The 42,258-nt window shown below is 67.5% G+C and carries 41 protein-coding genes; 10 read left to right on the top strand and 31 right to left on the bottom strand.

Annotated features, from left to right (window positions below; translation table 11 throughout):
* Nucleotides 1-125 precede the first annotated feature (125 nt).
* The 18 genes from G7A99_RS05070 to rpmH form a co-directional block, all read right to left on the bottom strand.
* On the bottom strand, nucleotides 126-557 hold the full coding sequence (locus tag G7A99_RS05070) for a F0F1 ATP synthase subunit epsilon (RefSeq protein WP_018717467.1): 432 nt from the start codon (nucleotides 555-557) through the stop codon (nucleotides 126-128).
* A gap of 21 nt (nucleotides 558-578) precedes the next feature.
* Nucleotides 579-1,955: a F0F1 ATP synthase subunit beta gene (gene atpD / locus G7A99_RS05075; RefSeq protein ID WP_018717466.1), complete on the bottom strand. Its 1,377-nt coding sequence runs from the start codon at nucleotides 1,953-1,955 to the stop codon at nucleotides 579-581.
* A gap of 57 nt (nucleotides 1,956-2,012) precedes the next feature.
* The gene (gene atpG / locus G7A99_RS05080) at nucleotides 2,013-2,876 is read right to left on the bottom strand and encodes a F0F1 ATP synthase subunit gamma (protein ID WP_018717465.1); all 864 of its coding nucleotides are present in this window, start codon (nucleotides 2,874-2,876) and stop codon (nucleotides 2,013-2,015) included.
* A gap of 18 nt (nucleotides 2,877-2,894) precedes the next feature.
* Nucleotides 2,895-4,436 carry a F0F1 ATP synthase subunit alpha gene (gene atpA, locus G7A99_RS05085; RefSeq protein WP_018717464.1) on the bottom strand — a complete coding sequence of 514 codons (1,542 nt, stop codon included), beginning with the start codon at nucleotides 4,434-4,436 and terminating at the stop codon, nucleotides 2,895-2,897.
* A 15-nt stretch (nucleotides 4,437-4,451) separates the two neighbouring features.
* Nucleotides 4,452-4,988 (bottom strand): F0F1 ATP synthase subunit delta, encoded by a 537-nt coding sequence (locus G7A99_RS05090; RefSeq protein WP_018717463.1) that lies wholly within the window; start codon nucleotides 4,986-4,988, stop codon nucleotides 4,452-4,454.
* A 12-nt stretch (nucleotides 4,989-5,000) separates the two neighbouring features.
* On the bottom strand, nucleotides 5,001-5,471 hold the full coding sequence (locus G7A99_RS05095) for a F0F1 ATP synthase subunit B (protein ID WP_018717462.1): 471 nt from the start codon (nucleotides 5,469-5,471) through the stop codon (nucleotides 5,001-5,003).
* A 53-nt stretch (nucleotides 5,472-5,524) separates the two neighbouring features.
* The gene (gene atpE, locus G7A99_RS05100) at nucleotides 5,525-5,782 is read right to left on the bottom strand and encodes a F0F1 ATP synthase subunit C (RefSeq protein ID WP_371807598.1); all 258 of its coding nucleotides are present in this window, start codon (nucleotides 5,780-5,782) and stop codon (nucleotides 5,525-5,527) included.
* Nucleotides 5,783-5,844: 62 nt separating this feature from the next.
* The gene (atpB, locus tag G7A99_RS05105; protein WP_163139106.1) at nucleotides 5,845-6,609 is read right to left on the bottom strand and encodes a F0F1 ATP synthase subunit A; all 765 of its coding nucleotides are present in this window, start codon (nucleotides 6,607-6,609) and stop codon (nucleotides 5,845-5,847) included.
* A gap of 18 nt (nucleotides 6,610-6,627) precedes the next feature.
* Nucleotides 6,628-6,963 carry an ATP synthase subunit I gene (locus G7A99_RS05110; protein ID WP_163139107.1) on the bottom strand — a complete coding sequence of 112 codons (336 nt, stop codon included), beginning with the start codon at nucleotides 6,961-6,963 and terminating at the stop codon, nucleotides 6,628-6,630.
* Between the two features lie 133 nt (nucleotides 6,964-7,096).
* The gene (locus tag G7A99_RS05115; RefSeq protein ID WP_163139108.1) at nucleotides 7,097-7,963 is read right to left on the bottom strand and encodes a ParB/RepB/Spo0J family partition protein; all 867 of its coding nucleotides are present in this window, start codon (nucleotides 7,961-7,963) and stop codon (nucleotides 7,097-7,099) included.
* A gap of 17 nt (nucleotides 7,964-7,980) precedes the next feature.
* Complete coding sequence (locus G7A99_RS05120; protein WP_163139109.1) at nucleotides 7,981-8,763, bottom strand: ParA family protein; 783 nt, start codon at nucleotides 8,761-8,763, stop codon at nucleotides 7,981-7,983.
* Complete coding sequence (gene rsmG, locus G7A99_RS05125; RefSeq protein ID WP_163139110.1) at nucleotides 8,760-9,431, bottom strand: 16S rRNA (guanine(527)-N(7))-methyltransferase RsmG; 672 nt, start codon at nucleotides 9,429-9,431, stop codon at nucleotides 8,760-8,762. Before rsmG ends, G7A99_RS05120 begins: the two co-directional genes overlap by 4 nt.
* On the bottom strand, nucleotides 9,424-11,313 hold the full coding sequence (gene mnmG, locus G7A99_RS05130) for a tRNA uridine-5-carboxymethylaminomethyl(34) synthesis enzyme MnmG (protein ID WP_163139111.1): 1,890 nt from the start codon (nucleotides 11,311-11,313) through the stop codon (nucleotides 9,424-9,426). The genes rsmG and mnmG overlap by 8 nt, the downstream gene beginning before the upstream one ends.
* A 120-nt stretch (nucleotides 11,314-11,433) precedes the next feature.
* Nucleotides 11,434-12,789 (bottom strand): tRNA uridine-5-carboxymethylaminomethyl(34) synthesis GTPase MnmE, encoded by a 1,356-nt coding sequence (gene mnmE, locus G7A99_RS05135; protein ID WP_163139112.1) that lies wholly within the window; start codon nucleotides 12,787-12,789, stop codon nucleotides 11,434-11,436.
* A 13-nt stretch (nucleotides 12,790-12,802) separates the two neighbouring features.
* Entirely contained in the window at nucleotides 12,803-14,497 is a 1,695-nt protein-coding gene (gene yidC / locus G7A99_RS05140; protein ID WP_018717453.1) for a membrane protein insertase YidC, read from the bottom strand.
* Nucleotides 14,485-14,724 carry a membrane protein insertion efficiency factor YidD gene (gene yidD, locus G7A99_RS05145; RefSeq protein WP_018717452.1) on the bottom strand — a complete coding sequence of 80 codons (240 nt, stop codon included), beginning with the start codon at nucleotides 14,722-14,724 and terminating at the stop codon, nucleotides 14,485-14,487. Before yidD ends, yidC begins: the two co-directional genes overlap by 13 nt.
* Nucleotides 14,709-15,089 carry a ribonuclease P protein component gene (gene rnpA, locus G7A99_RS05150; RefSeq protein WP_018717451.1) on the bottom strand — a complete coding sequence of 127 codons (381 nt, stop codon included), beginning with the start codon at nucleotides 15,087-15,089 and terminating at the stop codon, nucleotides 14,709-14,711. The genes yidD and rnpA overlap by 16 nt, the downstream gene beginning before the upstream one ends.
* 1 nt (nucleotide 15,090) lies before the next feature.
* Nucleotides 15,091-15,225: a 50S ribosomal protein L34 gene (rpmH, locus tag G7A99_RS05155; protein ID WP_018717450.1), complete on the bottom strand. Its 135-nt coding sequence runs from the start codon at nucleotides 15,223-15,225 to the stop codon at nucleotides 15,091-15,093.
* Between the two features lie 195 nt (nucleotides 15,226-15,420).
* Here rpmH and dnaA point away from each other — a divergent pair, with 195 nt between their 5' ends.
* The 4 genes from dnaA (at nucleotide 15,421) to gyrB (ending at nucleotide 21,690) form a co-directional block, all read left to right on the top strand.
* On the top strand, nucleotides 15,421-16,773 hold the full coding sequence (gene dnaA, locus G7A99_RS05160; RefSeq protein ID WP_018717449.1) for a chromosomal replication initiator protein DnaA: 1,353 nt from the start codon (nucleotides 15,421-15,423) through the stop codon (nucleotides 16,771-16,773).
* 227 nt (nucleotides 16,774-17,000) lie between these two features.
* Nucleotides 17,001-18,101 carry a DNA polymerase III subunit beta gene (dnaN, locus tag G7A99_RS05165; RefSeq protein WP_163139113.1) on the top strand — a complete coding sequence of 367 codons (1,101 nt, stop codon included), beginning with the start codon at nucleotides 17,001-17,003 and terminating at the stop codon, nucleotides 18,099-18,101.
* Between the two features lie 18 nt (nucleotides 18,102-18,119).
* A complete protein-coding gene (recF, locus tag G7A99_RS05170; RefSeq protein WP_163139114.1) occupies nucleotides 18,120-19,256 on the top strand; it encodes a DNA replication/repair protein RecF in 1,137 nt (378 codons plus the stop codon).
* 16 nt (nucleotides 19,257-19,272) lie between these two features.
* Nucleotides 19,273-21,690, top strand: coding sequence for a DNA topoisomerase (ATP-hydrolyzing) subunit B (gyrB, locus tag G7A99_RS05175; RefSeq protein ID WP_163139115.1), 2,418 nt, complete (start codon nucleotides 19,273-19,275; stop codon nucleotides 21,688-21,690).
* Between the two features lie 127 nt (nucleotides 21,691-21,817).
* Here the strand turns inward: gyrB and G7A99_RS05180 are convergent, their stop codons facing one another.
* From G7A99_RS05180 to glyQ, 4 genes are read right to left on the bottom strand one after another with little or no spacing between them, the layout of a single operon-like run.
* Entirely contained in the window at nucleotides 21,818-22,594 is a 777-nt protein-coding gene (locus G7A99_RS05180; RefSeq protein ID WP_163139116.1) for a 1-acyl-sn-glycerol-3-phosphate acyltransferase, read from the bottom strand.
* Entirely contained in the window at nucleotides 22,591-23,139 is a 549-nt protein-coding gene (gene gmhB, locus G7A99_RS05185; RefSeq protein ID WP_240466102.1) for a D-glycero-beta-D-manno-heptose 1,7-bisphosphate 7-phosphatase, read from the bottom strand. Before gmhB ends, G7A99_RS05180 begins: the two co-directional genes overlap by 4 nt.
* A 2-nt stretch (nucleotides 23,140-23,141) precedes the next feature.
* Nucleotides 23,142-25,244: a glycine--tRNA ligase subunit beta gene (gene glyS / locus G7A99_RS05190; protein ID WP_163139118.1), complete on the bottom strand. Its 2,103-nt coding sequence runs from the start codon at nucleotides 25,242-25,244 to the stop codon at nucleotides 23,142-23,144.
* Complete coding sequence (glyQ, locus tag G7A99_RS05195) at nucleotides 25,241-26,143, bottom strand: glycine--tRNA ligase subunit alpha (protein ID WP_163139119.1); 903 nt, start codon at nucleotides 26,141-26,143, stop codon at nucleotides 25,241-25,243. Before glyQ ends, glyS begins: the two co-directional genes overlap by 4 nt.
* A gap of 313 nt (nucleotides 26,144-26,456) precedes the next feature.
* Here glyQ and glnA point away from each other — a divergent pair, with 313 nt between their 5' ends.
* From glnA to ntrC, 4 genes are all read left to right on the top strand, one after another.
* A complete protein-coding gene (gene glnA, locus G7A99_RS05200) occupies nucleotides 26,457-27,872 on the top strand; it encodes a glutamate--ammonia ligase (protein ID WP_163139120.1) in 1,416 nt (471 codons plus the stop codon).
* A 102-nt stretch (nucleotides 27,873-27,974) separates the two neighbouring features.
* Entirely contained in the window at nucleotides 27,975-28,565 is a 591-nt protein-coding gene (locus G7A99_RS05205) for a DUF4124 domain-containing protein (protein WP_163139121.1), read from the top strand.
* Nucleotides 28,566-28,740: 175 nt separating this feature from the next.
* Nucleotides 28,741-29,787: a nitrogen regulation protein NR(II) gene (gene glnL, locus G7A99_RS05210; RefSeq protein ID WP_163139122.1), complete on the top strand. Its 1,047-nt coding sequence runs from the start codon at nucleotides 28,741-28,743 to the stop codon at nucleotides 29,785-29,787.
* Entirely contained in the window at nucleotides 29,784-31,190 is a 1,407-nt protein-coding gene (ntrC, locus tag G7A99_RS05215) for a nitrogen regulation protein NR(I) (protein WP_018717438.1), read from the top strand. The genes glnL and ntrC overlap by 4 nt, the downstream gene beginning before the upstream one ends.
* A 64-nt stretch (nucleotides 31,191-31,254) precedes the next feature.
* On the opposite strand, the gene G7A99_RS05220 is transcribed toward ntrC, so the two are convergent.
* The 9 genes from G7A99_RS05220 to G7A99_RS05260 all read right to left on the bottom strand — a co-directional run bounded on the left by G7A99_RS05220 (nucleotide 31,255) and on the right by G7A99_RS05260 (nucleotide 40,729).
* Nucleotides 31,255-32,376, bottom strand: coding sequence for an AAA family ATPase (locus G7A99_RS05220; protein ID WP_163139123.1), 1,122 nt, complete (start codon nucleotides 32,374-32,376; stop codon nucleotides 31,255-31,257).
* A gap of 72 nt (nucleotides 32,377-32,448) precedes the next feature.
* Complete coding sequence (locus G7A99_RS05225; protein ID WP_018717436.1) at nucleotides 32,449-33,489, bottom strand: aliphatic amidase; 1,041 nt, start codon at nucleotides 33,487-33,489, stop codon at nucleotides 32,449-32,451.
* Between the two features lie 79 nt (nucleotides 33,490-33,568).
* A complete protein-coding gene (gene urtE / locus G7A99_RS05230; protein WP_163139124.1) occupies nucleotides 33,569-34,264 on the bottom strand; it encodes an urea ABC transporter ATP-binding subunit UrtE in 696 nt (231 codons plus the stop codon).
* Nucleotides 34,257-35,000 carry an urea ABC transporter ATP-binding protein UrtD gene (gene urtD / locus G7A99_RS05235; protein ID WP_026320976.1) on the bottom strand — a complete coding sequence of 248 codons (744 nt, stop codon included), beginning with the start codon at nucleotides 34,998-35,000 and terminating at the stop codon, nucleotides 34,257-34,259. The genes urtE and urtD overlap by 8 nt, the downstream gene beginning before the upstream one ends.
* Before the next feature lie 2 nt (nucleotides 35,001-35,002).
* Nucleotides 35,003-36,139 (bottom strand): urea ABC transporter permease subunit UrtC, encoded by a 1,137-nt coding sequence (urtC, locus tag G7A99_RS05240; RefSeq protein ID WP_163139125.1) that lies wholly within the window; start codon nucleotides 36,137-36,139, stop codon nucleotides 35,003-35,005.
* Nucleotides 36,140-36,151: 12 nt separating this feature from the next.
* Nucleotides 36,152-37,021, bottom strand: coding sequence for an urea ABC transporter permease subunit UrtB (urtB, locus tag G7A99_RS05245; protein WP_163139126.1), 870 nt, complete (start codon nucleotides 37,019-37,021; stop codon nucleotides 36,152-36,154).
* A gap of 54 nt (nucleotides 37,022-37,075) precedes the next feature.
* Nucleotides 37,076-38,314, bottom strand: coding sequence for a transporter substrate-binding domain-containing protein (locus G7A99_RS05250; protein ID WP_163139127.1), 1,239 nt, complete (start codon nucleotides 38,312-38,314; stop codon nucleotides 37,076-37,078).
* A gap of 584 nt (nucleotides 38,315-38,898) precedes the next feature.
* Complete coding sequence (locus G7A99_RS05255) at nucleotides 38,899-39,531, bottom strand: ANTAR domain-containing response regulator (protein ID WP_018717430.1); 633 nt, start codon at nucleotides 39,529-39,531, stop codon at nucleotides 38,899-38,901.
* A gap of 22 nt (nucleotides 39,532-39,553) precedes the next feature.
* Nucleotides 39,554-40,729: a transporter substrate-binding domain-containing protein gene (locus G7A99_RS05260; protein WP_163139128.1), complete on the bottom strand. Its 1,176-nt coding sequence runs from the start codon at nucleotides 40,727-40,729 to the stop codon at nucleotides 39,554-39,556.
* Nucleotides 40,730-40,982: 253 nt separating this feature from the next.
* On the opposite strand from G7A99_RS05260, the gene G7A99_RS05265 reads away from it, so the two are divergent.
* Together G7A99_RS05265 and G7A99_RS05270 are read left to right on the top strand one after the other, a co-directional pair.
* Nucleotides 40,983-41,834: a sulfurtransferase gene (locus tag G7A99_RS05265; protein ID WP_018717428.1), complete on the top strand. Its 852-nt coding sequence runs from the start codon at nucleotides 40,983-40,985 to the stop codon at nucleotides 41,832-41,834.
* Nucleotides 41,831-42,258: hypothetical protein (locus G7A99_RS05270; protein ID WP_163139129.1), on the top strand; the 428-nt coding region annotated here is incomplete at its 3' end. The genes G7A99_RS05265 and G7A99_RS05270, both read left to right, overlap by 4 nt.

The raw sequence follows: 42,258 nt of genomic DNA on the forward strand, positions 1-42,258 counted from the left end.
CCAGCCCCCGCGGCGAGGATCACAATCGACAGCGGCGCGGTCATCGTCTCGTCCCTCCCGCACAACGAAAAACGCGCGGCACCCGGAGCGGGTGACCGCGCGCCATGGCCCGTCCGGGCAACCGGTCAGGCGTTGCTGCCGCGGCCCCGCCGAATCTTGTCGAGGGTCCGCAGCTTCGCCACCGCCTCGGCAAGCTCAGCCTGGGCTCGGGCGTAGTCCATCTCGGCACTGCGCTCGGAGATCGCCTCCTCGGCACGGCGCTTGGCCTCCTTGGCGGCGGCCTCGTCGAGGTCGCGGGCCCGTACCGCCGTGTCGGCAAGCACGGTGACCACGTGGGGCTGCACCTCCAGCATCCCGCCGGAGCAGTAGTACAGCGTCTCCTCGCCGCCCTGGGCCCGCACCATGACCTCGCCCGGCTTGAGCTGGGCCAGCATCGGCACGTGCCGCGGCATGATGCCTACCTCGCCATCCGTGGCGCGGGCAAGCACGAAGGTCGCCGTACCCGAGAAGATCGATTCCTCCGCGCTTACGATGTCCACGTGCATGGTCATGGCCATATGCTCACCTGCAACCTTTGTTTAGAGAGACTGCGCCTTCTCGCGGGCCTCGTCGATGGTGCCCACCATGTAGAAGGCCTGCTCCGGCAGGTCGTCGCACTCGCCGTCGACAATGGCACGGAAGCCGCGGATGGTCTCCTTGAGCGACACGAACTTGCCGGGGGTGTTGGTGAACACCTCCGCGACGAAGAACGGCTGCGAGAGGAAGCGCTGGATCTTGCGCGCCCGAGACACCGTGAGCTTGTCGTCCTCGGAGAGCTCGTCCATGCCGAGGATGGCGATGATGTCCTTGAGCTCCTTGTAGCGCTGGAGCACGGTCTGCACCGCACGGGCGGTGTTGTAGTGCTCCTCGCCGATCACCAGCGGGTCGAGCTGGCGGGAGGTGGAGTCCAGCGGGTCCACGGCCGGGTAGATACCGAGCTCCGCGATGGAGCGCGCCAGCACGACGGTGGCGTCCAGATGGGCGAACGTGGTCGCCGGGGACGGGTCCGTGAGGTCGTCGGCAGGGACGTACACGGCCTGCACCGAGGTGATGGAGCCGGTGTTGGTGGAAGTGATGCGCTCCTGGAGCACACCCATCTCCTCGGCCAGGGTCGGCTGGTAGCCCACCGCGGAGGGCATGCGGCCGAGCAGCGCCGAGACCTCCTGGCCCGCGAGGGTGTAACGGTAGATGTTGTCGATGAACATCAGCACGTCACGGCCCTCGTCGCGGAAGAACTCCGCCATGGTCAGGCCGGTGAGCGCCACGCGCAGGCGGTTGCCCGGCGGCTCGTTCATCTGGCCGTAGACCAGCGCGACCTTGTCGAGGACGTCCGACTCCTTCATCTCGTGGTAGAAGTCATTGCCCTCACGGGTGCGCTCGCCCACGCCGGCGAACACGGAGTAGCCGCTGTGCTCGATGGCGATGTTGCGGATGAGCTCCATCATGTTGACGGTCTTGCCCACGCCGGCACCGCCGAACAGGCCGACCTTGCCGCCCTTGGCGAAGGGGCAGAGCAGGTCGATGACCTTGATGCCCGTCTCCAGCAGCTCCTGACTCGCGGCCTGCTCCTCGTAGGAGGGCGCCTTGCGGTGGATCTCCCAGCGCTGCTCCTCGCCGATGTCGCCGGCCTGGTCCACGGGCCGGCCGAGGACGTCCATGATGCGCCCGAGCGTCTTCTGGCCAACGGGCACGGAGATGGCCGCGCCGGTGTTGGTGACCTCGACGTTGCGCTTGACGCCGTCGGTGGTGCCCATGGCGATGCAGCGCACGACACCGTCGCCGATCTGCTGCTGGACCTCGAGGGTGAGGTCGTAGTCCGCCACGTACAGGGCATCATAGACCTTCGGCACCTGGTCGCGGGGGAACTCCACCTCCACGACGGCACCGATGATCTGGACGATCTTTCCTGAACTCATAACCCAGTTCCTCTTCGCGAATTCTTTCGATCCGGCTGCCCGGCCGATGCGCCGGCGCTAGACCGCCTCCGCCCCGGAGACGATCTCGGAGAGCTCCTTGGTGATCGCGGCCTGGCGCGCCTTGTTGTAGGCGAGCTGGAGGTCATCGATGAGGTTGCCGGCGTTGTCCGACGCCGCCTTCATCGCCACCATCCGCGCCGCCTGCTCACAGGCGATATTCTCGACCACCGACTGGTAGACGAGCGCCTCGGCGTACCGCGTCAGCAGCAGATCCAGTGCCTCGACCGCGTTGGGCTCGTAGATGTAGTCCCAGTTGTGGCGCGGCTCCTCGTCCTCCTCGGCGGCCGGCAGCGGCAGCACGCGCTCGATGGTGGGCCGCTGGGTCATGGTGTTGACGAACTCGTTGTAGCAGAGGTGGAGCTCGTCGATCTCGCCCGCCTCGTAGCGGTCGAGCATGACCTTGACCGCGCCCACGAGGTCGTCGAGGTGCGGCCGGTCGCCGATCTGGGACGTCTCCGCGACGACGTTGGCGCCCAGGCGGCCGAAGAACTGGATGGCCTTCGAGCCGATGGTCACCACCGAGACCTCGCGGCCGGCGTCCTCGCTCGCCTTCATCGAGCGCACCACGGAGCGGAACAGGTTGTTGTTCAACCCGCCGCACAGCCCGCGGTCGCTGGAGACGATGATGTAGCCGACCCGGTTCACCTCCCGCTCCTGAAGGAACGGGTGGGTGTACTCCGGGTTGGCCTGTGCGAGGTGCCGGATCACGCGCCGGATCTTGTCCGCATAGGGGCGGGCGGCCTGCATGCGATGCTGGGCATTGCGCATCTTCGAGGCCGCCACCATCTCCATGGCGGTCGTGATCTTCTGCGTGTTCTGGACGCTCTTGATCTTTGTGCGGATCTCTTTAGCGCCGGACATACGATCCCCGCCGTCGGTTTACCAGGTGCCGTGGGCCTTGAAGTCTTCGATGCCCTTGCGGATCGACTCGGCGACCTCGTCGCCGTAATCACCCGACTCGTCGATCTGCTTGAGCAGGTCGGCGTAGCTGGAATCGAAGTGCCGGTGCAGCTCGTGCTCGAAGGCGCCGATCTGATCGAGCTCCAGCTCGTCGAGATAGCCCTGGTCGAGCGCGTAGAGGGACACGGCCATGTGTGCCACGGACAGCGGCGAGTACTGCGGCTGCTTGAGCAGCTCCATGGCGCGCTGGCCGCGCTCGAGCTGCTTGCGCGTGGCCTCGTCGAGATCCGAGGCGAACTGCGCGAAGGCCGCGAGCTCGCGGTACTGCGCCAGTGCCAGGCGGATGCCGCTGCCGAGCTTCTTGATGATCTTCGTCTGCGCGGAGCCGCCGACACGGGAGACCGACAGGCCGGCGTTGATCGCCGGGCGGACACCCGCGTTGAACAGGTCCGACTCCAGGTAGATCTGACCGTCGGTGATCGAGATCACGTTGGTCGGCACGAACGCGGAGACGTCGCCCGCCTGGGTCTCGATGATCGGCAGCGCGGTGAGCGAGCCGGTCTTGCCCTTGACCTCGCCGTTGGTGCGGCGCTCGACCTCCTCGGCGTTGATGCGCGCGGCGCGCTCCAGCAGCCGGGAGTGGAGGTAGAACACGTCACCCGGGTAGGCCTCACGGCCCGGTGGGCGGCGCAGCAGCAGCGAGACCTGGCGGTACGCCCACGCCTGCTTGGTGAGGTCGTCGTAGATGATCAGGGCATCCTCGCCGCGGTCGCGGAAGTACTCGCCCATGGCACAGCCGGCGTAGGGCGCGATGTACTGCAGCGCGGCGGACTCGGCGGCCGAGGCGGACACGACGATGGTGTGATCCATCGCGCCGTGCTCCTCGAGCTTGCGCACCACGTTGGCGATGGAAGAGGCCTTCTGGCCCACCGCCACGTAGATGCACTTAATGCCGGAGCCCTTCTGGTTGATGATCGTGTCGATGGCGATCGCGGTCTTGCCGGTCTGGCGGTCGCCGATGATCAGCTCGCGCTGACCGCGGCCGACCGGGACCATCGAGTCGATGGACTTGAGGCCGGTCTGCACCGGCTGGTCCACGCCCTGGCGGGTGATGACGCCGGGAGCCACCTTCTCCACCGGCTCGGAGCCGGCGGCGTCGATCGCGCCCTTGCCGTCGACGGGGCTGCCCAGCGGGTCGACCACGCGGCCGAGCAGGCCCTCGCCCACCGGCACCTCGAGGATGCGCCCGGTGGCACGCACCGAATCGCCCTCGCTGAGATGCGAGTAGTCACCCAGGATGACGGCACCGACGGAGTCGCGCTCGAGGTTGAGCGCCATGCCGAAGGTGTCGTTAGGGAACTCGAGCATCTCGCCCTGCATCGCATCGGCGAGGCCATGGATGCGCACGATACCGTCGGTCACGCCGACCACGGTACCCTCGTTGCGCGCCTCGGCAACCGCCTCGAAGTTCTCGATACGCTGCTTGATGAGGTCGCTAATTTCGCTCGGATTGAGTTGCATCGTTGAATCTTCCCCTTAGCGGCTCACTGCGCCGGCGAGACGCTTGAGCCTGCCCTGCACGGAACCGTCGATGACCAGATCGCCCGCGCGGATCACCGCGCCGCCGAGAAGCGACTCGTCGATCTCGGCGGTCAGCGTCACCGTACGGTCGAGACGCTTGGACAGGGCCGACTCGAGCCGGGCCCGGACATCCTCGTCCACCGCCTGTGCCGCAACCAGCCGTGCCTCGACGGTTCGCTCCGCGTCGGCGCGCAGGTCGCGATACTGTGCCGCGATCTCGGGCAGCACCTGCAGGCGCGAGTTGTCGATGAGCAGATGGACGAGGTTGCGCCCCTGTTCGGTAAGCCCCTCGCCGCACACCCCGATGACCAGGTCGGCGCGCTGCTCGATGGTCAGTTTGGGACTGCCGAGCAGCTGGGCCATCTCGGGATGGCCCACGACGCCGGCAAGCAGCTCAAGCTGCTCCGACCAGGCCGCGAGCGCATCCTGCTCGCGGGCAAGGTCGAACAGGCCCTTGGCGTACGGCCGGGCGACGGTAGTGCTCTCCGCCATGTTGGCTTTGCCTCAGAGTTGGTCGGCCAGCTCTTCGAGCATGGCGTTGTGAGCCTTGGCGTCCACCTCGCGCTCGAGGATGCGGGAGGCGCCCCGGATCGCCAGGTCGGACACCTGCTTGCGCAGCTCCGAGCGGGCCTGGGCGACCTCCTGCTCGATGCGTGCCTCGGCTGCAGCGTGCTCACGCCGGGCCGCCTCCCGCGCTTCCTCGCGGGATTCGTCGACGATCTCGCTGGCACGCCGGTTGGCCTGCTCGATGATGTCGCTGGCCTGCTGCTTGGCCTCACGAATCTGCTCGGCCGCCCGCTTCTGCGCCAGCTCGAGCTCGTGCTGGCCGCGCTCCGCGGAAGCCAACCCGTCGGCAATCCGTTTTTCCCGGTCATGCATGGCCTGCCGGATCGGCGGCCAGACGAACTTCATCGTGAACAGGATGAACACGAGGAACGTGATCATCTGTCCGATCAGGGTTGCATTGATGCCCACGGCTGAAACTCCCGGTTGCTGCTTGGTTTAGCGTTCGAAGAGCGCTTCCCGGGTCAGCCGCCGAGCGCGCCAAGCAGCGGGTTGGCGAACATCAGCAGGGCCGCGAAGGCGACACCGATGATCGCGAGGGCGTCGAGGAGACCGGCCACGATGAACATCCGGACCTGGAGGTCACCGGTGAGCTCGGGCTGGCGCGCGGCGCCCTCGAGGAACTTGCCGCCGAGCAGGCCGAAGCCGATACCGGTACCGAGGGCGGCGAAGGCGAAGATCAGGCCGACGCCGATGGCGGTGTAAGCCTGAACCTGAGCGATGATTTCTTCCATGGGTTCCTCCCGACTAGATGATGAGGCGTTAGAAGTGTGGCGTTACGGAGTCAGTGCTCTTCGTAGGCGAGACTCAGATAGACGATGGTCAGCACCATGAAGATGAAGGCCTGGAGCGGGATCACCAGAATATGGAAGATCGCCCAGGCGGCGCCGGGGACCCACTGGATCCATACCGGCAGCATCGCAATGAGGATGAAGATCAGCTCCGCGGCATACAGGTTGCCGAACAGTCGAAGCGCGAGCGAGACGGGCTTGGCGACCATCTCGACGATGTTCAGGATCAGGTTCGCCGGCACCAGCAGCGGAAAGCTGCCGAACGGGTGCGTCAGCATCTCCTTGCCGAAGCCGCCGACGCCCTTGCCTTTCATGCCGTAGACGACGATCAGCACGAACACCGTCAGCGACAGGCCGAAGGTGGCGTTCATGTCCGCCGAGGGCACGATGCGCAGGTACGGCACGCCGACCGCGGCCGCGAGGCCCGGCATCAGGTCGACGGGGATAAGGTCGAGCAGGTTCCAGAACAGCACCCACACGAAGATGGTGAGCGCCAGCGGCGCGACGAACTCGCGCGGCCCGTGGAAGCTCTCCTTGACCGTCTTGTCGACGAAATCGACCAGGATCTCGATGACGTTCTGCAACTTTCCGGGCGTCCCGCTTGTCACACTCCGTGCGACGGCATAGAACAGCCCGAGAAAGATCAGCCCTGTGATCCAGGAGAAGATGAGGGTGTCCACATTGAGGGTCCAGAAGCCCTCGCCGATCTGCAGGTGGTGCAGATGATGCTGGACGTATTCCGTCGGAGATTCGGTCATACCTTGATCTTCTCGTCGTTACGTCGTTTTATCCGTGTCGCCGAGCAGGGCCAGCCAGTATGCGACTAGCGTGGCCGCCAGCGTCGTGATCAGGGGGATCGGGTGGTCCCGGAACCCCAGGATCGCCAGTGAGATCAGCACGACCGCGAGCAGCAGCTTCATCGCCTGGGCGCGGTAGAAGGCCGCCAGCGCGGCTCCGGGATTGTTCCCCGGATCGCGCGAGAAGACCTTCACGGCCACGTAAAAGCTCAGCGCGGTGCTGATGCCCCCACCGGCCGCCGCCGCGAGCCCGGCGCGGGCGCCTGCTGCGAACAGCCAGACCAGCGCCGCGGCCAGGGTGATCGCGAGCTGCATCAGGACGACTCGTCTAGCGACCCGCATTTAATGCACGCAGCTCCCTCAGTGCCCCCCGACCGTGGCAAGGCGTGCGAAGTATAAAGAACTGATCAGCTGGGTTCAACGCCGGTTCCTGCGCACCGACGCACACTTAGCGGATATGCTCGAGAATGCCGTCCAGCTCGTCGAGGCTGTTGTACTCGATGACCACGCGCCCCTTGCCGCTGCGCCCGTGGCGGATCGCAACGCTCGCGCCCAGGCGGCCGCTGAGGTCGTCCTGGAGGCGGCGGATGTTCGGATCCGGGGCCGGCGTCTCCCGCCGGGGTGTCCCCTCGGTGTAGCGACGCACCAGGGCCTCGGTCTCGCGCACGCTGAGTCCCTTCTCCGCGACCTGCTGCGCGATGCGTGCCTGGTCCGCCATGGGCAGGCCGAGCAGGGCGCGGGCGTGGCCCATCTCCAGGCGCCGCTCGCCGATCAGCGTCTTCACCTCCGGGGCGAGCTCGAGCAGGCGCAGCAGGTTGGAGACGCTGGCCCGCGAGCGCCCGACGGCGTCGGCGACACCCTGGTGGGTCATGCCGAACTCCTCGGTCAGGCGCTTGAGCGCAGTGGCCTCCTCCAGCGGATTGAGGTCCTCGCGCTGGATGTTCTCGATCAGCGCGACGGCGATGGCGGTGTCGTCGGGGACATCGCGCACCAGCGCCGGGATCTCGGTGAGACCGGCGAGCTGGGCGGCGCGCCAGCGGCGCTCGCCGGCGATCAGCTCGAAGCGCTCCTCCGGCAGCGGCCGCACCACCACCGGCTGGACCACGCCCTGGGCGCGGATGGAGTCGGCGAGCTCCTGCAGCGCGGCGGGATCGAACTCGGTGCGCGGCTGGTAACGCCCGCGCTGGATGAGGTCAACGGGCAGCTTGCGCAGCTCGCCGCGGGCGGCCTGCGCCTCCGCCTCGTCGGCGTTCTCGGGCATGCCGCCGAGCAGGGCGTCCAGCCCCCGTCCCAGTCCCCGGCGTTTCTGGCTCATGGGCTCGTCCTCCGGCATCAGGCACTCGCCGCGGCGCGGCGTTCGCGGCGCAGCAGCTCGGAGGCCAGCGCCATGTAGGCGATCGCGCCGCGGGAGGCGCGGTCATACTGCAGCGCGGGCCGGCCGTGGCTGGGGGCCTCGGCGAGACGGACGTTGCGCGGGATCTGGGTCCGGTAGACCTGCTCGTTGAAGTGGGCGATCAGCTGGGCGCCCACCTGGTTGGCCAGGTTGTTGCGCGGGTCGAACATGGTCCGCAGCAGTCCCTCGATCTCGAGCGCCGGGTTGGCGGTCTGCTGCACCCGGCGGATGGTGTTGAGCAGGGCGGTCAGCCCCTCCAGGGCGTAGTACTCGCACTGGATGGGGATGAGCACGCAGGTCGCGGCCACCAGCGCATTCACCGTGAGGATGTTCAGCGACGGCGGGCAGTCGATGATGATGTGGTCGTAGTCCGCGCTCACGCCCTCCAGTGCGGCGGCGAGCCGGCGCTCGCGGGCGTCGGTCTCGAGCAGCGCCACCTCGGCGGCGGTGAGGTCGCCGTTGGCCGGGAGCACGTCGAAGCCGCCGTTCTCGACGGTGACGCACACCTCCGGTGCCTCGGCCTCGCCCATCAGCAGCTCGTAGTTCGTGATCGTCAGCCCATCCTTGTCGATGCCGGCGCCGACGGTGGCGTTGCCCTGCGGGTCGAGGTCGACGAGCAGGACGCGCTTGCGGTTGGCGGCCAGCGAGGCCGCGAGATTGACGCAGGTGGTCGTCTTGCCCACCCCGCCCTTCTGGTTGGTGACGGCGATGATGCGTGTCATGTCTCAGCCCTGTCGCGTTGTGACGCGTGCGCCGGAGCGGCGGTGAGCTCGACGAGGTGGCGCTCGGCGTCCAGGCCGGGCACCCGCAGCGCGCGAACGGCCCATGATACCCCCAACGCTGCGAGTTCCGACAACTCGTCCTCCGGATAGCGGCCCTTCATGGCGTAGGCGTGCCCGCCCGCAGCGAGGCGGGGTGCGGCAAGCCGCCAGAACGCGGCGGTGCTGGTGAACGCCCGCGAGATCACCGCGTCGAACGTGCCCCCCGCCTGCTCGGCCCGGCCGTGGACCACCTCGCAGTTGTCCAGGCCGAGGGTCATCACCGCCTGGCGAAGGAAACGCGTCTTCTTGCCATTGCTGTCGAGCAGCGTCACCGCCAGCGACGGCCGCGCGACGGCGAGCGGGATGCCCGGCAGCCCCGCGCCGGTGCCGAGGTCGAGCAGCCGCTCGCCCTCGACCCGGGGTAATACGGCAAGGCTGTCGAGGAGGTGGCGCACAACCATTTCCCGCGGCTCGCGCACGGCGGAGAGGTTGAACGCCCGGTTCCAGCGCGCCAGCAGCACGAGGTAGCCGATCAGCCCGTCGCGCGCGGACTCGGGCAGATCGAGGTCGAGGCCCTCGAGGCCGGCATCGAGACGGCGCCGGAGATCGCGGCTGTCCGGCTCAGGCACTGCGCCGCAACGCCCCCTGGCGCTTGAGGTGGACCAGCAGCAGCGACACCGCCGCCGGGGTGATGCCCTCGATGCGTCCGGCCTGACCGAGCGTCGCCGGACGGTGGCGCTGGAGCTTCTCCCGGACCTCGCTGGACAGGCCGGCGACCGCCGCATAGTCCATGTCCGCCGGCAGGGCGACGGACTCGTGGTCGGCGGCGCGGTCGATCTGGCGGCGCTGGCGTTCGAGGTAGCCGGCGTACTTGGCCTGCACCGCCACCTGGGCGGCGCTGCGCCCGGCGGGCAGGGCCTCCTCCATGCCCGGGAGCGCGCGCAGGGCGTCGTAATCCACCTCCGGGCGGCGCAGCAGGTCGAGCAGGGTCTGATCCCGGCGGAGCTCGCCGCCGAGCACGCGCCCGGCCGTTGCCGCGGGCACCCGCGCCGGGGTGAGCACGGTCGTGCGCAGGCGCTCGAGCTCGCGCTCCACCGCCTCGCGATGGCGCTCCACGGCCGCCCAGCGGGCCTCGTCGATGAGGCCGTGGGCACGGGCGATGCCGGCGAGGCGGAGGTCCGCGTTGTCCTCGCGCAGGTGCAGCCGGTACTCCGCGCGGGAGGTGAACATGCGATAGGGCTCCCGGGTGCCGCGGGTGACCAGGTCGTCTATCAGCACCCCGATGTAGGCCTCCTCGCGGCGCGGGCACCAGGGCTCGCGCCCGGCGGCGTCCGCGGCGGCGTTCATCCCGGCGACCAGCCCCTGGGCGGCGGCCTCCTCGTAGCCGGTCGTGCCGTTAATCTGGCCGGCGAGGTAGAGCCCCGGCAGGTAGCGCGTCTCCAGGTGCGGCAGCAGGTCCCGCGGGTCGAGGAAGTCATACTCGATCGCATAGCCCGGACGGGTCACGTGGGCGCGCTCGAGCCCGGGGATGGTGCGCACCAGGGCGACCTGCACGTCGAAGGGCAGGCTCGTGGAGATGCCGTTGGGATAGACCTCGTGGGTGTCCAGCCCCTCCGGCTCCAGGAAGATCTGGTGGCCGTCCCGGTCCGGGAAGCGCACGACCTTGTCCTCGATGGACGGGCAGTAGCGCGGCCCGACCCCCTCGATCTCGCCGGAGAACATGGGCGATCGGTCCAGCGCGCCGCGGATCAGCTCGTGGGTGTCCGCGCCGGTGTGGGTGATGTGGCACGGCACCTGGCGCGGGTGCTCGTCGCCGCGGCTCCACAGCGAGAAGTAAGGCGCCGGGCTGTCGCCGGGCTGCTCGGCGAGGCGATCGAAGTCGATGGAGCGGCCGTCGAGGCGCGGCGGCGTGCCGGTCTTCAGGCGCTCCACGGTGGTCGGCAGCGCGCGCAGCCGCCGGGCCAGGGCGTTCGCCGGCGGATCGCCCGCACGGCCGCCCTCGTGGCTGCGCTCGCCCACGTGGATGCGCCCGCCGAGGAAGGTGCCCACGGTCAGCACCACCCGCGGGGCGCGGATCGTGAGCCCCATCTGGGTGACCACACCGGCGACGCGGTCGCCCTCGACGAGGAGGTCGTCGACCCCCTGCTGGAACAGCTCGAGCCCCGGCACCGCCTCCAGCGCCCCACGCACGGCGCGGCGGTAGAGCGTGCGGTCCGCCTGCGCGCGGGTCGCGCGCACCGCCGGGCCCTTGCGGCTGTTCAGGGTGCGGAACTGGATGCCGCCGCGGTCAATGGCCTGCGCCATGATCCCGCCGAGGGCGTCGATCTCGCGCACCAGGTGGCCCTTGCCGATACCGCCGATGGCCGGGTTGCAGCTCATCTGGCCGACGGTCTCGATATTGTGGGTCAGAAGCAACGTGCGCGCGCCGCCGCGGGCGGCGGCCGCGGCGGCCTCGGTGCCGGCGTGACCGCCACCGACGACGATGACGTCATAGGCCTGGTCGTATTCCACGGCGGCTGCTACCTCGATGATGATGCGGGCGTGATCGACCGGATGCGTAACCGTACACAATAGTCCGCGCCGCGTCGTGCGCTCAAGGTGAAAATCCCACGGTCCCGGACGGCCCCGGGCCTACTTGCCGATGCAGAAGGTCGCGAAGATTCGCCCGAGCAGCGCCTCGCTGCTCACCCGGCCGGTAATCCCGCCCAGGGCCTCCTGCACCGCGCGCAGCTCCTCCGCCACCAGCTCGCCGGCGGCGTGGGCATCGAGCTGTTCCGCGGCGGCGGCCAGGGCGGCGTCTGCCCGTTCCAGCGCGTCCACGTGACGGGCCCGGGCGGCAAAGGCGGAGGCGGGCGCCGCGTCGTGGCCCGCTGCGGCATGGAGGTGCGTGGCGAGCACGTCCATGCCCGCACCGGTACGCGCGGACAGCCGCACCTCGGGACCCAGCTCGCCGGCGGGCTCGACGCCCGGCACCGCACCGCTCAGGTCGATCTTGTTGCGGATGATGGTGAGCGCGGTGCCGGCGGTCAGCTCGCCGGCGAGCGCGCGTTCGGCCTCGGTGATGCCCTCGCGATCGTCGACCACTAGCAGCACGTGCTCTGCCTCGCTCACGGCGCGGCGGGCACGGCGCACCCCCTCCTGCTCCACCGGGTCGTCACTGTCGCGCAGGCCCGCCGTGTCCATGATCTGCAACGGCAGCCCGTCAATGGAGACCCGCTCGCGGAGGACATCGCGGGTGGTCCCGGGGATATCGGTGACGATAGCGGCGTCGCTTCCGGCGAGGCGGTTCAGGAGGCTCGACTTGCCCGCGTTCGGGCGGCCGACGATGGCCACCGCCAGGCCCTCGTTGAGGGTGCGCCCGCGGCGGGCCTCGGTCAGGGTCGCCGCGAGGGTGTCGCGCAGCGCGGCGAGCCGCCGGGAGAGTGCTGGATCGTCGAGGAAGTCGATCTCCTCGTCGGCGAAGTCGATCGCCGCCTCCACGTAAGCACGCAGGCCGGTGACGCCCTCCACCAGCTCGTCGACGCGTCCGGCGAACGCGCCGGAGAGCGAGCGCATGGCGGCGCCCGCGCCGGCCTCGGTGCGGGCGTTGATGAGATCGGCGATGGCCTCGGCACGGGTGAGGTCCATGCGGTCGTTGAGATAGGCGCGCCGGGAGAACTCGCCAGGCTCGGCGCGGCGGGCGCCGAGGGCGCAGAGGGCACGCACCACCCGCTCGAGCACCACTGGACCGCCATGGCCCTGGAGCTCGAGGACGTCCTCGCCGGTGAACGAGTTCGGGGCGGGGAAGTACAGCGCGATGCCCTCGTCGAGCACCTCGCCGGCGGCGTCGCGGAAGACACCGAGGCGGGCATGGCGGGGCGCCGGCAGGCGCCCGAGCACCGCCTCGGCGAGGTGCGGTACCGCGGGCCCGGAGACGCGCACGATGCCGATACCACCGTGTCCCGGCGGTGTCGCCACCGCGCAGATCGTCTCCGTCGCCGCGGTCACGGTGTGTGCACCGTCAGCCGCCGCGGGACTGCCCGTCGGCCGCCTCGATGCGCCGGGTGATCAGCCACTGCTGCAGGATCGAGAGGCTGTTGTTAGTCACCCAGTAAAGCACCAGGCCCGCCGGGAAGAACACGAAGAAGACCGTGAACACCACCGGCAGGAAGCTCATGACGCGCTTCTGCACCGGGTCCATGGGCGCCGGGTTCAGCCGTTGCTGCAGGAGCATGGTCGCCCCCATGATCAGCGGCATGATGTAGTACGGATCCGGCGCGGAGAGGTCGTGGATCCACAGGATCCATGGCGCGTGACGCAGCTCGACGCTGCCGAGCAGGACCCAGTAGAGCGCGATGAACACGGGGATCTGGATCACGATGGGCAGGCAGCCGCCCAGCGGATTGACCTTCTCCTCCTTGTAGAGCTTCATCAGCTCCTGGTTCATGCCCTGGCGATCATCGCCGAAACGCTCCTTGAGCTGCTGCATGCGGGGCTGGAGCTTGCGCATGCGCGCCATCGAGCGGTAGCTCGTCTCCGAGAGCTTGTAGAACGCGGCCTTGATGCCGAGGGTCAGGATGATGATCGCCCAGCCCCAGTTGCCGATCACGCCGTGGATCCAGCTCAGGGCGATGAAAAGCGGCTTGGAGAGGATGGTCAGCCAGCCGTAATCGACGGTGAGCTCCAGGCCGTCGGCCACCGCGGCGAGACGGTCCTGGTCCTTCGGGCCGACGAACAGCCGGCTGCTGAAGGTGGTCGACTCGCCCGGCGCCACCGTCTGCCACGGCGAGCTCATGCCGATGGCGTAACGGTTATTGTGGACCCGCGAATAGAAGCGCTCGGTGACGTCCCGACTCGGCACCCAGGCGGCGAGGAAGTAGTGCTGGACGAAGGACACCCAGCCGTTGGTGACCTCCTGGGACAACGGCTTCTCGTCCATGTCGTCGAAACCGTACTTCTGGTAGCGGTTCTCCGGCGTGAAGAACGCCGCACCAGTATAGCTGCGGCCACCGAGGAATGAGCTGCCGTTCTCGGGCCGGTCGCGGCGCAGCTGAACGTACTGATAGGCGCGGTAGGGGGCATCGCCACCGTTGTCGACGGCCTGCTCGACGTCGACGACGTAGCTGTCGCGGCTGAACACGAACCGGCGGGTAACGCTCACCCCGTTGGGCCCGGTCCAGGTCATGGGCACAACGATACGGTCGTCCCCCTCGGCGAGGCGGTACTCCGTACGCCCCACCTGCCAGCGGGCGTCACGACCCGGTGCCGGGGCGTCGTCGCCGATCAGTCCCGCCTCGGCAACGAAGTACGGATCCTCCGGCTTCAGTACCGGAAAGGGCTGGTCGCCCCCCTGGGTGACCGAGTGCTTGCGCAGCGCTGCGGACACGACGCGGCCGCCAGCGGTGTCGATGCGCACGTCAAGCAGGTCGGTAAGCACACGGACCGTCTGTCCGGCGGTGTCCGCGCCGTCCCCGGAGTCTGCCGTCCGCGGCGAGTCCGCGGGCACCTCGTCACCGGTGCCGCCGCCCGTGGATGCCTGCTCCGAACCGGCCGCGCCGGCAGGCCTGGCGCCCGACGGTGACGATGCCTGCTGCTCACCACTCGCGGTGGCGGTCGGCTGGGGCTGCTGTGGTGCGTTTTCCTGCTGCCAGGCGTTCCAGAGCAGCAGCAGCAGCGCACCGAGCGCGGCGAATAGAAACAGCCTTACGTTTTCCATGGGCGGTTATCCTGGGGTTCGGGTACCGGGTCGAGCCCACCGGGACAACCCGGGTGGCAGCGGCCGAGCCGGCGCAGCGCGAGCATGGTGCCCCGCCAGGGGCCGTGGCGCTCGATCGCCTCGACGGCGTAGCTGGAGCAGCTGGGCAGGAAACGGCAGCGCGGCCCGAGTACCGGGCTCACCAGGTACTGGTAGCCGCGCAGACAGAGGATCAGGACCCGGCGCATCGCCGCTGAACCCGCGCGAACAGCGCCGAGACCGAGCGGTGCAGCACGGCCCGGCTCACGTGGCGCGCCTTCGGTCGGGCGATGACCACGATATCCACATTGGGCAGGTGGTGACGTTCGCGGCGAAAACATTCACGGACGATACGCTTGATGCGGTTTCGGTCCACCGCCCGGGGAGCGGCCCGCCGGGAGACGGCCAGCCCGACTCGGGCCTCGCCGGGTTCCGGCTGCGTCCGGAAGAGGACGGTGAAATGCGCGTCCGCGACCCGGGTCGCATCGGCGAAAACACGGGAGAACGCCCGGGAGTCGGTGAGCCGGGCGTGACGCGGAAACGCTGCCCGCCCGGCCCCTGCGTCCCGGCGCAATTTACGGCGTCAGGCGCGCGCGCCCCTTGGCACGGCGGCGGGCCAGCACCTTGCGGCCGTTACGGGTCGCCATGCGCGCCCGGAAACCGTGGGTGCGCTTGCGGCGAATGACACTGGGTTGGAACGTCCGCTTCATGACGTGATCCCACTCTTGTCCTGATGTCCGGGATGACGGCGGACAGGGTCCACCGCGGATTTGCTGAGCCGGCGAAGTTAACCGCAACCCCCCGGCATGTCAATGCCGGCGCGCTGTGGATAACCTGGGGATGAGCCATTAGACTTCCCGGTCACCATTACACGCCATCCCCGATGCACGAGAGGTAGGACGTCCGTGGCCGAATCGCTATGGAAGGGGTGCCTGCGGCGGCTGGAGCGGGAGATCCCCGATCAGCAGCTCAACACCTGGATCAGGCCGCTTCAGGCCCGGGAGCACGAGAACCAGCTCTGGCTGTATGCCCCCAACCGCTTCGTGCTCGACTGGGTCCGCGAACACTTCGCCGGGCGGATCGAGGAACTGCTCGCCAGCCAACAACCGGAGGCACCGCCGGCGCTGCGCCTGGAGATCGGAACCAATGCCGCCGCGGCGTCCGCGGTAGCGGAGGCGGCGGAGAACGAGGCCCCCCCGGCACAGGCGCCGGCCGCGAGTGGCGGGGTGAAGCCCTCGGCGTCCAGCCTCAACCCTAATTTCACCTTCGACACCTTCGTTGAAGGCAAGTCCAATCAGCTCGCCCGTGCCGCGAGCGTGCAGGTCGTCGAGAACCCCGGCGGTGCCTACAACCCGCTGTTCATCTACGGGGGCGTAGGCCTCGGCAAGACCCACCTGATGCACGCCATCGGCAATCGCCTGCTCGCCAACGGCAGCGGCGGCGAGGTGCTGTACCTGCACTCCGAGCGCTTCGTCGCGGACATGGTCAAGGCGCTGCAGCACAATGCGATCAACGAGTTCAAGCGCCACTACCGCAGCGTCGACGCCCTGCTCATCGACGACATTCAGTTCTTCGCCGGCAAGGAACGCTCCCAGGAAGAATTCTTCCACACCTTCAACGCGTTGCTTGAGGGCCAGCAGCAGATCGTAATGACCTGCGACCGCTACCCGAAAGAGGTTAACGGTCTCGAAGAGCGACTGAAGTCCCGCTTCGGCTGGGGCCTGACCATCGCCATCGAGCCACCAGAGCTCGAGACGCGGGTGGCGATCCTCATGAGCAAGGCCGCCCAGGAGGGCGTCGAGCTGCCGGACGAGGTCGCCTTCTTCATCGCCAAGCGTATCCGCTCGAACATCCGCGAGCTCGAGGGGGCGCTGCGGCGCGTGCTGGCAAACGCCCAGTTCACCGGCCAGCCAATCACCGTGGACTTCACCAAGGGCGCGCTGCGGGACCTGCTCGCACTCCAGGACAAGCTGGTCACGATAGAGAACATACAGAAAACGGTGGCGGACTATTACAAGATCCGCGTCGCTGACCTGCTCTCCAAGCGCCGGAGCCGCTCGATCACCCGGCCGCGTCAGGTCGCGATGGCGCTGGCGAAGGAACTCACCAGCCACTCGCTACCGGAGATCGGCGACGCCTTCGGGGGGCGCGACCACACCACGGTGCTCCATGCCTGCCGGAAGGTCGTTGAGCTGCGGGAAGGCGACCACCGTCTGGAAGAGGACTATGGCAACCTGTTGAGAACACTGACGACATGATGTGGATAACCTGTGTGGAAGCACGGGGTAACTCGGCGGCGAAAGTTATCCACAATTTCCACACAGCGGTGGACACACGCAGGGAAAGCTCTATCCACAGATTTTCCTGGAAGCAGGCTACTGACTTAAAAAGGAAAAACAGGGTTTTCCACGGTATTGCCGGGCCGCAGTAACAACAACAGGCTTTAAGGTTTATACACAGAATCCTATTGGGAGTCGCCGGGACCATGCACTTCGAGATCGACCGCGAAACGTTCCTCAAGCCCCTCCAGTCGATTATCGGCGTCGTCGAGCGACGGCAGACACTGCCGATTCTGAGCAACATCCTGATCGTAGCGGACAGCGACAGCCTGTCCCTGACGAGTACGGACCTGGAGGTCGAGCTACAGGCGCATCTGTCACTGCCCGTGGAGGAACCCGGGCAGATCACGGTACCGGCCCGCAAGCTCCTGGACATCGTGCGCAACCTGCCGGATGAGAGCCGTCTTACCGTTCGGGTGGAACAGGACCGCGCAATCATCCAGTCCGGGCGAAGCCAGTTCCGGCTTATGACGCTTCCCGCCGGGGACTTCCCCAGCGTGGAGGACATCGGGGATGTCGAGGAGATCGAACTGAGTCAGGCCAACCTCCGCTGGCTGATCGACAAGACCCACTTTGCGATGGCCCTGCAGGACGTGCGCTACTACCTCAATGGCCTGCTCCTCGAACTGGAACCCGATCACCTACGGGCAGTGGCGACCGATGGTCACCGATTGGCCCTCGCCGAATTCAATGCGCAGATCGCCCTCGAACAGCCGCGCCAGGTCATAGTGCCGCGCAAGGGTATCCAGGAGATCCTCCGGCTGCTCGAGCACTCCGATGAGCCGGTACGTGTCGAGCTCGGTAACAACCACATCCGGGCACGGCTCCCGCACCTGCGGTTCACGTCGAAGCTTATCGATGGACGTTTCCCGGACTATCAGCGGGTTATCCCGGAGGCGGACGGCAACTGCGTACATATCGACAGGGAGTCACTGCGCCAGGGCCTGGTCCGTGCATCGATCCTGTCGAACGAGAAATACCGCGGCGTCCGCGTCGTACTCAGCGGGGATTCGGTCACCATCCGGTCGGAAAACCCGGAGCAGGAGCAGGCCGAGGAAGAGTTGAGTGCCGAATACGGCGGGGACGACCTCGAAATCGGTTTCAACGCTGGCTATATGCTCGACGCCGTCGGGGCAATCGAGCAGCCGAGCATCGAGATGTTCGTCACCGATGCGAACGCGAGTGCGTTGATTCGCGGTGAGGGTGAATCGCAGGTCCGCTACGTCGTCATGCCCATGCGTCTGTAGACTGGGCGATTGAGGCCAATGCCTGATGCCGGCGTGACCGCGCAGCGCACGGCGGAACACCGCCTGCGCGATGTCCATGTCGAAAAGTTTCGTAACCTCGTTGAGGCGGATCTGCGTCTTGGCAGTCGCTGGACGATCATCGCCGGTGACAACGGCGCCGGCAAGTCCGCGTTGCTGGAGGCAATTTACTGCCTGTCCCGCGGTGAGGGCTTTCGTCCCGGAAACGTCACCCAACTCGTTCGCCACGGAGAAGCGAATTTCCTCGTCCGTGGCGTCATCGCAAGCGACGATACCGTGGTGGGACGGCTCGCGGTTGTTCGGGGCCGTTCAGGATTGCGGTTACGGGTGAATGGGGAGGACGAGCGCTCCATTGCGACATTCGCCCGGCACCTTCCGGTCCTGGTAATCACTACGGAAGGGCAGAGGCTGCTGACGGATGGCCCCGGGGGACGGCGCGCACTGGTTAACTGGGGCGTGTTCCACGTGGAACATCGCTTCGCCGGACTCTGGCAGCAGTACCGGCGCGTGCTCCGCCAGAGGAACCTCGCACTGCGCCGCGGCGACCGCCGCACGGTTCGTGCCTGGGCGCCCAGTCTCACGGACCTGGGTCAGCAGGTCCGTGAGCATCATGAGGCGTATCTCGAACGGCTCCTTCCGTATTGGGAGGCGATCGCGGCGGATTTCCTCCCGACCATGCGCCTCGAATGGCGGTATCATCCCGGTTGGCGTCGTGACGAGACCCTTGCCGAGAGCCTGACACGCCAGTCCGACCAGGAAGAACGGCTGGGCTATACCCTCGCCGGTCCCCACCGCGCCGACTTTCGTCTCCGTGCCGAGGGACACGACGCCCAATACGTCCTCTCCCGCGGGCAACAGAAGCTCGCTGTTATCGCGCTCAAGCTCGCCCAGCTGGAGTTGCAGGGCGGCGAAGGCCCGCAACGGCCGCTGGTACTGGTGGACGATCTCGTGGCGGAGCTCGACGTAAGACACCGCGGCGCCGTACTCGACCGGCTCGCCGCAATGAATATCCAGGCCGTGTTAACGGCGATCGACCCGATGACATTGCCGGCAAGAGTGGCCGGCGACAGCTCCGATGCACGCATGTTCCACGTGGAACAGGGCAATGTGACCGAAGTGGTACAATATCCCGGTTAACCGCAGGAAACGCCCTATGACGACTCAGACCGAATACGACTCGAATCAGATCAAGGTGTTGCGTGGCCTCGACGCTGTGCGGAAACGGCCGGGGATGTACATCGGCGACACCGATGACGGCACCGGCCTCCACCACATGGTCTTCGAGGTGGCCGATAACTCCATTGACGAGGCCCTTGCCGGTTACTGTACCGAGGTCGCCATCGTCATCCACGGCGATAATTCCGTGACGGTCACGGACAACGGGCGCGGTATCCCCGTCGATATCCACACCGAGGAGGGCCGGTCCGCCGCCGAGGTGATCATGACCGTCCTGCACGCCGGGGGGAAGTTCGACAACAACTCCTACAAGGTCTCCGGGGGCCTTCATGGCGTGGGCGTTTCCGTCGTCAATGCCCTCTCCGAGCGCCTGCGGCTGGTCATCAAGAAGAACAGCCAGATTCACGTCCAGGAATACCGCGACGGGGAACCGGTGTCGCCGCTGAAGGTCGTCGGGGAGACGGACGAGCAGGGGACGCAGATCACGTTCCACCCGAGCTCCGAGACGTTCACCAACATCGACTTCAATTACGATATCCTCGCCAAGCGTTTCCGCGAGCTCTCTTTCCTCAACCCCGGGGTGCGGATCGTTCTCAAGGACGAGCGGAACGACAAAGAGGACGTCTTCGAGTACGCCGGCGGCATCCGCGCGTTCGTCGAGCACCTCAACAAGAACAAGCGACCGCTGCATCCGGCGGTGTTTCACCTCTCGACCCAACGTGAGGAGGTCCAGGTCGAGGTGGCGATGCAGTGGAACGACTCCTACCAGGAGTCCATCTTCTGCTTCACGAACAATATCCCCCAGCGTGACGGCGGCACCCACATGGCGGGTTTCCGCGCGGCGCTGACGCGGACGCTCAATGCCTACATGGAGGCCGAGGGCTACACTAAGAAGCTCAAGGTCAACCCCTCCGGTGACGATATCCGTGAGGGGCTTACGGCCGTCGTCTCCGTGAAGGTGCCCGATCCTAAGTTCTCCTCGCAGACCAAGGACAAGCTGGTCTCCTCGGAGGTCAAAGGACCGGTCGAGAGCGCCCTGGCCGAGGCTCTGCACGACTTCCTCTACGAGCACCCGCAGGATGCCAAGGCGATCATCGAAAAGGTCATCGATGCTGCCCGCGCCCGGGACGCCGCCCGCCGTGCACGCGAGATGACCCGGCGCAAGGGCGCCCTGGACGTGGCGGGGCTGCCCGGCAAGCTCGCCGACTGCCAGGAGCGGGATCCGGCCAACTCAGAGATCTATCTGGTCGAGGGCGACTCCGCTGGCGGCTCCGCCAAGCAGGGCCGGGACCGCCGGACCCAGGCGATCCTCCCGCTCAAGGGCAAGATCCTGAACGTCGAGAAGGCGCGTTTCGACAAAATGCTGTCCTCGGCGGAGGTGGGCACGCTGATCACGGCGCTCGGCTGTGGCATCGGCAAGGATGAGTTCGACCCGGACAAGCTCCGCTATCACCGCATCATCATCATGACGGACGCGGACGTCGACGGTTCCCACATCCGCACCCTGCTGCTGACGTTTTTCTATCGGCAGATGCCGGAGCTGGTCGAGCGTGGTCACATCTACATCGCGCAGCCGCCGCTGTACAAGGTCAAGCGCGGCAAGCAGGAGCATTATGTCAAGGATGATCAGGAACTTACGGAATATCTTCTGACTCTTGCGCTGGACAAGGCAAGCCTAGCGCCGGGGGGCAATACGGCCGCGATCACGGGTGAACCCCTCGGCCGGCTCATCCGCCAGTACCTGCGCACGATGGAGATGATCGATCACCTCGGCCGCCGCAGCGACCCGGCGATCCTCCGCGCGATGACGGCGTTACCGCCGCTTTGGGAGGACGATCTGGCCGCCGGGCAGTCGATGGCAGTGTGGTTCGATCAGCTCGTGGAGCGTCTCAACCAGGACCAGCCGACCGGCACGGATTACCGTGTGCAGGTACGCACGGGCACCGAGGGCGGTTTCCAGGACGCGGTCGTCACCAAGCGTATGCACGGCATCTTCTATCCGTACACGTTCCCGGCGCAGTTCTTCCTGTCCCAGGAGTACGAGACGCTGCGCAATCTCAGTGACGCCCTGCAGGGCCTGCTGCAGGCCGACGCCAGCGTGCATCGGGGCGAGCGCCGGAGCGGCGTCGACAGCTTCCAGCAGGCGGTCCAGTGGCTGCTGGACGAGGCCAAGCGCGGTCTGTCGGTCCAGCGCTACAAGGGACTTGGCGAGATGAACCCGGATCAGCTCTGGGAGACCACGATGGATCCGCATACGCGCCGGCTGCTGCAGGTGCGTATCGAGGACGTGGTCGGTGCCGACGGCATTTTCACCACCCTGATGGGGGACCATGTCGAGCCTCGGCGCGACTTCATCGAGCGCAATGCCCTCCAGGTGAGTAACCTGGATATCTGATACCAGCGTTGGTCGGGGCGGTCCCGGCTGTTCCGTCCGCCCATCGCGGGTTGGGAGACGTAAAAAAACCCCGGCGACAGCGCCGGGGTTTTCTTTTTAAATCAAAAAGTTATTCTATTTCTGCGTGTCAGCCGCGCCGTTTCGTGCGTCGTTCAAAGGGCGTGCCGGGATACCCCAGCGCGGACAGCGCGGCGGTCTCCCGCTCGATCCAGGCCTCGACCTCCGTCATGACCTCGTCGGGTTTTCGTCCCGCGGTCTCGATAGGCGGGCCGATACGCAGGCGCACCACGCCTGGACGGATGTGCCAGCCATCCCGGGGCCAGTGCTCGCCGGCGTTGTGGGCCACCGGCGTGATGGTGCTGCCGGTCTCACAGGCGAGGATCGCACCGCCGGCGCGGTAGCGCGCCTTGTGTCCGGCCGGCACCCGCGTCCCCTCCGGGTAGACGATGACCCACTGGCCGTCGGCGAGGCGCGCACTTCCCTTGCGGACCACCTGGCGCACGGCGTCACGCCCTGCCCCCCGGTCGATACCGATGGGCCGCAGCAGGCCGAATGCCCAGCCGAATACCGGCAGCCACAATAGCTCGCGCTTAACCACCCAGGTCTGCGGATAGAACAGCCGAACCAGCGCCACCGTCTCCCAGGCGCTCTGATGTTTGGCCATGACCACGCCGGGCTCCGACGGGATGTTCTCCCGCCCTTCGATCTCCTCGGTGATACCCGCGCTGATGCGCAGCCACACGCGCAGCCACCAGCACCAGCGACTGATGAACCAGTAGCGCCAGCGGAACGGGAGCACCGCCGTGAACAGGCTGAGCAGGCCCCAGAGCACCACCGAGATCACCACGCCACTGCGGAAGATGATCCCCTGAAGGAGGCGGGGAGTGGCCGTTTGATCCGTCATGTGCCGTCACCCGAGGCAATGATCGCCTCCGCTGCCGATGCCAGGTCGTCGAAGACCGGGGCATCGCCGGCCGTGCCCGCGGCGAGTGTCGCCTCGCCCTTGCCCGTACGCACCAGTAGGGGGCGGGCGTCTGCCGCGCGCGCCGCGTCCAGGTCCCGGGCGCTGTCGCCGACGAGGTGAGCCCCGGCGACCGGCCGGCCGAGGCGGCGCGCGACCTGGTGGAGGAGCCCCGGCGCGGGCTTGCGGCAGTCGCAGCCGTCATCCGGGCCGTGGGGGCAGACGAAGATGCCGCGGAGGTCCCCGCCGGCGGTCCGGATCGCCTCCAGCATGCGCGCGTGTATCGCCTCCAGATCCGCCGGCGTGATCAGTCCCCGCGCCACCCCGGACTGATTGGTGCAGACCACCACATCGAACCCGCAGCGGTTGAGCCGGGCTATCGCCTCCAGGCTGCCAGGCAGTGGCTGCCACTGTGCCGCCGTGCGGATGAAGGCCTCGGAGTCGGCGTTGATCACGCCGTCCCGGTCGAGGATCACGAGGTTGGTCACCGTCACGCGCTCCCCGGCAGCTGCGAGACGTCGGCGACGCGGAGGAACGAACCGGACAGCCGGTCCAGCAGTGCGAGGCGGTTGCGGCGTACCGCCTCGTCGTCCGCCATCACCATGACGTGCTCGAAGAACCGGTTGACCGGTCCGTTCAGCCCGGCCAGGTGTTCGAGCGCGGCGGCATAGTCCCCCGCCGCCACCTGCCGCGTGACCACCGTCTCCGCTTCCGCCACGGCCTCGTCCAGCGCCCGTTCCTCGGCCTGTTCGAAGCGGGCCGGATCCGGTGCCGGCAGGGCCCCGTCCGCTTCGCCGGACTTGCGCAGGATGTTGCGGATGCGCTTGTTCGCCTCGGCGAGGCTCGCCGCCTCCGGACGGGCGAGAAATGCCTGACAGGCACGCAGGCGGCGGTCGAAATCGGGGATCCCGGCGGTGGCGTCGGCGCCCCCGGCAACGGCACGCACCGCGGCGAAGACCTCAGCCGGCACGCCGTCGTCGAGGTAGTGCGCCCGCAGCCGTTCCAGGCAGAAATCGATCACTGGTGTTACCTGGGCGTCGCCGTCGAGGCCGCCGGGCAGGTTGTCCGCCGCGGCCGCGAAGACCGCGTGCAACGGCACGTCGTGATTGCCCTCGAGCAGCGAGCGCACCAGGCCGAGCGCGGCACGGCGCAGCCCGAATGGGTCCTTGGCGCCGGTGGGTGCCTTGCCCACCGCGAAGATCCCGACCAGCGTGTCCGCGCGCTCGCACACGGCGAGCAGGCGACCGAGCGCGGAGGCGGCCACCGCATCGCCCGCAGCCCGGGGCTGGTAGACCTCGTCCAGGGCATCGGCGACCGGTGCCGGCTCGCCGTCCTCCCGGGCGTAGTAGCGCCCCATCACGCCCTGGAGCTCGGGGAACTCGTCGACCATCTCGGTGAGGAGATCCGTCTTCGCCAGCCAGGCGGCGCGCTCGGCCTGCGCCGCGTCCGCGCCGAAGGCCGGGGCGAAACGCCGTGCCAGGGCGGCGACGCGGGCGCTCTTGTCATAGAGCGTGCCCAGCGCCTTCTGGAAGACCACGGCGCCGAGGTCGTCCACCCGCTCCGCCAGCGGCGTGCGCCGGTCCTGGTCCCAGAAGAACGCCGCGTCCGCGAGCCGTGGCCGGATCACGCGCTCGTTGCCGGCGACCACCGCGGACGGATCCCGGCTGTCGATGTTGGCCACGGCGATGAAGCGCGGCAGCAGCCGGCCGTCCCCGCCACGGACCGGGAAGTACTTCTGATGCCCCTCCATGCTGGAGACCAGGGCCTCCTCGGGCACCCGCAGGAACGCCTCGTCGAAGCTGCCTGCCAGCGCGACGGGCCATTCCACCAGGGCCGCGACCTCCTCGAGCAGGTCCTCGCGTACCTCGGCGGTGCCGCCGATCCCCCGCGCGGCGGCCTCGACCTGCTCACGGATGTACTCGCGGCGCGCGTCGAAGTCCGCGATCACGTAGCCCGGGTCACGCAGGCGCTCGGCGTAGTTCGCCGCGGTCACCGGGATGGCTGCCGGATGATGGAAGCGGTGGCCGCGGCTCTCGCCACCGCTGGCGAGCTCCAGCACCTCCACCGGCACCACCGTGTCGCCGAGGCGAACCACCAGCCAGTGCACCGGCCGTACGAAGGCCGCGTCGCTGTCGCCCCAGCGCATGCGCTTGGGGATGGGCAGCCGGGCCAGGGCCTGGTCGATGACCTCCGGCAGCAGCGCCGCGGTCTCGCGGCCCGGCTCGATGCCGCGGTAGCCCAGGCGCTCGCCCTTGTCGGTCTCCATGCGCTCGAGCGCCTCCACCGCCACGCCGCAGGAGCGCGCGAAACCCTCCGCCGCCTTGGTGGGATTGCCGTCGGCATCGAAGGCCGCGGCGACCGCGGGACCGGCGCGCTCGATGGTGCGGTCCGGCTGACGTGTGGCCACCGACTCGAGCGTCACCGCCAGCCGGCGCGGGGTCGCGTAGGCGTGGTGTGCACCATGCCCGACGCCCGCCTGGTCCAGCCCCGCCGTGATCTCGTCGGCAAAGCGGGTCATCAGCTCGTGCAGGGCCGTCGGCGGGAGCTCCTCGGTGCCGAGCTCGATGAGCAGGTCCTCTCGCGCGTCAGTCATGCGGAACGATCCTCTGCGGTGTTCGACAGCGGGAAGCCGAGCGCCTCCCGGGTGGCGTAATAGCCCTCGGCGACAGCGCGGGCGAGCGCGCGTACGCGCAGGATGTAGGCTTGGCGCTCGGTGACCGAAATGGCGTGGCGCGCGTCCAGCAGGTTGAACGTATGCGACGCCTTCAGTGCCTGCTCGTAGGCCGGCAGCGGCAGTCCCGCCTCGACCAGACGCTGGCTTTCGCGCTCGCAGGTGTCGAACCAGTGGAACAGGCTCGCGACGTCCGCGTGCTCGAAGTTGTACGCTGACTGCTCGCGCTCGTTCTGCAGGAACACGTCACCGTAGGTCACCGTGCCCGCGGGCCCCTCGGTCCAGATCAGGTCGTAGACGCTGGCCTTGTCCTGGAGGTACATGGCGATGCGTTCCAGCCCGTAGGTGATCTCCCCGGTCACCGGTCGGCAGTCCAGTCCGCCCGCCTGCTGGAAATAGGTGAACTGGGTGATCTCCATGCCGTTGAGCCAGACCTCCCAGCCCAGGCCCCAGGCGCCGAGGGTGGGGGACTCCCAGTTGTCCTCGACGAAGCGGATGTCGTGCACCAGCGGATCAACGCCGAGGGCCTTCAGCGAGCCCAGGTACTGCTCCTGGATGTCCGCCGGCGAGGGCTTGAGCACCACCTGGAACTGGTAGTAATGCTGCAGCCGGTTCGGGTTCTCGCCGTAGCGGCCGTCGGTCGGCCGGCGGGAGGGCTGGACGTAGGCGGCGTTCCAGGGCTCCGGGCCGATCGAGCGCAGGAAGGTCGCCGGGTGGAACGTACCCGCGCCCACCTCCATGTCCAGCGGCTGGAGCACGACGCAGCCGCGTTCCGCCCAGTAGCGCTGGAGTTCCAGGATGAGCTGCTGAAAGGTGATCATTGCGTTGCCGTCCGACTCCGTACGGTGGATGGCCCCGGCGGGGGCCGGGAGAAAATCGCAGAGTATACCGCGGGCTGCGACAGACGGGACAGTGGCGTACGATTGCCGGGACGGGCGCCCCGTGGCCGGTTATGCACCTTTATTGGGCGCACCTGATGGGTGCGTGCCTTATTTTGGTGCAATAGCGTCGATGGCGATCTGCTCTACCCGTCCGCGAACCGCGCCGGAATGCCCTGACTCCGTGGTGGAGCCCTCTGGCATGATTTCTGCTAACTTCACCGCGGGTAAACGTATGCACCATGGAGGCAAGACTATGTCCCGCACCGCCGAGGACGTCCTCAAGCTGATCGAAGACAACGATATCAAGTTCGTCGATCTCCGCTTCACCGACTCGAAGGGCAAGCAGCAGCACGTCACCGTGCCTGCGCACACCATCGAGGAGGATACCTTCGAGTCCGGCAAGATGTTCGACGGCTCCTCCATCTCCGGCTGGAAGGGCATCAACGAGTCCGACATGATCATGCTGCCGGACCCGGAGACCGCGGTGGTCGACCCCTTCTACGAGGAGCCGACGCTCAACCTGGTCTGCGACATCATCGAGCCCAGCACCATGCAGGGCTACGAGCGCGACCCGCGCTCCATCGCCCGTCGCGCCGAGGCCTATCTCCAGTCCACCGGCGTCGGCGACGTGGCCATGTTCGGCCCGGAGAACGAGTTCTTCGTTTTCGACGATGTGCGCTGGGGCGCGGACATGAGCGGCAACTTCTACAAGGTCGACTCCATGGAGGCCCAGTGGAACTCCGAGCGTGTCTATGCTGACGGCAACATGGGCCACCGTCCGGGTGTGAAGGGCGGCTACTTCCCGGTGCCGCCGGTGGACAGCCTCCACGACATGCGTTCGGCCATGTGCCTCGCCCTCGAGGAGATGGGCCAGACCACCGAGGTGCACCACCACGAGGTGGCGACCGCCGGGCAGTGCGAGATCGGCAGCAAGTTCAACACCCTGGTGAAGAAGGCGGACGAGGTCCAGACCCTGAAGTACGTGGTGCACAACGTCGCCCACGCCTTCGGCAAGACCGCCACCTTCATGCCCAAGCCGCTGGTCGGCGATAATGGCAACGGCATGCACGTCCACCAGTCGATCGCCAAGACCGGTGAGGCCCTGTTCGCCGGCGACCAGTACGGTGGCCTCTCCGAGACCGCGCTGTACTACATCGGCGGCATCATCAAGCATGCCAAGGCGATCAACGCCTTCGCCAACGCCTCGACCAACAGTTACAAGCGCCTGGTCCCGGGCTTCGAGGCGCCGGTGCTGCTGGCGTATTCGGCGCGTAACCGCTCCGCGTCCGTGCGCATCCCGTGGGTCTCGAACCCCAAGGCGCGGCGTGTGGAGATCCGCTTCCCGGACAGCACCGCCAACCCGTACCTCGCCTTCGCGGCGATGCTCATGGCCGGCCTCGACGGGATCGAGAACAAGATCCACCCCGGCGACGCCATGGACAAGGACCTCTACGACCTGCCCCCCGAGGAGGAGGCCGAGATCCCGAAGGTGGCGTTCTCCTTCGAGGAGGCGCTGGACGCGCTCGACAAGGACCGCGCGTTCCTCACCAAGGGCGGCGTGTTCACCGACGACGCCATCGACGGCTACCTCGAGCTCAAGGGCGAGGAGGTCCAGCAGCTGCGCATGACCACGCACCCGGTGGAGTTCGATCTCTACTACAGCGTGTAACCGCGACTGCCCGAGCGGCGGGCCGTCCCTGCGGCCCGCCGCTGTCCCGCCGGACGCCGCCGTGGGTGGCGCGCCGGGGGCCAAAGCCGCTACATTGGCGCCATGAGCGTACCAACCGTCTCCCGCCTGACCGTTCTCTGTCTGTTCGCCATCCTCGTGGCGGCGGTCGCGGCGCCTGCCGCAGCCGACGTCTATCGCTGGGTGGACGACCAGGGCCAGGTCCATTTCAGCGACGAGCCCCACGACGGTGCCGAGCCCGTCGACGTCGGCGAGCCCACGGTTGTCGATTCGCTGCCAGCCCCCCAGGGGACGGGTCCGAAGGACGACGCGGACCGCGGCGGGGACGACAGCGATTCCGGCACGGGTGACGGCGCGGCGGCACAGACACAATGGCGCATTGCCATCGCCGCCCCGTCGGACGAGGCCACCGTGCGGGACAACCAGGGCAAGCTCCAGCTCGTGCTCGACGTACGTCCCCGTCTCTCCGAGGATCAGCGGATCCTGATCCTGGTCGACGGCAGTCCCTACCGGCAGGGGCCGTTCACCGTCACCGATATCACCCTTTCCGGGCTCGACCGGGGCGCCCACGAGCTCCAGGCGCTGCTCCGCGACGACAGCGGGCGCGTGCTCGCACGCAGCGCGACGGTCACCGTCTACCTGCACCAGGCCTCCCGGCTGTTCCGTAACCGCTGAGCGGTGCGCCTTATTCGGGGGCACTGCCCTTGAATACCCCATCGGGGCGCACCATTATAGTGCATACACCCACCGCCTGTGCGCCCTGCCCCCCGCTATGCATGCGTCTGCGCCGGTCGGCGCGGTTTTTGCTATCCCCTTCCATGGACCCGTATCGGGGCAGACAGGGACATGCATGGAGATCAAAGTGGCGCAGGAGCCCATCGTCGAGTACCTCACCACGGCCATCGTGGTGCTCGATGCCGGCAATCGCATCGTTGACATCAATCCGGCGGCTGAAAGCCTGCTGCGTATCAGTGCACGCCAGATCCGCGGGATGGGCGTGGACGAGGCGCTGCCCGGGCTGAACGGCATCGCCGAGGCCCTCTCCCGGGCCCGTGAGCGCGGCACCAGCTTCACGGACCGCGAGCACCAGATCGCGCTCGCCGGTGAGCTGGTGACCCTGGACTGTTCCGTGACCCCGCTGCCCGACGGCGGCTTGCTGCTGGAGCTCGCCCAGCTCGACCGCCACCTGCGCATCAGCCGCGAGCATCAGCTGATCTCCCAGAACCGGGCGATCCGCGAGCTGATCCGGGGGCTCGCCCACGAGATCAAGAATCCGCTCGGCGGCCTGCGCGGCGCCGCCCAGCTGCTCCGGCGCCAGCTCGACGACGACGCACTGCGCGAGTACACGGACGTCATCATCAGTGAGGCCGATCGCCTGCGCGGCCTGGTCGACGGCCTGCTCGGACCCAATACCCAGGCCCAGCGCAGCCCGGTGAACATCCACGAGATCCTCGAGCGTGTGCGTCACCTCGCCAGTGCCGAGGCGCCGGAGGGCGTGACCTTCGTGCGCGACTACGACCCGTCAATCCCGCCGCTGGACGCCGCCCGCGACCAGCTCCTGCAGGCGCTGCTCAACCTGGTGCGCAACGCGCTCCAGGCGGTCGGCGACCACGGCCAGATCACCCTGCGCACCCGCACCCAGCGGCGCTTCACCATCGGTGATGTCCCCCATCGGCTGGTGGTGCGCGTGGACATTATCGACAACGGTCCGGGCATCCCCCCGGACCTCATCGAGCGCATCTTCTACCCCATGATCACTTCCCGGCCCGAGGGGACCGGGATCGGTCTGCCCATCGCCCAGAACCTGGTGGCCCAGCACGGCGGGCTCATCGAGTGCTCCAGCGTGCCCGGGCGCACCGAGTTCACCGTATGGCTGCCCCTGGAGGACGCCGAATGAGTGCCGCCGAACGCATCTGGATCGCCGACGACGATCGCTCCATACGCTGGGTCCTCGCCCGTGCGCTGGAGGCCGACGGCCTCGCCGCGGAGGGCTATGCCAGCGCCGAGGAGGTCCTCGCCGCGCTCGAGCACCGTCGCCCGGACGTGATCGTCACCGACATCCGGATGCCCGGCATGGATGGCCTGGCACTGCTGGAGCGCCTGCGCGGCGTCGCCCCCGAGGTGCCCGTGATCGTGATCACCGCGCACAGCGACCTGGACGCCGCGGTCTCCTCGTACGAGGGCGGGGCCTTCGAGTACCTGCCCAAGCCCTTCGACGTCGAGGAGGCGGTGGAGCTCGTCCGCCGCGCCCTCGCCGCCGCCCGCGAACGTGCCCCGAGGGCGGACGACGCCGGGCCGGTGCCGGAGATTATCGGCGAGGCGCCGGCGATGCAGGAGGTCTTCCGCGCCATCGGCCGGCTGTCGCGCTCGCATATCACGGTCCTCATCAACGGCGAGTCCGGGACCGGCAAGGAGCTGGTCGCCCGCGCCCTGCACCGGCACAGCCCGCGCGCGGACAAGCCCTTTATCGCCCTGAACATGGCCGCCATCCCCCGCGACCTCATGGAGTCCGAGCTCTTCGGTCACGAGCGCGGCGCCTTCACCGGTGCCCACCAGCAGCGCCGCGGGCGCTTCGAGCAGGCGGACGGGGGCACGCTGTTCCTCGACGAGATCGGCGACATGCCCGCCGAGCTGCAGACGCGGCTGCTGCGGGTCCTCGCCGACGGCGAGTTCTACCGTGTGGGTGCCCACACCCCCATGCACGTGGACGTGCGCATCATCGCCGCGACCCACCAGAACCTGGAGCGCCTGGTCGAACAGGGGCGATTCCGCGAAGACCTCTTCCATCGCCTCAACGTGATCCGGCTGCACGTGCCGGCGCTGCGCGAGCGCGCCGCCGACGTCCCCTCTCTCGCGCGTCATTTCCTCGCCCGCAGCGCGCGCGAGCTCAACGTCGAGCCCAAGGTCCTGACCCCCGCCGTCGAGCGGCGGCTCGCCGCTCTGCCCTGGCCCGGCAACGTGCGCGAGCTGGAGAACACCTGCCGCTGGCTGACCGTGATGGCCAGCGGCCGCGAGATCCATGAAGAGGACCTGCCCCGCGACCTCAACGAGGAGAGCGTGGCCGAGACCGCCGGCGGCCAGTACGGCAGCTGGGAGGAGGCGCTCACCGCTTGGGCCCGGACGGTGGCCACCGGCCCCGAGCCGGAGGCGCTCGCCCAGGCCCACGACCGCTTCGAGCAGGTCATGATCCGCGCCGCGCTGGAGCACACCGCCGGCCACCGCCAGGAGGCCGCACGGCTGCTGGGCTGGGGCCGCAATACCCTGACCCGCAAGATCAAGGAGCACGGCCTGGAACTCTAGGGAAACGCTGAGCCCCTTCCCGCGGTCGGGTCCCGGCGTCTGCGCGGCGTTTCGCCAACGGGGCCTACGGCATCCGGAAACGCACGCCCCCGTCGCCGTGCTCGGCCACGTAGGTGGTCAGTGTCCGGGCGTCCTCGTCCGGCCGGTGATGATTGAGCAGGTATTCCGCGAAGGGCACCTCGATCTGATGGCGGACAGCCCGCCGCAGGGAACGGGCGCCGAACTGGCGGTCGAATCCCGCGCGGGCGACATGGCTCAGTACTGCCGGCCGTGCCTCCAGACGGCAGCGATGCTTGAGCAGCCGGCGGTTGAGTCGCTCGACCTCGAGTGCCACCAGCCGTTCCACCAGCTCCGGTTCGATCCAGTTGAACACCGTGATGTTGTCGATCCGGTTGACGAACTCCGGGGTGAAGGCCCGCAGGAGCTTGTCGCGGACGATCTCCTCCACCCGACGATGCCGGCGCCGTGTGCTCGAAGGCAGCCAGCGCCGCAATCCACTCTGCCGGCGCTGCTCGTCGCGCTGTATCTCCCGGGCCCCCAGGTTGCTGGTCATGAATACCAGGGCGTTACGGAAGCTGTAGGTCCGCTCGCCGGAGGCGACCGTGAGCAGGCCGTTGTCGAATACGTTGAGCAACGCCTGGAGCACCTCGGGGCTGGCCTTCTCCAGCTCGTCGAAAAGCACGATCCCCGGGCGGCCGTGGTCGCCCTCGAGACGGTCCTGATCCAGCAGCGTGTTGCCCTCCTTGGCCCCGACGTAACCGGGAGGGGCGCCGGTGAGGGCCGCCGCGTAGTGCTCCTGGGAGAGCGTGTTCATGTCGACCCGGCAGAACGCGTCGGCATCGCCGTGCAGGGAGCGCGCCAGCGACCGGACCACCTCCGTCTTGCCCACCCCGGTCGGGCCGAGGAACAGCGCGGTGAACAGCGGCCGGCGGGGGTCGGTTATGTCGGCGCGTACCACCTTTAGGATGTCCTCCACCGCGCGCAGGGCGTCGTCCTGGCCGATGATCTCGTTCTGGAGGGTGCCCATGACCGTGTCGACGTCGAAACGGAAGCGGCTCTCCAGCGTGGACTGACTCGCCAGGTGCGCCTGTACGACGTCCTCGCCGGCGGCGTTCTCCGCTTTCAGCGCGCTGCGCTGGGCCTGTTCCCGGTGGCTGTTCTCCAGCATGTCATTGATGAACGGCATGCGCGGGGCTCCTGGTGCCTGCGGGATTACGGTTCCCGGCCCGCAGGCCGGGAACACGCGGGGGTGGCCTCGTCAGGCCTCCTTTTCCTCGGCGTCGTAGGGGATACTGCCGACCGGGCACTGGGCGACGCCGGCCTTGCGCCGGGTGATCGCCTCGACGTCCTCGCGGGCCTTCTCGGCGTCCTTAACCCAGGTCCGGTAGAACTCGAAGGGACAGTCCGCGACGCCCCTGTCCCCGTCACCCGAGGCGTGCATCCCGGTGTAGCCGCGGTGCAGGATCTTGAACAGGTGGTTCTGGGACTGGTCGTTCGCGCGCGCATCGCGGATCTCGGACACCGAGAGCTGGGCGTACTGGATGCCCATCTCCTCCTCGCCGCATTCGCCGAGTGAACGGCCGTCGAAACCGATGATCGCGGAATGGCCGAAGTAGCTGTAGACCCCGTCGAAGCCGCTGGCGTTGGACACCGCGACGTAGGAGTTGTTGGCCCAGGCCATGGTCTTGGACATCATCACCTGCTGCTCCTTCGCCGGGTACATGTAGCCCTGGCAGCGGACGATGAGCTCGGCGCCCTTCATGGCGCAGTCGCGCCAGATCTCCGGGTAGTTGCCGTCGTCGCAGATGATCAGGCTGACCTTCAGGCCCTTGGGACCCTCGCTGACGAAGGTCTGGCCGCCGGGGTACCAGCCCTCGATCGGGCACCAGGGGATGACCTTGCGGTACTTCTGGACAATCTCGCCCTTGTTGTCCATGAGGATCAGGGTGTTGTACGGGTTCTTCTTCGGATGCTCCTCATGGCGCTCGCCGGTGAGCGAGAACACCCCCCAGGTATTGGCCTTGCGGCAGGCCCTGGCGAAGATCTCGGTCTCCTCGCCGGGGACGCTGCTCGCCGTGTCCATCATCTCCTTCGGGTCGTACATGATCCCGTGGGTGCTGTATTCCGGGAAGATCACCAGGTCCATGCCGGGCAGGCCCTGCTTCATGCCGACGACCATATCGGCGATCTTCTCGGCGTTCTCCAGGACCTCGGCCCGGGTGTGCAGCCGCGGCATCTTGTAGTTGACGACCGCGACCCCGACCGTGTCCTTACTGCTGGAAATGTCACCGTGACGCATGTTGTCACTCCTCTCTCTTGGTGCGCTTGGAGGCGATTGGGCACGTCGGCCCGTTCGTTTTCCGCCGTGTCCGGGCGGTTCAGAAGGTGAGATACCGTTCCGCGACCTCGTCGGTGAGCTCCTCGCCGTGGCCCGCCACGGCCACACGGCCCTTGTCGAGGACGATGAAGTGGTCCGAGGCCCTGCGTGCGAAGGGGATGTTCTGATCGACCAGCACGACGGTGATGCCGAACTCCCGGTTGAGCCGCAGCAGTACCTGCTCGATCTCATGGACGATGTTCGGCTGGATACCCTCGGTGGGCTCGTCGAGGAGGAGGACCCTGGGGTCCATGGCCAGTGCCCGCGCGATCGCGAGCTGCTGTTGCTGCCCGCCGGACAGGTCGCCGCCGCGGCGGTCGAGGAATTCGCGGAGCACGGGGAACAGCTCCAGGATGTGTCCGGGGAGGTCCCGGCGCCCGTCCCTGCGGGTGTAGGTCCCCATGACGATGTTCTCGCGCACGCTGAAGCGCGGGATCACCTCGCGGCCCTGGGGGATATAGCCGATGCCGCGGCGCGCCCGTTCGTGAGTGGGCAGCCGGCTAAGGTCCTCGCCGCGGAACGACAGCCGCCCGGAGATGCCGTCGGTCAGCCCCATGACGGTGCGCAACAGCGTGGTCTTGCCCACGCCGTTGCGGCCGAGCACGCTCACGAAGCTCCCCTCGGGAACCGTGAAGCTCACGTCCTGGACGATCGGACTCTTGCCGTAATAGGAATACAGGGCCTGCGCCTCAAGCATCGTCGCCTCCGTTTGCCAGGTACGCCTCGCGCACGGCGGGGTCGTTCTCCACATCGGCGATGCTGCCCTCGGCGAGCAGCGTCCCCATGTCCATGACCGTCACCGTCTCGGCGATCTCGCGCACGAACCCCATGTCGTGCTCAACGACGATCATCGTGTGACTGCCCTTCAGGGCGTTGAATATGCCCGCGGTCTTGTGGGTCTCCTGTATGGTCATCCCGGCAGTGGGCTCGTCGAAGAGGATCAGCCGGCTGTCCTGCATCAGCAGCATGGCGATCTCCAGCCACTGGGTCTGGCCGTGGGATAGGTTGCCGGCGCGCGTGTGCAGCTCGCCGGTCAGCTCCACGAGTTCGAGGACCTCCGCCATGCGGCCGCGCACCCGTGAGCGGAACACACCCAGTGCGCTAAGTACGCCGGGGTGCTGGGACCGGGCCACCTCGAGGTTTTCGCAGACCGTTAGATCCCTGAAGACTGCCGGTGTCTGGAACTTGCGGCCGATGCCGCAGCGGGCACGCTGGTATTCCTTCAGGCCGGTGATGTCGCGGTCATCGAAGACTACCCGGCCCGCGGTTGGCAGTGTCTTGCCGCAGATCAGATCGAGCGTGGTCGACTTCCCCGCGCCGTTCGGGCCGAGCAGGCAGCGCAGCTCGCCGAACTTCAGGGACAGGTTCAGGCCGTCCACGGCGCGAAGCCCGCCGAAATGCACGCCCAGTTCCTTAAGTTCGAGATGCGCCATGACTACTGCCCCCCCTGCTCGCCGGCCCGGGCCGGCACGGCGCCGGTGCCTGTCGGGAGCGCCTTGGCCGTGCTGTTGCGGTGACGGCGCAGCCGCTCGTGGAGCCTGGTGGCAATTCTGCGGAATACGCCGAACAGGCCGTCGGGCATGAACAGCACGACGAGAATGAACGTGACGCCGAGGAACAGCGTCCAGCCCTCGACGAAGAGGTCCGAGAGCCGTCCCTCGAGGATGTTGACCACTATCCCGCCGAGCGCCGCCGCGACCAGGGAGTTACGGCCGCCGACCGCACACCAGATGACGATCGCGAGGCTGAACGGCACCCCCATGTAGGTTGGTGAGGCGAACTCCAGCACCAGGACGTAGAGCATTCCCGCCCAGCCGGCGATCATCGCGGAAATGCAGAACACCACCGTCTCGAAGCTCGAGACGTGGTAGCCGAAGAACCGCACCCGGTCCGGGTTCTCTTTGATCGCGCGCAGGATGAGTCCGACCTTGCTGCGCGTCAGTGCCACACACGCCGCCGTCGCGACGAGCAGGCACCCGGCCACGAAGTAGTAGAAGGCGGTGCTGTAGGGGTCCGCGGTCCAGCCCGCGAGCACCAGCGGCGCCAGCCCCGTCAGGCCGTTCTGGCCGCCCGTGTACATCTGGTACTCGACGAACACGAGCTGGATGGCGACCAGCAGTGCGAGGGTGATGATCGCCACGAACACCCCGGTGATGCGGCCGCGGAACATGAACGTGCCGATCACGCCCGCGACCGCCGCCGGGAGCAGAACGCCGGCGAGCAACGTTACCGTCAGGGAGTGGAAGGGGACCCAGAACCACGGCAGTGTCTCGACGTTGGTCCAGCCCATGAAGTCGGGAAGGCCGCCCGGGTTCGCCGCGCTCGCCCCGAGCTTGAGATGCATCGCCATGATGTAGGCGCCGATGCCGAAGGTCGCCGCCTGCCCGAGGTTGAGGATCCCCGCGTAGCCCCAGGACAGCGCCAGCGCCATGGCCACCATGCCGAGAGCGAGGTAGCGCGCAAAGGTGTTGAGCTCGAATCCGTCGAAGGACAGGTACCAGGGCACGGCGAGCAGCACCAGTGCGGCGAACAGTGCGTATCCGACGCAGTCGAAGCGGAAATTCTGGTTCATAGCGTGGCTCCCCTATCGCCGGATCCGGTCGGCGAACAGGCCCTGGGGCCAGAACCGGATAAGAACGATGATGGCCATCAGCACGGCGACCCGGCCGATGGTGTCGTTGAGCAGGAACGAGAACAGCGCGGTCGCCTCGCCCACGAGCCCGGAGGCCGCCGCCGTGCCCAGCAGGCTGCCCACCCCGCCGACGATCACCACCAGGAAGGCGTCCACCACGAGATTGGTGCCCATGCCGGGGGTGACACTGGCGAGCGGTGTGATGAGGGCGCCGGCGATGCCCGCGAGTCCGGCGCCGTATGCGAACGTCAGCGCATACACGCGCTCGGTCCGTATGCCGTAGCACTCGGAGATCTCGCGGTTCTGGATGACCGCGCGCAGCTTGGTCCCGAACTCGGTGCGCGTCATTAGATACCAGGTGGCAACGAGCACGGCTACCGAGAAGAAAAGAAGAAAAATCCGGTAGTTGGACATGTATACGTCGGCGATCCGCAGATTGCCGTCCAGCATCGCGGGGCGCTCGACGTAGCGGGAGTCGGGACCCGCGATCATGCGCACGAGCTGCTGGAGCACGATACCGACGCCCCAGGTGGCGAGGATGGTGTCCAGCGGCCGGTGATACAGCCAGCGGACCAGGCCGCGTTCGATGGCCAGCCCCAGCAGTGCGAAGAATACGAATACCAGGGGCAGCCCGAGAAACAGCCCAATACCCAGAAAGCTCTGCAGGAACCAGGCGGCATAGGCGCCGAGCATCACGAACTCGCCGTGGGCGAGATTGATGACCCCCATCGCGCCGTAGATGATCGCCAGGCCCAGGGCGACCAGCAGCAGAATGGAGGCGGTGCTCAAACCGGTGAAGGCCTGATTGAAGAATACGTCCATAGTCCGATTCCCCGGTCGGGAGGCGGGCGCCACCGGCGCCCGCCCGTCCGGCCATTAGCCCTTGACGAGGCCCTCCGCGGTGCACGACTGGCCGTCGTAGGCCCAGTACGGCTCCGGGGCCACACGCGTGTCCGACTCGACCAGGACCCGGGCCTGACCGTCGCTCTGCCACTGCCCGATCTTCGGCCACAGGTGGGTGTGGAGATTGGGATCGATCTCGATCTCGCCCTGGGGGGCCGTGGTTCGCAGGCCCACCGCCGCGTCGCGGATACTGATCGGGTCGATGTCGCTCCTGGCGAGCTGCTCGACCGCCGCCTTGAACTGGTAGACCTGGAAGTAGGCGGCCTCGCTGACGAAGTGCGTGACCTGGTCGCTGCCGTAGCGTTTGAGATAGGCCTCGACGAAACGCTCGTTCGCGGCGGACTGGTGGGCCATGAAGTACGGTGCCGAGGAGAAATTCCCTGCGGCCGCCTCGCCGCCCATCGCCTTGACCTCGATCTCCGAGCGCGTGAGGCTCGCCACCGGCATCTCCCCCGGGTCGAAGCCCGCGGCGTGGAGCTGGCGCTGGAAGGCCACGTCGGAATCGCCGACCAGGGTGCAGAAGATCACGTCCGGCTCTTCGCGCCGGATCCGGTTGATCGCGGATCCGAAGTCCGAATGGCCCAGCGGCACGTACTCCTCGTTGGCGACCTCGCCGCCGAGGCGGTCCAGGAGGATCTTGCAGACGTTGTTCTCCTCCCGGGGATAGACGTAGTTGTTACCGATGAGATAGAAGCGCTTGCCGAATTTCTCGGCGAGCCAGGGCACGAATTCCTGCTGCTGCTGGTTGGGCACGGCGCCGCCGTACATGACGTTGCGCGAGCATTCTCGGCCCTCGTAGAGGGTCGGGTACCAGTAGAGGTTGTTGCGTTGCTCGACCACCGGGAGTACCGCCTGGCGGCTCGCCGAGGTGTAGGAGCCGAACACACTCACGCACTTGTCCCGTATCACCAGGCGCCGTACGCGGTCGGCGAATGTGGCCGGGTCGGAGGCGGGATCCTCCACGTAGGGCCGCAGTTTCATGCCGTTGACGCCGCCGTTGGCGTTGATCTCCTCGATCGCGAGCATGCACGCGTCGTGCAGCGTGCTCTCGACCACGGCGACCGGACCGGTCAGGGAGAAGAGCACGCCTACGGGGATCTCACCGTTGGCCGCGTGTGCCATGCCTTCGCCCTTGATCCAGATCCCGGGGAAGCCGGCGGCGCCGGCCGCACCGGCGGCGGCCACGCCCTTTAGGAAATTTCGTCGTTTCATTTCGGTACTCCCGGTTTTTCGTCCTGCGCGTATCCCGATCCAGCGGGAATGGCGGGCACAAAAAAAGCCCCTTGATCGGCAATTAACGAATGCCGGTATCAAGGGGCCGCGTTGCCCGTCTGGAGGCCGTCCCATCTGCATTGATGGGTCGGTTACAGTTACTTAAAGCACAAGGAGTGTGGTTTCGCAACCCCTTGTTGTGTATGAATTAAATTTCTTTTTTGGAGAAATTATGGCAATAGGATACCGCCGGGGATTTCGCCCCGTGAAAAAATCAACCGATTCCCGATTCCATGAAAAAGGCCTTCTCTGGCCGACATCTGGACGGCGCCGTTGCCGTCCCCGCATGATCAAGACTTGCGAATTGATCACCCGCGGTTCGATGTCATTGCCCGGTGGTCCGCTCCCCAGGCCGTACAGGGATATATCGTTTAATCAGTTTTTAGATCGTGTATTGCGAATTTCCGCAATAATCGACCCTCCCCGGCGAATGGCCGTGACGTTCATGGAAACCGTGACCGTTTCATACGCATTCCATATCCGTTTTCCGGTGACCATTTTGTTCCGGTGCCGCCGGTAAGCGGTCAGCGGGTCTTGTCCAGGTCCACCGTCTTGGCGCTGATATTGCCCAGGATGCCGTCCGCGTTGATGATCGCCTGGGCGATCTCCACCGTGGTCGCACGCTTGGCCATCGCCTGGCTCCGGATGATCGAGTACGCCTCGTCCTCCGGGATCTGGTGAAGCCGCATCAGGATGAATTTTGCCTGGCTCACGGTTTGGGTGTTCTTGACCTTCGCCTTGAGCTTGCTCAGCGCGCGTTGTGAGCGCCGGAAGTCGTCCCAGATCCGGCGCGCGAGCACCATGCTGCTAAGCACGCCCGAGGGCCGTAATGGCTTTGTCAGTACCGCGTCAGCGCGCATCTCCAGCAGGGCCTCGAGGACCGAGGGGTTCTCGTAGCTCACCACCCCGATCACGGTGGGGCGGTGTTCAACATCCTTGTCCACCAGCTGGCGCAGGGCCCGTGACGGGGATTCGGTCACCTCGATGAACACGAGATCCGCGTGCTCCGGCAACCGCTCGGGCAACGGCCATATCGCCTCGGCCTGGCACCCGATCCGCCGTACCTGCTGCAGCAGCTGCTCCGCGTGACTGTCCCGTGGGTGGAGCACGAGTACGCGCAGATTACGGATGCTCTTTATGATGTTGCTCGTTGCCATCAACTCCGCATCTTCGTTGCTGTCATGAGCGTCGGCGACGGCCCGGATGGGTGATGTCCACGCTCCAGTCGTTGAGCGCGGGGACCACGAGGTAAGGGTCTGGCTTGATCGCGCGCGGGAGCTCCCGCTCGACGACGTACTGGCCCGTCCGGTCCACGCGGGCGATGCGGGAGTGCAGGTAGGTGTGGTTGTTGTCGGGATCGATCTTCACGCGGCCCTGCGGCGCCTCGAATTCCGAGCCCCGCAGCACGTCGCGGAGCCGGTCGGTATCGGTACTCCCGGCCATGCGCAGCGCATTGGCGAACATGTGGACCTGGAAGTAGCTCGCCTCACCGCAGCTGGTCACGACCGTGTCGTCGCCGTAGCGTGCGCGGAAGCGCTTGAGGAAGGCACGGTTGGCCTCGGTTTCCAGGTTCTGGAAGTACGGTGCTGCGGTAATGTGGCCCGCCGCCGCCTCCGCCCCCATCGCCGCGACCTCGGACTCGCTGGTGGTCAGGCTGCCGATAGGTACGCTGGTCCCGTCGCCCGGGTAGGCGAGATAGGACTGGTAGAAGCGTACCGTGGCGTCGCCGACCACCGTGGAGAAGATCACGTCGGGGCGGAGGCGTTCGATCTCGGCGAGGATCGGCTGGAAGTCGTCCGCGCCCGCGTCGAGCTCGGTGTAGAACTCGCCGACCACCTCCCCCCCGGCCTGCCGGACGATGTTGCGCATCACCCGGTTGGACTCCCTGGGGTAGATGTAGTCCGAGCCCACGAAGCAGAAACGCTCACCGAAATTCTCCATCAGATAGCGGGCCAGGGGCACGCTGTTCTGGTTGGGGGCGGCGCCTCCGTAGATGACGTTGGGGGAGTACTCGAATCCCTCGTAGAGCGTCGGGTAGAAGAACAGGGCGTTGCGGCGCTCGACGACCGGCAGGACCTCCTTGCGCGATGACGAGGTGTAGCAGCCGATGATCACCTCGACGTCGTCCTCGGTGAACAGGCGCTCGGCCAGCTCGCCGTAGCGCTCCATTACGGAGCCCGGATCGTAGACGACCGGCTCGATTTCGCGGCCGTCGACACCGCCGGCCTCGTTGACCTCTTCGATCGCCAGTAACGTCGCCCGGAGCTGGGTTCGCTCAATGACGGCAGTCGTGCCTGTCTGCGAAAACAGGACCCCGAGCCGCCAGGGCTTCCCGGACTGGATATCCCTGCTCATTCCCTCGTGGTGCCTCCCAAAAAAAAAGCTCCCCGTCATCGACCGTCGCAGTGAACGGCCGTAGCAGACGAGGAGCTGCATTGCTCCGGATGCTGTGTCTTCGGTGCATTGCTGCCCGCCGTTGGGCATCGCACCGTTGACTGGAAGCTTGGCAAACAATTGTCATAAGTCAAGACGACGCCCTCTTGCACCGTGGCGGGGGGCGCATATCCTGAATGGATCGCTGAATCCGGGCTTTTTGCGGGAAGGTGCCATGCGCTGGACGACCCTCATCGACACTGACGAACTCCTCGCCGCCCCGGCGCGGGGCGACTGGGCCGTGGTGGACTGCCGCTTCGATCTCGCCGATCCGGAGGCCGGACGGCGGGCCTGGCAGCGGGCGCACATTCCCGGTGCCTTCCACGCCGACCTCGACCACGACCTCTCGGGGCCCGTGACCGGGAGTACCGGGCGTCATCCGCTGCCGGACCCGGATGCGCTGGTCGCCTGGCTCGAGCGTCACGGTATCGGCAACGAGACCCAGATCGTCGTCTATGACGACGGTCCCGGCGCCATGGCGGCCCGGTTCTGGTGGCTGATGCGCTGGCTCGGCCACGAGGCGGTAGCCGTGCTCGACGGCGGCCTCGCCGCCTGGCGCGACGCCGGCGGCGCGCTTACCGACGAGACCCCAGAGCCGTCCCACCGCAGCCGCTACCGCGCGCACCCGGGCTCCATGCCCGTGGTCGGTACCGAGACGCTGGCCGGCACCCTGGACGGGTTCTGCGTGGTCGACGCGCGCAGCCGCGAGCGTTATCGCGGTGACGCCGAGCCCATCGACCCGGTGGCCGGGCACGTGCCCGGGGCCCTGTCCCGTCCGGTCAGCGCCAATCTCGGCGACGACGGCCGGTTCCTGCCGGTCTCCGAGCTGCGCGGTCAGTGGAGCCAGATCCTCGACCGGGCGAGCGGCCGGCCGGTGGTGGCGATCTGCGGCTCCGGTGTCAGCGCCTGCCATCACGTGCTCGCCCTAGCTCACGCGGGCCTCGCGGAGGCCGCCCTCAATCCGGGCTCCTGGAGCGAGTGGATCCGCGATCCGAACCGGCCGGTCGCCACCGGGGAGGAGGCATGACGGCCGTGCGCGCCCGCCGGCACCTGGCCGCCGCCGCGGGCCTGGCCGCGGTGCTCGGCACCACCCCCGCGGTGGCCGCGGACCCGCTGTCCTTCTCCATGGACGTGGCCCACCAGCGCAGCGACCTCGACTACGATGACGGCCGCGAGATAGAGACCCGCGAGACCCGCGTCGGCGTCTCCCTGTGGGAGCCGCTGAGCGCTCACGTGGACGGTGGCCTGATCCTGGGCGTTAACCTGGTCACCCAGGACGGCGATCCGGCCACCGAGGGCGAGGACCTCACCGGCGGCTACGGCGGCCTGGCGGTCCGTGGCGAGTGGCCGCTGACGCGGACGCTGGCGGTTACCGGCGAGGCGGGCTGGCGCTACTACCGCGCGAGCGCGAGCCGTGATACCGGCGACATCACCCTCAGCCGTCACGAGGG

Source organism: Arhodomonas sp. KWT, assembly GCF_010993615.1.

What these genes read in the sequence shown, in the direction of transcription:
- G7A99_RS05070 (WP_018717467.1), bottom strand. Translation starts at nt 557, where the DNA reads ATGGCCATGACCATGCACGTGGACATCGTAAGCGCGGAGGAATCGATC.
- atpD (WP_018717466.1), bottom strand. Translation starts at nt 1,955, where the DNA reads ATGAGTTCAGGAAAGATCGTCCAGATCATCGGTGCCGTCGTGGAGGTG.
- atpG (WP_018717465.1), bottom strand. Translation starts at nt 2,876, where the DNA reads ATGTCCGGCGCTAAAGAGATCCGCACAAAGATCAAGAGCGTCCAGAAC.
- atpA (WP_018717464.1), bottom strand. Translation starts at nt 4,436, where the DNA reads ATGCAACTCAATCCGAGCGAAATTAGCGACCTCATCAAGCAGCGTATC.
- G7A99_RS05090 (WP_018717463.1), bottom strand. Translation starts at nt 4,988, where the DNA reads ATGGCGGAGAGCACTACCGTCGCCCGGCCGTACGCCAAGGGCCTGTTC.
- atpB (WP_163139106.1), bottom strand. Translation starts at nt 6,609, where the DNA reads ATGACCGAATCTCCGACGGAATACGTCCAGCATCATCTGCACCACCTG.
- G7A99_RS05110 (WP_163139107.1), bottom strand. Translation starts at nt 6,963, where the DNA reads ATGCAGCTCGCGATCACCCTGGCCGCGGCGCTGGTCTGGCTGTTCGCA.
- G7A99_RS05115 (WP_163139108.1), bottom strand. Translation starts at nt 7,963, where the DNA reads ATGAGCCAGAAACGCCGGGGACTGGGACGGGGGCTGGACGCCCTGCTC.
- G7A99_RS05120 (WP_163139109.1), bottom strand. Translation starts at nt 8,763, where the DNA reads ATGACACGCATCATCGCCGTCACCAACCAGAAGGGCGGGGTGGGCAAG.
- yidC (WP_018717453.1), bottom strand. Translation starts at nt 14,497, where the DNA reads ATGGAAAACGTAAGGCTGTTTCTATTCGCCGCGCTCGGTGCGCTGCTG.
- yidD (WP_018717452.1), bottom strand. Translation starts at nt 14,724, where the DNA reads ATGCGCCGGGTCCTGATCCTCTGTCTGCGCGGCTACCAGTACCTGGTG.
- rpmH (WP_018717450.1), bottom strand. Translation starts at nt 15,225, where the DNA reads ATGAAGCGGACGTTCCAACCCAGTGTCATTCGCCGCAAGCGCACCCAC.
- dnaN (WP_163139113.1), top strand. Translation starts at nt 17,001, where the DNA reads ATGCACTTCGAGATCGACCGCGAAACGTTCCTCAAGCCCCTCCAGTCG.
- recF (WP_163139114.1), top strand. Translation starts at nt 18,120, where the DNA reads ATGCCTGATGCCGGCGTGACCGCGCAGCGCACGGCGGAACACCGCCTG.
- gyrB (WP_163139115.1), top strand. Translation starts at nt 19,273, where the DNA reads ATGACGACTCAGACCGAATACGACTCGAATCAGATCAAGGTGTTGCGT.
- G7A99_RS05180 (WP_163139116.1), bottom strand. Translation starts at nt 22,594, where the DNA reads ATGACGGATCAAACGGCCACTCCCCGCCTCCTTCAGGGGATCATCTTC.
- glyS (WP_163139118.1), bottom strand. Translation starts at nt 25,244, where the DNA reads ATGACTGACGCGCGAGAGGACCTGCTCATCGAGCTCGGCACCGAGGAG.
- glyQ (WP_163139119.1), bottom strand. Translation starts at nt 26,143, where the DNA reads ATGATCACCTTTCAGCAGCTCATCCTGGAACTCCAGCGCTACTGGGCG.
- glnA (WP_163139120.1), top strand. Translation starts at nt 26,457, where the DNA reads ATGTCCCGCACCGCCGAGGACGTCCTCAAGCTGATCGAAGACAACGAT.
- G7A99_RS05205 (WP_163139121.1), top strand. Translation starts at nt 27,975, where the DNA reads ATGAGCGTACCAACCGTCTCCCGCCTGACCGTTCTCTGTCTGTTCGCC.
- glnL (WP_163139122.1), top strand. Translation starts at nt 28,741, where the DNA reads ATGGAGATCAAAGTGGCGCAGGAGCCCATCGTCGAGTACCTCACCACG.
- ntrC (WP_018717438.1), top strand. Translation starts at nt 29,784, where the DNA reads ATGAGTGCCGCCGAACGCATCTGGATCGCCGACGACGATCGCTCCATA.
- G7A99_RS05220 (WP_163139123.1), bottom strand. Translation starts at nt 32,376, where the DNA reads ATGCCGTTCATCAATGACATGCTGGAGAACAGCCACCGGGAACAGGCC.
- G7A99_RS05225 (WP_018717436.1), bottom strand. Translation starts at nt 33,489, where the DNA reads ATGCGTCACGGTGACATTTCCAGCAGTAAGGACACGGTCGGGGTCGCG.
- urtE (WP_163139124.1), bottom strand. Translation starts at nt 34,264, where the DNA reads ATGCTTGAGGCGCAGGCCCTGTATTCCTATTACGGCAAGAGTCCGATC.
- urtD (WP_026320976.1), bottom strand. Translation starts at nt 35,000, where the DNA reads ATGGCGCATCTCGAACTTAAGGAACTGGGCGTGCATTTCGGCGGGCTT.
- urtC (WP_163139125.1), bottom strand. Translation starts at nt 36,139, where the DNA reads ATGAACCAGAATTTCCGCTTCGACTGCGTCGGATACGCACTGTTCGCC.
- urtB (WP_163139126.1), bottom strand. Translation starts at nt 37,021, where the DNA reads ATGGACGTATTCTTCAATCAGGCCTTCACCGGTTTGAGCACCGCCTCC.
- G7A99_RS05250 (WP_163139127.1), bottom strand. Translation starts at nt 38,314, where the DNA reads ATGAAACGACGAAATTTCCTAAAGGGCGTGGCCGCCGCCGGTGCGGCC.
- G7A99_RS05255 (WP_018717430.1), bottom strand. Translation starts at nt 39,531, where the DNA reads ATGGCAACGAGCAACATCATAAAGAGCATCCGTAATCTGCGCGTACTC.
- G7A99_RS05260 (WP_163139128.1), bottom strand. Translation starts at nt 40,729, where the DNA reads ATGAGCAGGGATATCCAGTCCGGGAAGCCCTGGCGGCTCGGGGTCCTG.
- G7A99_RS05265 (WP_018717428.1), top strand. Translation starts at nt 40,983, where the DNA reads ATGCGCTGGACGACCCTCATCGACACTGACGAACTCCTCGCCGCCCCG.